This window comes from Candidatus Pelagibacter communis (assembly GCF_012932795.1).
In the GTDB taxonomy this organism is placed as follows: domain Bacteria; phylum Pseudomonadota; class Alphaproteobacteria; order Pelagibacterales; family Pelagibacteraceae; genus Pelagibacter; species Pelagibacter ubique_S.
The window spans coordinates 1-56,926 of the sequence record NZ_LANA01000001.1; the positions used below are offsets into that span (position 1 = coordinate 1).

At 29.0% G+C, this 56,926-nt stretch carries 66 protein-coding genes (1 of these 66 cut by a window edge); 35 read left to right on the forward strand and 31 right to left on the reverse strand.

The window, feature by feature from the left end:
- A partial coding sequence (locus VP91_RS00005) for a helix-turn-helix domain-containing protein (RefSeq protein WP_169035401.1) occupies positions 1 to 1,310 on the forward strand: 1,310 nt, incomplete at its 5' end.
- A 20-nt stretch (positions 1,311 to 1,330) separates the two neighbouring features.
- Here the strand turns inward: VP91_RS00005 and VP91_RS00010 are convergent.
- From VP91_RS00010 to folE, 3 genes are read right to left on the reverse strand one after another with little or no spacing between them, the layout of a single operon-like run.
- A complete protein-coding gene (locus VP91_RS00010; RefSeq protein ID WP_169035402.1) occupies positions 1,331 to 2,218 on the reverse strand; it encodes a LysR family transcriptional regulator in 888 nt (295 codons plus the stop codon).
- Positions 2,219 to 3,220 (reverse strand): oxidoreductase, encoded by a 1,002-nt coding sequence (locus tag VP91_RS00015; RefSeq protein WP_169035403.1) that lies wholly within the window; start codon positions 3,218 to 3,220, stop codon positions 2,219 to 2,221.
- A gap of 22 nt (positions 3,221 to 3,242) precedes the next feature.
- Positions 3,243 to 3,851, reverse strand: coding sequence for a GTP cyclohydrolase I FolE (folE, locus tag VP91_RS00020; RefSeq protein ID WP_169035404.1), 609 nt, complete (start codon positions 3,849 to 3,851; stop codon positions 3,243 to 3,245).
- A gap of 77 nt (positions 3,852 to 3,928) precedes the next feature.
- Here folE and hisI point away from each other — a divergent pair, with 77 nt between their 5' ends.
- The 3 genes from hisI to VP91_RS00035 are packed head-to-tail and all read left to right on the forward strand — an operon-like array spanning position 3,929 to position 5,679.
- Complete coding sequence (gene hisI, locus VP91_RS00025) at positions 3,929 to 4,396, forward strand: phosphoribosyl-AMP cyclohydrolase (protein ID WP_169035405.1); 468 nt, start codon at positions 3,929 to 3,931, stop codon at positions 4,394 to 4,396.
- Entirely contained in the window at positions 4,396 to 4,770 is a 375-nt protein-coding gene (locus tag VP91_RS00030) for a DUF2237 family protein (protein WP_169035406.1), read from the forward strand. The genes hisI and VP91_RS00030 overlap by 1 nt, the downstream gene beginning before the upstream one ends.
- A 60-nt stretch (positions 4,771 to 4,830) precedes the next feature.
- Positions 4,831 to 5,679 (forward strand): bile acid:sodium symporter family protein, encoded by an 849-nt coding sequence (locus VP91_RS00035; protein WP_169035407.1) that lies wholly within the window; start codon positions 4,831 to 4,833, stop codon positions 5,677 to 5,679.
- A 3-nt stretch (positions 5,680 to 5,682) separates the two neighbouring features.
- On the opposite strand, the gene VP91_RS00040 is transcribed toward VP91_RS00035, so the two are convergent.
- Positions 5,683 to 6,654: a hypothetical protein gene (locus VP91_RS00040; RefSeq protein WP_169035408.1), complete on the reverse strand. Its 972-nt coding sequence runs from the start codon at positions 6,652 to 6,654 to the stop codon at positions 5,683 to 5,685.
- Positions 6,655 to 6,755: 101 nt separating this feature from the next.
- Between VP91_RS00040 and VP91_RS00045 the strand changes: the two genes are divergently transcribed.
- On the forward strand, positions 6,756 to 6,974 hold the full coding sequence (locus tag VP91_RS00045; RefSeq protein WP_169035409.1) for a hypothetical protein: 219 nt from the start codon (positions 6,756 to 6,758) through the stop codon (positions 6,972 to 6,974).
- A gap of 12 nt (positions 6,975 to 6,986) precedes the next feature.
- Here VP91_RS00045 and VP91_RS00050 read toward each other — a convergent pair whose 3' ends face one another.
- Genes VP91_RS00050 through VP91_RS00075 form a run of 6 tightly spaced genes read right to left on the reverse strand, consistent with a single transcriptional unit; the run spans position 6,987 to position 13,838 of the window.
- Positions 6,987 to 8,606 (reverse strand): electron transfer flavoprotein-ubiquinone oxidoreductase, encoded by a 1,620-nt coding sequence (locus tag VP91_RS00050; protein WP_169035410.1) that lies wholly within the window; start codon positions 8,604 to 8,606, stop codon positions 6,987 to 6,989.
- Positions 8,607 to 8,629: 23 nt separating this feature from the next.
- A complete protein-coding gene (locus tag VP91_RS00055; RefSeq protein WP_169035411.1) occupies positions 8,630 to 9,583 on the reverse strand; it encodes an electron transfer flavoprotein subunit alpha/FixB family protein in 954 nt (317 codons plus the stop codon).
- A complete protein-coding gene (locus VP91_RS00060; protein ID WP_169035412.1) occupies positions 9,583 to 10,332 on the reverse strand; it encodes an electron transfer flavoprotein subunit beta/FixA family protein in 750 nt (249 codons plus the stop codon). Before VP91_RS00060 ends, VP91_RS00055 begins: the two co-directional genes overlap by 1 nt.
- Positions 10,332 to 12,764 carry a GcvT family protein gene (locus tag VP91_RS00065; RefSeq protein WP_169035413.1) on the reverse strand — a complete coding sequence of 811 codons (2,433 nt, stop codon included), beginning with the start codon at positions 12,762 to 12,764 and terminating at the stop codon, positions 10,332 to 10,334. Before VP91_RS00065 ends, VP91_RS00060 begins: the two co-directional genes overlap by 1 nt.
- Before the next feature lie 59 nt (positions 12,765 to 12,823).
- Positions 12,824 to 13,297: a DUF4864 domain-containing protein gene (locus tag VP91_RS00070; RefSeq protein ID WP_211181484.1), complete on the reverse strand. Its 474-nt coding sequence runs from the start codon at positions 13,295 to 13,297 to the stop codon at positions 12,824 to 12,826.
- Entirely contained in the window at positions 13,269 to 13,838 is a 570-nt protein-coding gene (locus VP91_RS00075; protein WP_169035414.1) for an NAD(P)H-dependent oxidoreductase, read from the reverse strand. The genes VP91_RS00070 and VP91_RS00075 overlap by 29 nt, the downstream gene beginning before the upstream one ends.
- 34 nt (positions 13,839 to 13,872) lie before the next feature.
- Between VP91_RS00075 and VP91_RS00080 the strand changes: the two genes are divergently transcribed.
- Positions 13,873 to 14,055: a hypothetical protein gene (locus VP91_RS00080; RefSeq protein WP_169035415.1), complete on the forward strand. Its 183-nt coding sequence runs from the start codon at positions 13,873 to 13,875 to the stop codon at positions 14,053 to 14,055.
- Between the two features lie 68 nt (positions 14,056 to 14,123).
- Here VP91_RS00080 and VP91_RS00085 read toward each other — a convergent pair whose 3' ends face one another.
- The 5 genes from VP91_RS00085 to VP91_RS00105 form a co-directional block, all read right to left on the reverse strand.
- Positions 14,124 to 14,549 (reverse strand): CoA-binding protein, encoded by a 426-nt coding sequence (locus VP91_RS00085; RefSeq protein WP_211181485.1) that lies wholly within the window; start codon positions 14,547 to 14,549, stop codon positions 14,124 to 14,126.
- Complete coding sequence (locus VP91_RS00090; RefSeq protein WP_169035416.1) at positions 14,534 to 15,319, reverse strand: enoyl-CoA hydratase; 786 nt, start codon at positions 15,317 to 15,319, stop codon at positions 14,534 to 14,536. Before VP91_RS00090 ends, VP91_RS00085 begins: the two co-directional genes overlap by 16 nt.
- A complete protein-coding gene (locus VP91_RS00095; RefSeq protein WP_169035417.1) occupies positions 15,303 to 15,677 on the reverse strand; it encodes a cytidyltransferase in 375 nt (124 codons plus the stop codon). Before VP91_RS00095 ends, VP91_RS00090 begins: the two co-directional genes overlap by 17 nt.
- Entirely contained in the window at positions 15,677 to 16,084 is a 408-nt protein-coding gene (locus tag VP91_RS00100) for an adenylyl-sulfate kinase (RefSeq protein ID WP_169035418.1), read from the reverse strand. Before VP91_RS00100 ends, VP91_RS00095 begins: the two co-directional genes overlap by 1 nt.
- A gap of 69 nt (positions 16,085 to 16,153) precedes the next feature.
- Entirely contained in the window at positions 16,154 to 17,350 is a 1,197-nt protein-coding gene (locus tag VP91_RS00105) for an aromatic ring-hydroxylating oxygenase subunit alpha (RefSeq protein ID WP_169035419.1), read from the reverse strand.
- 101 nt (positions 17,351 to 17,451) lie between these two features.
- On the opposite strand from VP91_RS00105, the gene VP91_RS00110 reads away from it, so the two are divergent.
- The 3 genes from VP91_RS00110 (at position 17,452) to VP91_RS00120 (ending at position 20,228) form a co-directional block, all read left to right on the forward strand.
- Positions 17,452 to 18,180 carry a methylenetetrahydrofolate reductase gene (locus VP91_RS00110; RefSeq protein ID WP_169035420.1) on the forward strand — a complete coding sequence of 243 codons (729 nt, stop codon included), beginning with the start codon at positions 17,452 to 17,454 and terminating at the stop codon, positions 18,178 to 18,180.
- Positions 18,173 to 19,531 (forward strand): glycine cleavage T C-terminal barrel domain-containing protein, encoded by a 1,359-nt coding sequence (locus tag VP91_RS00115; RefSeq protein WP_169035421.1) that lies wholly within the window; start codon positions 18,173 to 18,175, stop codon positions 19,529 to 19,531. The genes VP91_RS00110 and VP91_RS00115 overlap by 8 nt, the downstream gene beginning before the upstream one ends.
- 151 nt (positions 19,532 to 19,682) lie before the next feature.
- Positions 19,683 to 20,228 carry a hypothetical protein gene (locus tag VP91_RS00120; protein ID WP_169035422.1) on the forward strand — a complete coding sequence of 182 codons (546 nt, stop codon included), beginning with the start codon at positions 19,683 to 19,685 and terminating at the stop codon, positions 20,226 to 20,228.
- Here VP91_RS00120 and VP91_RS00125 read toward each other — a convergent pair.
- The 5 genes from VP91_RS00125 to VP91_RS00145 are packed head-to-tail and all read right to left on the reverse strand — an operon-like array spanning position 20,225 to position 24,499.
- A complete protein-coding gene (locus VP91_RS00125; protein WP_169035423.1) occupies positions 20,225 to 20,395 on the reverse strand; it encodes a hypothetical protein in 171 nt (56 codons plus the stop codon). The two genes, VP91_RS00120 and VP91_RS00125, sit on opposite strands and share 4 nt — an antisense overlap.
- Positions 20,388 to 20,999: a DUF3726 domain-containing protein gene (locus VP91_RS00130; protein WP_169035424.1), complete on the reverse strand. Its 612-nt coding sequence runs from the start codon at positions 20,997 to 20,999 to the stop codon at positions 20,388 to 20,390. Before VP91_RS00130 ends, VP91_RS00125 begins: the two co-directional genes overlap by 8 nt.
- 5 nt (positions 21,000 to 21,004) lie before the next feature.
- Positions 21,005 to 22,657 carry a hypothetical protein gene (locus VP91_RS00135; protein WP_169035425.1) on the reverse strand — a complete coding sequence of 551 codons (1,653 nt, stop codon included), beginning with the start codon at positions 22,655 to 22,657 and terminating at the stop codon, positions 21,005 to 21,007.
- The gene (locus tag VP91_RS00140) at positions 22,654 to 23,625 is read right to left on the reverse strand and encodes a membrane dipeptidase (RefSeq protein WP_169035426.1); all 972 of its coding nucleotides are present in this window, start codon (positions 23,623 to 23,625) and stop codon (positions 22,654 to 22,656) included. The genes VP91_RS00135 and VP91_RS00140 overlap by 4 nt, the downstream gene beginning before the upstream one ends.
- A 16-nt stretch (positions 23,626 to 23,641) precedes the next feature.
- Positions 23,642 to 24,499 (reverse strand): hypothetical protein, encoded by an 858-nt coding sequence (locus VP91_RS00145; protein ID WP_169035427.1) that lies wholly within the window; start codon positions 24,497 to 24,499, stop codon positions 23,642 to 23,644.
- A gap of 123 nt (positions 24,500 to 24,622) precedes the next feature.
- Here VP91_RS00145 and purE point away from each other — a divergent pair, with 123 nt between their 5' ends.
- From purE to VP91_RS00165, 4 genes are all read left to right on the forward strand, one after another.
- Positions 24,623 to 25,114, forward strand: a complete 492-nt coding sequence (gene purE, locus VP91_RS00150) for a 5-(carboxyamino)imidazole ribonucleotide mutase (protein ID WP_169035428.1) — start codon at positions 24,623 to 24,625, stop codon at positions 25,112 to 25,114.
- Positions 25,115 to 25,123: 9 nt separating this feature from the next.
- Entirely contained in the window at positions 25,124 to 26,170 is a 1,047-nt protein-coding gene (locus tag VP91_RS00155; protein WP_169035429.1) for a 5-(carboxyamino)imidazole ribonucleotide synthase, read from the forward strand.
- An 11-nt stretch (positions 26,171 to 26,181) separates the two neighbouring features.
- A complete protein-coding gene (locus VP91_RS00160) occupies positions 26,182 to 26,649 on the forward strand; it encodes a GNAT family N-acetyltransferase (RefSeq protein ID WP_169035430.1) in 468 nt (155 codons plus the stop codon).
- Positions 26,650 to 26,767: 118 nt separating this feature from the next.
- A complete protein-coding gene (locus tag VP91_RS00165; protein WP_008545539.1) occupies positions 26,768 to 26,974 on the forward strand; it encodes a cold-shock protein in 207 nt (68 codons plus the stop codon).
- 81 nt (positions 26,975 to 27,055) lie between these two features.
- On the opposite strand, the gene VP91_RS00170 is transcribed toward VP91_RS00165, so the two are convergent.
- Positions 27,056 to 27,814: an alpha/beta fold hydrolase gene (locus VP91_RS00170; RefSeq protein WP_169035431.1), complete on the reverse strand. Its 759-nt coding sequence runs from the start codon at positions 27,812 to 27,814 to the stop codon at positions 27,056 to 27,058.
- 37 nt (positions 27,815 to 27,851) lie between these two features.
- Between VP91_RS00170 and VP91_RS00175 the strand changes: the two genes are divergently transcribed.
- The 3 genes from VP91_RS00175 to VP91_RS00185 are packed head-to-tail and all read left to right on the forward strand — an operon-like array spanning position 27,852 to position 29,435.
- Complete coding sequence (locus VP91_RS00175) at positions 27,852 to 28,199, forward strand: cupin domain-containing protein (protein WP_169035432.1); 348 nt, start codon at positions 27,852 to 27,854, stop codon at positions 28,197 to 28,199.
- 47 nt (positions 28,200 to 28,246) lie between these two features.
- A complete protein-coding gene (locus VP91_RS00180) occupies positions 28,247 to 28,993 on the forward strand; it encodes an aspartate/glutamate racemase family protein (protein ID WP_169035433.1) in 747 nt (248 codons plus the stop codon).
- A 1-nt stretch (position 28,994) separates the two neighbouring features.
- On the forward strand, positions 28,995 to 29,435 hold the full coding sequence (locus VP91_RS00185; RefSeq protein ID WP_169035434.1) for a hypothetical protein: 441 nt from the start codon (positions 28,995 to 28,997) through the stop codon (positions 29,433 to 29,435).
- On the opposite strand, the gene ndk is transcribed toward VP91_RS00185, so the two are convergent.
- Positions 29,432 to 29,833, reverse strand: a complete 402-nt coding sequence (gene ndk, locus VP91_RS00190) for a nucleoside-diphosphate kinase (RefSeq protein WP_425305179.1) — start codon at positions 29,831 to 29,833, stop codon at positions 29,432 to 29,434. The two genes, VP91_RS00185 and ndk, sit on opposite strands and share 4 nt — an antisense overlap.
- 1 nt (position 29,834) lies before the next feature.
- On the reverse strand, positions 29,835 to 31,292 hold the full coding sequence (locus VP91_RS00195; protein ID WP_169035436.1) for a leucyl aminopeptidase: 1,458 nt from the start codon (positions 31,290 to 31,292) through the stop codon (positions 29,835 to 29,837).
- 61 nt (positions 31,293 to 31,353) lie between these two features.
- Between VP91_RS00195 and VP91_RS00200 the strand changes: the two genes are divergently transcribed.
- From VP91_RS00200 to rsmA, 6 genes are read left to right on the forward strand one after another with little or no spacing between them, the layout of a single operon-like run.
- Complete coding sequence (locus tag VP91_RS00200) at positions 31,354 to 32,484, forward strand: LptF/LptG family permease (protein ID WP_169035437.1); 1,131 nt, start codon at positions 31,354 to 31,356, stop codon at positions 32,482 to 32,484.
- A 4-nt stretch (positions 32,485 to 32,488) separates the two neighbouring features.
- A complete protein-coding gene (locus VP91_RS00205; protein WP_169035438.1) occupies positions 32,489 to 33,571 on the forward strand; it encodes an LptF/LptG family permease in 1,083 nt (360 codons plus the stop codon).
- Positions 33,561 to 35,966, forward strand: a complete 2,406-nt coding sequence (locus VP91_RS00210; RefSeq protein WP_169035439.1) for an LPS-assembly protein LptD — start codon at positions 33,561 to 33,563, stop codon at positions 35,964 to 35,966. The genes VP91_RS00205 and VP91_RS00210 overlap by 11 nt, the downstream gene beginning before the upstream one ends.
- Position 35,967: 1 nt before the next feature.
- Positions 35,968 to 36,900: a peptidylprolyl isomerase gene (locus tag VP91_RS00215; protein WP_169035440.1), complete on the forward strand. Its 933-nt coding sequence runs from the start codon at positions 35,968 to 35,970 to the stop codon at positions 36,898 to 36,900.
- The gene (locus VP91_RS00220; protein WP_169035441.1) at positions 36,893 to 37,858 is read left to right on the forward strand and encodes a 4-hydroxythreonine-4-phosphate dehydrogenase PdxA; all 966 of its coding nucleotides are present in this window, start codon (positions 36,893 to 36,895) and stop codon (positions 37,856 to 37,858) included. The genes VP91_RS00215 and VP91_RS00220 overlap by 8 nt, the downstream gene beginning before the upstream one ends.
- Positions 37,859 to 38,647, forward strand: coding sequence for a 16S rRNA (adenine(1518)-N(6)/adenine(1519)-N(6))-dimethyltransferase RsmA (rsmA, locus tag VP91_RS00225; protein WP_169035442.1), 789 nt, complete (start codon positions 37,859 to 37,861; stop codon positions 38,645 to 38,647).
- On the opposite strand, the gene gmk is transcribed toward rsmA, so the two are convergent.
- Genes gmk through fabD form a run of 4 tightly spaced genes read right to left on the reverse strand, consistent with a single transcriptional unit; the run spans position 38,636 to position 41,230 of the window.
- The gene (gene gmk / locus VP91_RS00230; protein WP_169035443.1) at positions 38,636 to 39,268 is read right to left on the reverse strand and encodes a guanylate kinase; all 633 of its coding nucleotides are present in this window, start codon (positions 39,266 to 39,268) and stop codon (positions 38,636 to 38,638) included. The genes rsmA and gmk overlap by 12 nt on opposite strands.
- 10 nt (positions 39,269 to 39,278) lie before the next feature.
- Entirely contained in the window at positions 39,279 to 39,518 is a 240-nt protein-coding gene (locus VP91_RS00235) for an acyl carrier protein (RefSeq protein WP_169035444.1), read from the reverse strand.
- Between the two features lie 49 nt (positions 39,519 to 39,567).
- Entirely contained in the window at positions 39,568 to 40,305 is a 738-nt protein-coding gene (gene fabG / locus VP91_RS00240) for a 3-oxoacyl-[acyl-carrier-protein] reductase (RefSeq protein ID WP_211181486.1), read from the reverse strand.
- A complete protein-coding gene (fabD, locus tag VP91_RS00245) occupies positions 40,298 to 41,230 on the reverse strand; it encodes an ACP S-malonyltransferase (RefSeq protein WP_169035445.1) in 933 nt (310 codons plus the stop codon). The genes fabG and fabD overlap by 8 nt, the downstream gene beginning before the upstream one ends.
- Before the next feature lie 86 nt (positions 41,231 to 41,316).
- Between fabD and rpsF the strand changes: the two genes are divergently transcribed.
- The 11 genes from rpsF (at position 41,317) to VP91_RS00300 (ending at position 52,789) form a co-directional block, all read left to right on the forward strand.
- Positions 41,317 to 41,682, forward strand: a complete 366-nt coding sequence (rpsF, locus tag VP91_RS00250; protein WP_169035446.1) for a 30S ribosomal protein S6 — start codon at positions 41,317 to 41,319, stop codon at positions 41,680 to 41,682.
- 2 nt (positions 41,683 to 41,684) lie between these two features.
- Positions 41,685 to 41,960, forward strand: coding sequence for a 30S ribosomal protein S18 (gene rpsR / locus VP91_RS00255; RefSeq protein ID WP_169035447.1), 276 nt, complete (start codon positions 41,685 to 41,687; stop codon positions 41,958 to 41,960).
- Positions 41,961 to 42,419 carry a 50S ribosomal protein L9 gene (gene rplI, locus VP91_RS00260; protein ID WP_169035448.1) on the forward strand — a complete coding sequence of 153 codons (459 nt, stop codon included), beginning with the start codon at positions 41,961 to 41,963 and terminating at the stop codon, positions 42,417 to 42,419.
- Positions 42,420 to 42,487: 68 nt separating this feature from the next.
- Complete coding sequence (locus tag VP91_RS00265) at positions 42,488 to 43,903, forward strand: replicative DNA helicase (protein WP_169035449.1); 1,416 nt, start codon at positions 42,488 to 42,490, stop codon at positions 43,901 to 43,903.
- Positions 43,904 to 43,946: 43 nt separating this feature from the next.
- On the forward strand, positions 43,947 to 46,331 hold the full coding sequence (locus VP91_RS00270) for an efflux RND transporter permease subunit (RefSeq protein WP_169035450.1): 2,385 nt from the start codon (positions 43,947 to 43,949) through the stop codon (positions 46,329 to 46,331).
- Positions 46,332 to 46,338: 7 nt separating this feature from the next.
- The gene (locus VP91_RS00275) at positions 46,339 to 46,884 is read left to right on the forward strand and encodes a CvpA family protein (RefSeq protein WP_169035451.1); all 546 of its coding nucleotides are present in this window, start codon (positions 46,339 to 46,341) and stop codon (positions 46,882 to 46,884) included.
- Positions 46,838 to 48,319, forward strand: coding sequence for an amidophosphoribosyltransferase (gene purF / locus VP91_RS00280; protein ID WP_169035452.1), 1,482 nt, complete (start codon positions 46,838 to 46,840; stop codon positions 48,317 to 48,319). Before VP91_RS00275 ends, purF begins: the two co-directional genes overlap by 47 nt.
- A gap of 65 nt (positions 48,320 to 48,384) precedes the next feature.
- On the forward strand, positions 48,385 to 49,680 hold the full coding sequence (locus tag VP91_RS00285) for a glutamate--cysteine ligase (protein WP_169035453.1): 1,296 nt from the start codon (positions 48,385 to 48,387) through the stop codon (positions 49,678 to 49,680).
- On the forward strand, positions 49,670 to 50,596 hold the full coding sequence (gene gshB / locus VP91_RS00290) for a glutathione synthase (RefSeq protein ID WP_169035454.1): 927 nt from the start codon (positions 49,670 to 49,672) through the stop codon (positions 50,594 to 50,596). The genes VP91_RS00285 and gshB overlap by 11 nt, the downstream gene beginning before the upstream one ends.
- The gene (locus VP91_RS00295; RefSeq protein ID WP_169035455.1) at positions 50,593 to 51,453 is read left to right on the forward strand and encodes a DMT family transporter; all 861 of its coding nucleotides are present in this window, start codon (positions 50,593 to 50,595) and stop codon (positions 51,451 to 51,453) included. Before gshB ends, VP91_RS00295 begins: the two co-directional genes overlap by 4 nt.
- Positions 51,454 to 51,511: 58 nt before the next feature.
- Positions 51,512 to 52,789 carry an MFS transporter gene (locus VP91_RS00300; RefSeq protein WP_169035456.1) on the forward strand — a complete coding sequence of 426 codons (1,278 nt, stop codon included), beginning with the start codon at positions 51,512 to 51,514 and terminating at the stop codon, positions 52,787 to 52,789.
- Between the two features lie 17 nt (positions 52,790 to 52,806).
- Here the strand turns inward: VP91_RS00300 and VP91_RS00305 are convergent, their stop codons facing one another.
- Complete coding sequence (locus tag VP91_RS00305; RefSeq protein WP_169035457.1) at positions 52,807 to 53,988, reverse strand: NAD(P)/FAD-dependent oxidoreductase; 1,182 nt, start codon at positions 53,986 to 53,988, stop codon at positions 52,807 to 52,809.
- A gap of 16 nt (positions 53,989 to 54,004) precedes the next feature.
- On the reverse strand, positions 54,005 to 54,211 hold the full coding sequence (locus tag VP91_RS00310; protein ID WP_169035458.1) for a SlyX family protein: 207 nt from the start codon (positions 54,209 to 54,211) through the stop codon (positions 54,005 to 54,007).
- 196 nt (positions 54,212 to 54,407) lie between these two features.
- Between VP91_RS00310 and VP91_RS00315 the strand changes: the two genes are divergently transcribed.
- Positions 54,408 to 55,214, forward strand: a complete 807-nt coding sequence (locus tag VP91_RS00315) for a hypothetical protein (protein ID WP_169035459.1) — start codon at positions 54,408 to 54,410, stop codon at positions 55,212 to 55,214.
- An 18-nt stretch (positions 55,215 to 55,232) separates the two neighbouring features.
- Positions 55,233 to 55,460 carry a hypothetical protein gene (locus VP91_RS00320; RefSeq protein WP_169035460.1) on the forward strand — a complete coding sequence of 76 codons (228 nt, stop codon included), beginning with the start codon at positions 55,233 to 55,235 and terminating at the stop codon, positions 55,458 to 55,460.
- On the opposite strand, the gene VP91_RS00325 is transcribed toward VP91_RS00320, so the two are convergent.
- Positions 55,457 to 56,506 carry a threonine aldolase family protein gene (locus VP91_RS00325; RefSeq protein WP_169035461.1) on the reverse strand — a complete coding sequence of 350 codons (1,050 nt, stop codon included), beginning with the start codon at positions 56,504 to 56,506 and terminating at the stop codon, positions 55,457 to 55,459. The two genes, VP91_RS00320 and VP91_RS00325, sit on opposite strands and share 4 nt — an antisense overlap.
- A gap of 2 nt (positions 56,507 to 56,508) precedes the next feature.
- Positions 56,509 to 56,926: the 3' portion of a serine/threonine protein kinase gene (locus VP91_RS00330; protein WP_169035462.1), read on the reverse strand. Its footprint extends 698 nt past the window's final position; the window shows 418 of its 1,116 coding nt (coding positions 699–1,116); its start codon lies off the right edge, out of view; its stop codon occupies positions 56,509 to 56,511.

Here is a 56,926-nt window from a genome sequence, read left to right on the forward strand (position 1 = left end):
AAAGTGGAAAAAGAAATATTGATGGTGATCTATTAATTAAAGTTAGTAAAGAATTAAGAGTGGATCTATCTGATTTAACTAGTAAAGCTGATGTTAATTTAGAAAATGATATTTCTGAACTTTTAGATGATCAATTATTTGAGGATCTGGATATATTAGGACCAGAAGTAAAAGATTTAGTAAATACAAATCCAAAAATTGCAAAAGCGTTAATTAAATTAGGAGATAATTTTAAACAAAAAGATCATGATATAGTAAATAAAGTTGAAGATATTTCAGGAAAAAAAATTGATAGCAGAAAAACAGCTTTTCCTGGAGAGGTAATATCAGATTTTCTTCAAGAAAATAAAAACTACTTTCCAAAACTTGAAGAATTTGCAGATAAAATTTTTAAAAAAGTACAAGTTAATAATAGAACTAGATATATTGCCCTATGTGATTTTTTAAAAAAAGAATACTCAATAATAGTTAGGGATATAATTCCTGAAGATGGAAAACCTTTTTCGAAAATTTATGACAAAAATAAAAAAGAACTTTTATTAAGTGATTATAATACTTTAGAAACTAAAAAACTTCATGCCGCATCACAAATAGCACAAGAAGGAGCTTCAAAAGAAATTTCCCAGTATTTATCTGATTTTAATTTTCCATCTAATGAATCTAAAAGACTTACTCAAGTTGCTTTATTAAATTATTGTGGTGCTGCAATTTTAATGCCTTACAAATTATTCCATTCAGAATGTAAAGAATTAAAATATGACCTAGAGCTTCTTCAAAATACCTTCGCAACTTCTTTTGAGCAAGTTGCTCATAGAGTGACTTGTCTTCAAGACCCGAAGTTACCCGGTATCCCATTTCATATGCTAAGAACTGATATTGCAGGTAATATTTCAAAAAGATTTTCATTATCTGGTATTGAAATTCCAAGATACGGTGGTGCCTGTCCAAGATGGAATGTTTATTCTGCTTTTACAAGACCTGGAGTAATCCAAGCTGCTGTGAGTAAAATGACTAATGGTGAGAAATATGTCTGTATTGCTAGAACTGTTGAAAAGGGAGTTGGTCGATATGGTTTGTCAAAAAGTATTTTATCAATAGGCTTAGGGTGTGAAGCAAAATATGCAAAAGAATTCGTATATACAGAAAATTTAGATATATCTGATAAAAAAACAGAAATACCTATCGGTGTATCCTGTAGAACTTGTGATAGATTAGACTGCTCTCAAAGAGCATTTCCTCCATTACACAAAAAATTTGATATAGATATTAATTCTAGAGGGGTATCAGTTTATGTTAATGATAGTAATTAACTTAAAAAATCTTTAATAAATTATTTCCAATCACCTATTTTACTAAAAAGAAAATTTCTGAAAGCTGTAATTCTTGCGGTATTTTTTAAAGATTGGGGATAAACGAAATGAGCTTCTGTTATTGGTCCTTCTGAATTCGGAAGTACTTTTATGATATTATTTGAGTTTGATATTAAGTATTCAGGAAGTGCTGCAAGCCCAACACCCGCTTCTACCGCTAAAAGTAAACCCATAACACTATTTACCTTCATTACTGGTTTTCTTTTTTTTCCATCTTTAATTCCAAGTTTTAGAGCCCAATCTGGATCATAAACTGGTGATGGCGCTCCTTTACCAAATGAAATAAATTTATGTTTATTAAGATCTATAATAGTTTTGGGCATCCCATATTTTTCTAAATATTTATTAGATCCATAAACATAGTATTTAATATCTACTAATTTTTTTTGAATATAATTAAGTTGTTTAGGTCTCCTCATAAAAATACCTATATCCGCCTGTCTTGTACTTAGATCTAACTCTTTATCATCAAAAATTAATTCAATTTCAATTTCAGGGTTTAAAGTCATAAACTCTTGAATTCTAGGAGTTAACCAGTGAGTACCAAAACTTCTAACTGTCGTTATTGTTAATTTTCCAGTAGGTTTATTTTTTTGATCACCAAGTGATGTTTCGACTTCTTTTAGTTTGCTAATTACATCACGAGCTGTCTTAAAAACATACTCACCATTTTCGGTTAAAGTAAGACCTCTTGCGTGTCTCTCAAAGAGTTGCACTTTAAGATCTTGTTCTAATGATTGAATTTGCCTACTAATTGCAGATTGACTTAGGTTTAAATTTATCGTTGCATTAGTAAAACTGCCTGCTTCTGCAACTGCGTGGAATATTTTTAATTTATCCCAATCCATTTATTTGTTAAGATCAACTATATATCTTCCAGATGTTTCACCTTTTAGCATTTTTGGATATATATCTATTAAATCTTCTAAGCTTACTGTTTTAATTGATTTTTCTAATTGTTCAAAATCAATAAGATCTTTAACTTCATTCCAAACAAATTCTCTTCTTTTTATTGATGCTGTAACAGAGTTTATGCCCCAAAGCTTAACACCTCTAATGATAAAAGGCATAACTGTAGTGTTTAATTTATAATCAGAAGCATTTCCACAAGCCGCAACAATTCCATTGTCTCTAGTTTGTGCAAGTGCATTAGCAAGTATCTTTCCACCAACAGTATCAACAACACCGTCCCATAGACCTTTATCTAATGGTCTAGCATCTTTATCTAAATCTGTTTTATTTATTATATTTTTTGCACCCAATGATCTCAAGTACTCTTCATTTTCAGCTTTTCCAGTAACAGCTGTAACATCATAACCAAATTTATTTAAAATCATCACTGCAATACTTCCAACACCTCCAGAAGCACCAGTAACCAAAACATCTTTAACTTTTTCACCTAATAAAAGTTCTTCTCTTGCTTTAATTGCAAAAGAACATAGTAATGCTGTAAGTCCAGCAGTTCCTAAAATCATTGCTTGTTTAGATGTAATATCTTTTGGTCTTTTAACTAAAAAATCTCCATTAACTCTAGCAAACTGAGAATAACCACCAAAATAAATTTCTCCAACTCTCCAACCTGTAAGGATCACCTCGTCTCCTTTTACAAATTTAGAATTATCACTTTCTAAAACAGTTCCTGCAAAATCAATACCTGGAATATGAGGAAATTCTTTTACTAATTTCGCACCATTGTTTAAGATTAGAGCATCTTTATAATTCAAATCTGAATAATCTACTTTAACAAGGACATCTCCGTGTTTTAAAAATGATTTGTCTACTGATTTTACTTCACGAATAAAATTTTCACCATCTTGACTTAATAACAATGCTTTAAAGTTGTCTGACATGTATTTTACCCTTTTAAAAAAACTACTTACTTATATATGTTAGGTATCTATTTTGAACATTAAGATCATCTTTAAATTGACCTAAAAAATAATTAGTAACTGTTGTTGCTTTCTCTTTTTTAATTCCTCTCATTGTCATACATTGGTGAGCAGCATCAATCGTAACCGCAACTCCTTTTGCATCCAGTGAAGTCATTAAAGCATTTGCAACTTGCATTGTAAGTCTTTCTTGTGTTTGAAGTCTTTTTGAAAAAACTTCGACAACTCTTGCAAGTTTACTTAAACCAACAACTCTTTCATTTGGAATGTAAGCAACATGGGCTGTTCCAACTATTGGTGCCATGTGATGTTCACAATGACTTGTGACTGAAATATTTTTTTCAACAACCATATCGTTATAACCTTCAACATCACCAAAGGTTTTACTTAAAATTTGTTCTGCATCCTGTGTATAACCAACGAAATATTCTTTAAAAGCTTTAATTACTCTTTTTGGTGTTTCTAATAATCCTTCTCTTTTAGAATCTTCGCCCATCCAAGTTAATATAGTTTTAACTGCTTCTTCAGCCTCTTGGTCTGAAACTTTATTTTCTTTTAAAACTTTTGCATCTGTGTCTTTAACTAATTTCATGTGGTCAGTTTATACAGTAAATCCTTGATTTTAAAATATTTATTATATTTGCATATATGCTACATAATTACCTACTTATGTTTAAAAAGAGAGAAAATATACTTGAAATTGAAGAGGGAAACTTGCTTTCTCCCCGATTTGATAATGATGGTTTAATTCCAGTCATTACAATGTGTTCAAAAACCAAAGATGTTTTGATGCATGGTTATATGAATGTAGAGGCTCTTAAAAAAACTATTGAGACAAAAGAAGCTCATTACTTTAGCAGATCAAGACAACAAATTTGGCATAAAGGTAAAACTAGTGGCTTCACTCAAAAAGTAAGAGAAATTAGAATTGATGATGATCAAGACTCTGTATGGTTAACCGTTGATATTGGAGATGGCTCTAGTTGTCATGTAGGTTATAGATCTTGTTTTTATAGATCAATTCCATTAGGTCCAATCGAAAATGGTAGAGAAGTTGAGATGAAATTTGAGGAAAAAGAAAAATCTTTTGACCCTGAAATTATTTATAAAGGTCAACCCAATCCTACAAAAATTTAATGAGCAAAAATCAAAAAAATGTTCTAGGTGAAGACCTCGAAGAATGTTCTAATGATCCTTTAACTGGATGGTACCGTGATGGCTGCTGTAGTACTGATGAAAATGATCATGGTGTTCATACTGTTTGTGCAAAAGTTACTACTGAATTTTTAGAATGGTGTAAAAAAGCTGGTAATGATTTAATAACACCTCACCCAGAGTTTGGCTTCCCTGGTTTAAAAGATGGAGATGGTTGGTGTGTTTGTGCTAGTTGGTATACAAGAGCTGTTGATGCTGGAAAAGGTTGTCCTGTTTATTTAAAAAGAACACATGAAAAAACTTTGAAACTTGTTTCTATGGAAGTTTTAAAGAAAAACGCAATTGATTTATCTTAATCAATTGAAAAATAAAATGATTTACTTGATAAACTCATTTTGAACTAATAAATATCAATAATGGAAATTGTCACAAAAATAGCACCTTTAGGTTTAGCTTTAATAATGCTTGGACTTGGAATGAGCCTAACGGTTAAAGATTTTACAAGAGTAGTTAAATTTCCAAAAGATTTTTTAGTTGGTTTTATTTGCCAGATGCTTGTTCTTCCAATTATTGCATTCTCTCTTATTAAATTATTAAATACCCCACTTGAGCTAGCTTTAGGAGTGATGATAATTGCAGCTGCACCTGGAGGAGTAACATCAAATGTGCTCACTAAATTTGCAGATGGAGATGTTGCTTTATCGATAACTCTTACAGCAATTATCAGCTTAGTAAGTGTTATATCTGTTCCTTTTATTATTTTTCTTTCAATTGATTTATTAAATATTAATTATATTACAAAAGAATTCTCTATGATTGGCATTTCCTTAAAAATGTTTTTTATTGTCACTGTACCAGTTTTAATAGGAATGATTATTAGATATTTTGCTGAAAATTTAATTCTAAATAACGTTCGATTAATTCAGAGAATTTCAATAGCTTTATTTGTCCTAGTATTTATTGCTATCTATATTGAAGAATGGGATAATATTTCAAGCTTTATAAAACAAGCTGGTTTAATTGCACTAATACTTAATATTGTAATGATGATTGTAGGTTTTTATGTTGCAAAATTTTTTACTTCAGGTGTTGCGCAACAAAGATGTATATCATTAGAGTGTGGTTTACAAAATGGAACTTTGGCAGTATTTGTTTCAACTCAATTATTCGATGAGATGGTTTATATCGTACCTACAGCAGCTTACGCATTAGTGATGATGACAACTTCTTTGTTTTTTGTCTATATTGTAAAAAAGAGCAGCTAAAACTTAATTATTTTTTATTAAACATAAGTTATAAATACGTGCAGTAAATTTAGATAAATTATTTAAGGTCGTATGTTGTACTTTTAATAATTTATTTAAATGATTACCTGTTGAAGAATAACATTTTTTCTTATCTATTTTTAAAAATTTTAATTTTACTAATCTATTTAATTTTCTAATAACTGTAGCTCTTGGGATTCCTGAAATATCTGAAATAGACATTGCATTAATGCCTAAATTATCTTTTTGAGTAGAAAAGAAATACTTTTCTAAATAAAATTCTTTACTCATTTCAGTATTATCGTTTTTTTTTGAGTTTAGAGCATGGTTTGTTATACAAATACCATTAACATGGAAGGACTCTAAATCACCATAAACTTTTTTAAATTCTAATAACATAGGCATTTGCATTTCATAATAAAGTTTCCAAACAAATGAAAAATACTCCTTAGATGTTGCTGTTAATTTTTCACTACTGATTGGTTCTGCCATTAGCTTCGAATTAACACACATCTTTGAAAGAGTTGATAAAAATCTTGTTATTCTTTTCATCGTTTCTTGAGGTTTAATGTTTGGCCAAGTGTTTCTATCAATTATGATCTTTTTATCCATTCTTTTTATTACACCCTCTTTTTCTAATTCATTGATTTTTCTTCTAGTAGTTTCTTTTGGTATATTAAGAGATTTAGATATTTCCATTACATTAATTAATTCTATTTCAACATTAGTATGATTAAAATATTCTTCAAAATTTAGCATCACAAAGTTTTTTGAGTAAGTTTCAAATGTCTTCATCAATAAATACATAATGATCATAAATTTTTCATAATCATTAAAAGTTCTGTAAACACCATTGACCCATTCTAATTGTAATGGTGACCAAACAGGCATTATCGAAACAAAGTTTTTTTCTATTACTTCTCGTACATCCTCGCTGCGGATTTGCTTAGATATTTCAGGTAATAATTTAGACATAGATTGTTTTAACCCAAAATGAACATAATTAAACTTAAAGTCAACCCAAAATGAACATCGTATTAATTGCACTATTGATAGTTTGATGGTTTTCTATGTTCATGAGCGCTGAAAAAGTAGTTTCTAATAAAATAAATGATCTTCCTCCTTTAACGACCCCTAATAATAGTGAGGAAGTTTCATCATCAGGAAGAGTTGATATTAATATTCTTTTAAATAGAGCAAGAAAAGAAAAGGAAAAAGAAACAAGAACTAACTTGGTTTTTGTAGGATTAACTTTATCTTTAATTTTTGTTGTAGGTCTAATATTATCTTTCTAAAAGATATTTTTATTACATATTTCCATATTTAGGTCCACCACTTCCTTCTGGGGTTACCCATGTAATATTTTGGGATGGTTCCTTGATATCACAAGTTTTGCAATGGATACAATTTTGTGAGTTAATTACAAACTTATTTTTATCATTTTCTTTTTGAATTTCATATACACCTGCAGGACAATACCTTTGTGCAGGTTCATCAAATTTTTCTAATGTGTAGTCAATTGGTAAACTAGGATCTTTTAATTGTAAATGTACTGGCTGATTATCGGCGTGATTAGTTCCTGTTAAATAAACTGAGCTTGTTTTGTCAAACGTAATTATGTTATCTGGTTTCGGATAATCTATTTTTGGCATTTCGTTTGCTGGTTTTAAGGTTTCATAGTCAGCATGTTTGTGTTTTAGTGTAAAAGGTAGTTTTCCTTTAAATAAAATTTGATCAATTCCAGTAAATATTATTCCAAGAATTAAGCCCCAACTAAAGCTTGGTTTCACATTTCGTGCACTATACAACTCTTCATGTACCCAGCTTTTTTTAAACTTATTTTCATAAATAGATAAATCTTTATTCTCTTTTATATATTCAAATATTGTTTCTGCAGCAATCATTCCACTCTTCATTGCGGTATGAGATCCTTTAATCTTTGGCATATTTAATGTTCCTGCATCACAGCCAATTAATAAAGCCCCAGGCATAAACATTTTTGGTAAACTTTGAATTCCACCTTCAATTAACGCACGTGCTCCATAAGAAATACGTTTGCCACCCTCAATTATCTTTTTAATTGCTGGATGTGTTTTAAATCTTTGAAATTCATCAAATGGTGAAAGGTGTGGATTTTTATAATCAAGACCTATTACATATCCTAAAAAAATTTGTTTATTTTCAGCATGATATATAAAACTTCCACCATAGGTATTATTATCTAATGGCCAGCCCGCTGTATGCATTACCATTCCTTCTTCATGGTTTTGTTCACTTATCTCCCAAATTTCTTTAAATCCAATTCCATATTGTTGAGGGTCTTTGCCTTTTGACAAATTAAATTTCTCAATTAATTGTTTTCCAAGATGTCCTCTACAACCTTCAGCAAACACTGTAACTTTTCCTAAAAGTTCAATACCGGATTCAAAGTTATCTTTTTTATCTCCATTCTTATCAATACCCATATCTTGGGTGGCTACACCTTTAACTGAACCATCTTCATTGTATAAAATTTCATTTGCTGGAAATCCTGGAAATATTTCAACACCTAAAGCCTCTGCTTGTTCTGCTAACCATCTACATAAATTTGCTAAGCTAATTATATAATTATTATGATTTTGCTGAACCGATGGTAGTAACCATGTGGGCCAACTTAAAGATTTTGATTTTCCTAAAAATAAGAATTTCTCTTTAGAAACTTTAGTTTTAATTGGTGAGCTAAGCTCTTTCCAATTAGGTATTAATTCATCTAAAGCTTTAGTTTCAAAGACATTACCACTTAATATGTGAGCACCTATCTCAGAAGCTTTTTCAAGTAAACAAACATTTATTTCTGGGTCTAATTGTTTAAGTTTAATTGCTGCAGAAAGTCCTGAAGGACCACCACCAACGATTACCACATCATAATCCATTGCTTCTCTAGGCATATCTTGAATTTTTACAGCACTGGTTATTTTTGTATACTATTTAATTTGTTCAATTCTTCTAAGAATTGAGGTAACGCCTCAAATAAGTCAGCTTCCAGACCATAATCTGCGACACTAAATATTGGTGCTTCACCATCTTTATTTATAGCTACAATTATTTTGCTTTCTTTCATCCCAGCTAAGTGTTGAATTGCTCCTGAAATTCCAACTGCAATGTACAAATCAGGTACTACCACCTTACCAGTTTGACCAACTTGGTGTTCATTACTTATATACCCAGCATCAACTGCTGCACGCGATGCACCAATTGCAGCATTTAATTTATCTGCAATATCGGTGATCAATTTAAAATTTTCTCCATTTTGCATTCCTCTGCCACCAGAAACCACAACTCTAGCTGTACCAAGTTCGGGTCTATCTGATTTAACCTCTTCTCTTTTAATAAATTTAGATAATGCAAACTCTTCTGTGGCATCTATTTTTTCTATTGGAGCAGATCCACCAGAAGTTTCACAAGGTTCAAAAGATGTTGGTCTAATTGTTATACATTTTTTTACATCAGTGCTTTTTACTGTTGCAAATGCATTGCCCGCATAAATAGGTCTTAAAAATGTATCAGCTGATATCACTTTAGTAATGTCACTTACTTGGGATATATCTAAATTTGCTGCTATTCTTGGCATCAAATTTTTACCAAATGTATTTGCAGAACTAACAATATGAGAATAATTTTCTGAAACTTTTACAACTAATGGTGAAAAGTTTTCTGCTAAGTAGTTTTCATAATGGGCAGCTTCAGCATGTAATACTTTTTTAACAGCTGGCATTTCAGATAATGATTTAGCAACATCTCCACAATTATTTCCAATTAGTATAACATGTACATCTCCATCCATTTGTGATGCTGCAGTAATTGCATTTAATGTAAAGGGTCTTACTTCTTTATTATTATGCTCTGCTATTAATAGAACTGACATTATATTACCTTTGCCTCATTTTTAAGTTTACTAACTAATTCAGCAACGCTTGCAACTTTAATTCCTGCTTTTCTTTTTGGGGGTTCTTCTACTTTAATTTGTTGAACTCTAGGTGTGGTATCAACTCCTAAGTCAGCGGCTGTTAAAATTTCCAAAGGTTTTTTTTTAGATTTCATAATATTTGGTAGTGAAGCATAACGTGGCTCATTTAATCTTAAATCACATGTCACAATAGCTGGTAGATTAATTTCAATTGTTTCTAATCCTTCGTCAATTTCTCTTGTCACTTCTAAAGTTTTGTCTTTTATTTCAATTTTTGATGCAAATGTTGCTTGAGGCCAATTCAATAAAGCACTTAACATTTGACCTGTTTGATTACAGTCATCGTCAATTGCTTGTTTGCCCATAAAAACTAAGTCTGGTTTTTCTTTTTCAACAATTTTTTGTAGTGCTTTTGCTACGGCTAATGGCTCAACAATTCCTTCGGTTTTGATTAAAATTCCTCTATCAGCACCAACTGCCAAAGCTTTTCTGACAGTTTCTTGTGATTTTTCCTCACCCACTGTAATTGCAATAATCTCTGTCGCCTTACCTGCTTCTTTAATTTTTACTGCTTCCTCAATCGCATTATCATCTGGTGGATTGCTCGACATTTTTACATTATCAGTAACAACACCAGTTCCATCCTCTTTAACTCTGACTTGAACGTTGTAATCAATTACTCTTTTAACAGCGACTAATATTTTCATTATGCTCTCAATAAATTATTTTCTGGGTCGTAAGGACTCTCATCTAATATAGTAGCATCGTACATTTTTCCTAAAATATCAATTTTCAATTTTTGACCAGTTGTCGCAACATCAGGATTCACCATTCCTAATGCAATCGATTTACCCAGTCTAAATCCAAAATCTCCTCCTGTTGCACGTCCAACAACTATGTCGTTTTCATAAATTGGATTGTTTCCTAAAACATCCGCATCTTCAACATTGTGAATTTCCATAGTAACCAGTTTATTTTTAAAACCTTTTTCTCTCCACTTATTAAGTGCTTCTAAGCCAATAAAGTTTCCTTTATTAGGATGTATAAATCTATCTAGTCCAGATTCGTAAGGTGAATATTCAATTGATAGCTCTGTTCCTACAAGTTTATAAGATTTTTCAAGTCTTAAACTATTCATTGCTCTAATTCCATAAGGCTTAAGACTTAAATCTTTTCCAACTTCCATTAATTTATCAAATATATGGTTTTGGTATTCAATTGGATGATGAAGCTCCCAACCTAATTCACCAACAAAGTTTACTCTCATAGCATTCACTGGTGCATTTCCAACATTCACATTTTTTGCACTCAACCATTTAAAGTTTTCACCAGAAAAATCATCACTGGAAACTCTTGTCATTAATTCTCTAGCCTTTGGACCAGACACAACAAGCACACCCATACTATTAGTGAGATTTTCAAATTGAACTGTCCCATCATTTGGCATCCATTTTTGGATCCAATCATGGTCTAATCTTTGGTTCGCTCCTGCAGAGACTAAATAGAAACTATCTGGTGCTTCTCTCATTATAGTAAATTCAGAATGTACTCCTCCTTTAGTATTAAGAGCATGACATAAACCAATTCTTCCTATTTTTTTTGGAAGTTTGTTTGCTACTAAATAATCTAAAAATTCTTCTGCACCAGATCCTTTAATTCTACATTTTGCAAATGCAGTCATATCTAAAAGACCCACATTTTCTTTTACATTTTTACATTCTTTTTTTATTGCTTCAAACCACTTGGATCTTCTAAAAGACCAATCATCTTTTTGTTCCATTCCATCTACTGCAAAAAAGTTAGGTCTCTCCCAACCAAATTTTTGACCAAAAACAGCCCCTAATGCTTTCATTCTATCATAACAAGGTGATGTTCTTAATTCTCTAGCAGCACCTCTTTCTTCATCTGGATAATGAACTTTAAATACATGGTTGTAAGCTTCTTCATTTTTTTCTTTTAAATAAGATTTTGTTGCATAGTCACCAAACCTTCTAGGCTCAACACCAAGCATATCAATTGTTGGTTCTCCATCTACAATCCATTCTGCAAGTTGCCATCCAGCACCGCCTGCCGCAGTAATACCAAAGCTATGTCCTTCATTAATCCAAAAATTTTTAAGTCCCCACGCTGGTCCTACAATAGGATTACCATCTGGTGTGTAACAAATTGCTCCGTTATAAACTTTTTTTACACCAACTTCTCCAAAGGCTGGAACACGATGAATTGCACCCTCTATGTGTGGAGCAAGTCTATCAAGATCTTCTTGAAATAATTCGTACTCTGAGTCTTTTGATGGGCCGTCTACATAACAGGCTGGAGCACCATCTTCATATGGTCCTAATATTAATCCACCAGCTTCTTCTCTCATGTACCATCTACTATCACTATCTCTTAAAACTCCCATCTCTGGTAAGCCTTCTTTTTTTCTTTTTAAAATATCTGGGTGTGCTTCTGTAACAATATATTGATGTTCAACTGGAATAACCGGAATATCTAAACCAACCATTTTTCCAGTTTGTCTTGCAAAATTTCCTGAACAAGAAATAACATGTTCACATTCAATAGCTCCTTTATCAGTTTCAACAATCCACCCATCTTTAGTTTGTTTAATTCCAACTACAGCTGTATTTCTATAAATCTCTGCACCCATATTTCTTGCTCCAGTTGCCATTGCTTGTGTTAAGTCTGCAGGTTGAATATATCCATCTTCTGGGTGTTGTATTGCCCCAAGCAAATCTGAAGTATTACATAAAGGCCAAATTTCTTTTACTTGGTCTGGGGTTAAAAATTTTACATCAACACCAATTGTTTGCGCAACACCTGCATATTGATGATACTCATCCATTCTATCTTTAGTACTTGCTAGTCGAATATTTGACACAACACTGAAGCCAACATTTTGTCCTGTCTCTTCTTCTAATTTTTTATATAAATCAACTGCATATTTATGAAGCTGTCCGACTGAGTAGCTCATGTTAAATAATGGAAGCAATCCTGCTGCATGCCAAGTTGATCCTGATGTTAATTCTTTTCTCTCAACAAGAACAACATCTGATAAACCTTTTTTTGCTAAGTGATAAAGTGCACTAACTCCTACTACACCACCACCAACTACTACAACTTTTGCTTTAGATTTCATTAGTGCGATTCCTACTATTTTTTTATTATTAACGAAACAAAATTCGTTTAGTTGTTAACTTAAATCGAAGATCCAAGAGGCATTGGCGAGGACACCATTGTGGTCAGCCAGCAATCCTTAAGAGGGCCATCTTTTATATATTTTTCAACTGCCCACTTAAATTTATAATAAACCTTATTCTTATCAAGAACCGTTACTTCAAAAAGAGCCGTTAAATCATCAGATTTTATCTCCACAACCTTATGATCCAAGTGATTAAGTAGCATCACATAAGACTTACCCTTAATCATAGTCTTAAAACGCTCTAATGGACCTGTATTTTTTTGATTATTTGGATGCGCAAATTCCCAGGTCTGTTCAATTCCATTATCTTTTTTAGGGTTGTCATTCTGTTTTAGGCTTCTTAATTGAATTTGAACAACTAGAAAAGGTTCAATCCCATTGTTAGGCTTCACTAACTCAGCATGAGATATTGATGAGGTAAATAAAATAATTAATGTTATCTTAAATATTAAGTGCTGTATTTTTGACATCTTCCAAAAATTGTTTTCTTTTATTATCACTAACAAACGGTACAGCAAAATATCTTCGGTAGACAATATTATAAATGCCACACATATGAAATACTCCCCTTTTTAACCTTCTAATTGGTAAGTTTAAAAAAAATGTTGTGATTGCCAATCTTGGAGATCCATAAGTACAAAATATAATTGCTTTTTTTTTATGTAAATTACCAATTGGATATCCATAATTTCCCCATAACTGCTTAAACGTAAACGCCCAAGGCGGAGCTAAAACTTTATCTATCCATCCCTCAACTATAGCTGGCATTCTAAAATTCCAAATTGGAGCAATTAAAACAATTGTATCACAGTCTTCTATTCTTTTACGATGACTCAAAACATCTTCACCTGCTTCTTCACCTGCAAAAACCGGGTCAAATTTTTCTTTATATAGATCTACAGTATCAACCTTATTACCATTTTCTTCTGCTGTTTTGATAAATGTATCTCTTATGGCTGCATTAAAAGATTTATCATCATAATGACCATATATAAGAAATATTTTTTTCATTTGCATATTTTTAAACTAGTTTTATAAGAAAGCCATGAAAAATTTTTATGTAATTGAAGGTGAACATACAAACCCTAACGAAATTGAAACAATATTAAAGGATACTAAAAAAAAACACGGTCCTTTTAAAGAGCAAGAAGCTAATCAGATAGCCAAAGCATTGATTCAAAAAAATATAGATGACTTTTACCATCGAGCATGGGTAATCAAAAACTAGTTTTGTAAAACGATAAAAGCCAATTTACCCTTAAAATACTAATTATTATTTTAATAAAAAATATTTTTCTAAATTATTCCAAATAATTTTTCAAACTCAATTTTACTACATTTGTTAGCAATGTAATAAATTTTATTTTTTAGAGCTATTTCTTTAGCTTTATTATTTTCAATGTTAAGTTGGAGCCACAAAACTTGTGCTCCAATTTCTTTAGTTTGATTAGCAATATCTATAGCCTCCTCACTTGGCCTAAAAACGTTTACAATATCTACTTTTTCTTTAATATCTAATAGAGTTCCGTGCACTCTTTCTCCATGTATTTTATCATTTATATATGCTGGGTTTACGGGAATAACTTTATAACCAGATTTTTGTAAAAATTTCATTACTATATTTGAATCTTTTTCTTTTTTCTTGCTTGCCCCAACTAAAGCTATAACTCTTGAACTAATAAATAGTTCTTTAATCTTATCATCAATTACTTGTTCTTCCATACAGGTTTTCTTTTTTCTAGAAACGCAGATATTCCTTCTTTTGCATCTTTAGCCATCATATTTATTGTCATCATTTTACTAGTATAAGCATAGGCTTTTCTCAAAGGCATTTCTAATTGTTTATAAAAAGTTTGTTTACCTATTTTAATTGTCAGATTTGATTTTGAAGCAATAATTTTTGCAACTTTTAAAACTTCATTATCTAATTTTGATTTAGAAAAATGATCATTAATCAAGCCAATTTCTTTAGCATAATTAGCTTTAATAGGTTCACCCGTTAAAAGCATCTTCATCATTTTTTTTCTGCTCACTTTTCTACTTACTGCAACCATAGGTGTACTACAAAATAACCCAATATTTACACCTGGTGTTGCAAAAATTGCTTCGTTCGTACTGTAAGCTAAATCACAACTAGCCACTAGTTGACATCCTGCTGCAAATGCTGCTCCATGAACTTTTGCTATTACTGGTTTTTTTCCTTCAACAATTTGAAGCATTAACTTTGAACAAAGATTAAAAAGTTTTTGATATTTAGCTTTTTTTTTTAATTCATCAACTTCTTTTAAATTATGACCTGCACTAAAGCCCTTACCTGAACCTTCAATGATTATTACTTTGGTATTTTTATCACTATCTAATTTTTTAAATGCTTTAATTAAATGATCTAAATTTTTAAATGAAAGAGCATTATATGTTTTGGGCTCATCAATTATTATTGATTTAATATTGTTATTAATTTTTTTTATTTTAATATTATTTAAGTTTGCCATCTTCTCTCATTTTAGCTCTAATTTTTGTTGCTGAGATTTCATGAATTTCTTTTGAAAGTTCAATTTCTTCAATTTTATAACCAACACCTCTGCCATAACAAATATTAGTAATATTTGGTACTATCATAACTTTAAAACGACCTTCAAATTCTGGATTTAGCTTTTCTTCAATATTTTTTTTTACAGTTTCAAAATCAAAAGGATTATCATCAACACCCTGGACATCTCTTATTTGAATGCAAACTTGGCCTGTTTTTTTTATAATTTCTTTAAACAAAGTATAATGACCCTCATGAAAAGGCTGCCATCTTCCTAACATTTGAGCTGTAGGTTTTTTATTATCCCATATGTAAGCCATTAATTAATCTCCTTAAATATTATTGGTGCCCATTTTTTAGCATCTTGTGTTGTAACATGAAAGTCAAACTTATCAGGCTTTACAAACATCTTGTTAGTATCATCAAATCTACCTTCCTTAATAGTATCTACCCAAACTATATAATCTGCTGGAAATAAGCTTCTTGCTTCTGGTGTCGGGCAAATAAAATCTGCTACAACAAAACTACCTTGGTTTTTTAATTTTTTTGCAAATTCTGCCATTCTCTTCGCTTGTCTTTTTCTGCCTTCTTCAGAAAAATCCCAATCATTTGCTTCTTTCCTAACTTCATCAGCATTAAGTCTTTTTGCATCTATCATAGGTGCCAGTTCATTAGCTAAAGTTGTTTTGCCAGACCCTGGAAGGCCCATTATTAATATTATTTTCATAGTGTTTTTAACTTTCTGCACATATGGGTTAATTAATAAATAGCTTTATTATTACTAGAGTTATTGTAATTAAGCTATTAAATTTGACGCAACCCATTTATGAAATTGGTGAGTTGGGCCATCCATTACAGGAGAGAAATTTCCACCATTATAAACTGGAGAATTTCTACCTTCTTGCATTCCTTCAATAACTTTAATGTCTTCTGACATAACATCTTTCCAAAATCTTACATTCTCTTTTCTCATACTTTCAAATTCTTTTCCGTTAGCACTATTTTCCCCAATATAATACATTGCTAGATGCTCTTTAGTTTCATTAACTGAAATAGGCTCAAGCCAAAATGTATAGAAATGATCAATGTGCAAACCAATCATAACATTTGGAAATAAAGCAATATATTCTGATTTTTTATTTAAATCTTTTGGCCAATTTTTAAAATTATCAAATGATTTATTACCTTTTATTAATTTTTCATATTTTTTGCTTCCCTGGCCTGCAAATCTATTTGGTAAACCTTGAATATGATAATGATCACTTATATTTGATACTTTGTTTAATTCTGGGTGTATTGTTGGCAAATGATAACTTTCACAATAATTTTCGATTGCAAACTTCCAATTACTTTTCACATCTAAACTAAAATGTCCATGATCTCTAGAATATACTAATAAATGTTGGTCTTTCTTAGTAATAAATTTTGACCATCTATCCTCTAATGGCTTAACATATTCCTTAAACTCTACTTCGTTGTTATTAATATTAACAAATATTATATCCATCCAAACATTTGACCTAACTTCTTTTAAATTACTTTTAGATTTATCAAATTTTTCTAATGTATGAATATTTAGGCCTCCAATATGAGGTGTGGCTACTAATTTACCTTCAAAATCATATGACCATGAATGATAAGGACATCTTAAAACATTTTTTAGGTAACAAGGCTCACTCAGAAGTTTAAAACCTCTATGGCTACAAACGTTATGAAATACTCTTACCTTGTTCTCCTTGTCTCTTAAAATAATCAAGGGGATCCCTAGTAGGTTGTATGGCTTTGCATCTCCAGGGTTTGGAACTGAGCTTCCTACACCTATAACAGTCCATTTATCCTTAAAAACGTTCTCTCTCTCGATCATTAGGTACTGTGAACTTGTATAGCACTCATTGGGAAGGCCATTAGCCTGCTCAATTGGTTGATTAACTGCCTTAATTTTTTCTATATCCAAGATCTCTTTTAGATTAAGATTTTTGGAATTTTCAGCCATCCAAAAAGTTATCATGGGTATATTTTTTGACAACAAATTTCGTTATCCACAAGATGGAATTTCTTTGACAGCTTTTTTAAAAAAGATAATGATCGGGAAAAATGAATTTTTCACTTGAGGTAGGACCTCATACAGATCTTGATACACTACCTCCTGTTAAGGATGTTTATATTACTATGCTGCCAGGGGGAGACTATAAAGAGACAGCTCAAAAATCAGGGGATTTAGTAAAAAAAGGATTTAATCCTGTTCCACATTTTCCAGCAAGATCAATTGCAGATGAAACTCAGCTTAAAGATTATATTTCAAGGTGTAAAGATGTGGGTGCAAAACAAGCATTAGTAATTGGAGGAAGTAGAGATCCAATTGGAAAATTTGATAGTTCAATTCAAATTTTAGAAACAGGATTTTTTGACGGAATTAAAATAGGAATAGCAGGACACCCTGAAGGTAGTCCAGATATGTCCGATACAGAATTAGAAAAGGCTATGATAGATAAAAAACCTTATGCAGACTATATAGTAACTCAGTGGTTATTAGATAGTCAACCTATTGTAGATTTCATTTCTAAGCAGTCAGTACCAGTGCATGTAGGAATCACTGGGCCAATGAAAATATCTAGCTTAATAAAATTTGCTAATATTGTAGGGGCAAAAAATTCCATTAACTTTCTTAAGTCTAATTTTAGTAAGGCATTAGATTTATTGAAACCTAAAGACCCTAATGAATTAATTGGGAAAGTGAAAGAGTTTACTGGTAACTTCCACATTTATACATTCGGCGGCTTGAAGGAAACTAACAAGTGGTTGAAGGAGAACGGTTATGTCTAAAGAATTTGACTATACTAAACTAAAGCATGCTACTTCTGTAGATCAATCAGATCGAGAAGTACCATATAACTTAAGACAAAGTGGACCAACAAAAGTTGAAATGTTAATTTCAACAAGAGTAAGAAAATCTCCATACTGGCATCTATCAATGGAAGCTGGTTGTTGGAGAGCAACTGTTTACAATCGTATTTATCATCCAAGAGGTTACGTAAAACCAGAAGATGGTGGAGCGATGGTTGAATACGAAGCGATTAAAAATCATGTTACTATGTGGAATGTTGCTGTTGAAAGACAAATTAGAGTTAAAGGTCCTGATGCAGAAAAATTTACTGACTACGTAATAACTAGAGATGCAACTAAAATCTCACCTATGAGAGCAAGATATGTAATTTTATGTAATGCTTATGGTGGTGTTTTAAACGATCCTATTCTTCTTAGAATTTCAAAAGATGAATTTTGGTTCTCATTATCAGACTCTGATATTGGAATGTATCTTCAGGGTGTTAACGCTGATGGGAGATTTAATTGTACTGTTGAAGAAATTGATGTTTGTCCGGTACAAATTCAAGGACCTAAATCAAAAGCTTTAATGAAAGATCTTTGTGGAGATCAGCTTGATTTTGACAATATGCCTTTCTATGGTTTAGCTGAGGTTAAAATTGGTGGAAGAAGTTGTGTTATCTCACAATCTGGTTTCTCAGGTGAGGCTGGTTATGAAATCTACTTAAGAGAAGCAACTAAATATGCTGATGATATGTGGAACGCAGTTCTTGAGGCAGGAAAAAAACATAGCTTAATGGTTATCGCTCCTGCTCACCATAGAAGAATTCAAGCAGGAATTCTTTCTTGGGGACAAGATATGGACGCACAACATAATCCTTTTCAGTGTAACCTTGGCTATCAAGTATCATTATCTGGTAAAGGCGAGTGGAATAAAAAAGCTGACTATGTTGGTAAAGCTGCACTAGAGAAGATGGGTGCAGAACTTAAGGATGGTAAAAAACCTTACAAACTTCAGTTAGTAGGTCTTGAATTGGGTGGAAAACCAATTGAGGAATATGCTCCAGATTTTTGGCTAGTGTCAGCTGAAAGTGGTGGAGATCCTGTAGGATTTATCACATCACCTTGGTATCACCCTGAAAAAGGTCAAAATATTGCAATGGGATATGTGCCATTTGATGGAACATTAAATGCCAATGGTTTCCCAAAAGCTAAAGTTGGAACTAAATATAAAGTTCACTTACCAGCTAAATATTCTGATACACCAGGAACGCCTGTTGATGCAGTGGTAGTGGATATTCCATTTACAGAATCTTATAACGCAAATACAAGAGAAGTCGTTAAAGGTTAAATTAATTACTTGGGGGAGATTAACTTCTCCCCCCATTAATAATGACAAAATCATTTCTAATAGCTGTTTGCATAATAATTATAATTGCTTTAATATTCTTTCCACTATTAGTTTCTTATAAAGCGCAGAAAAATAGTAAAAAAAACAAATAATGTTTGGTCAATTTTTAAATATAATTGTTCGGTCTATTAAATTAGATAAAACTCTTTACAAAGATAATAAAAACTTTGGTGAGGCTGCAATATATTTTTCAGGTCTTATAATGATATTAGATGGCATAGCAGGTGCCATTGCAGCAAATACTGTTATTAAAACTGCCGTTGCAATGTCTGGTTTAACAGCAATTCTTACATGGTTTGTTTGGGGACTTTTTATTTATGTGATCGGTGTAAAATTATTTCCAGATAAAGAAACAAAAGTTCCATTTAAAAAAGTATTGACGGCTGTAGGATATGCTCATGCGCCAGGTCTTTTAAGGTTTTTTGCTGTAACTCCAGATTTAATGATCCCAATAATATTTCTAACTCAATTTTGGATATTTGCAGGATTAATCATTTCAACAAAACAGGTTTTAAGTTTAAACTCTAATTTTAAATCATTTGGAATAGTCTTTTTAGCTTTTTTGATAATTGCTTTTCTTTCAATATCATTTGTGATGAGCAAAATGAATGCTTTGCCTATAAGTAATATTAGTTAAATCGGAAATATAGTTTTTGAAAGTTTGCAAGAATTACAGGTTTTAAATCCTGTTAAAATTAAATTTTGAGAAACACTCGGGTCCTCTTTTTTGCACTCTTCACAAAAATCATCTAATTGAAGAACTTCTTCATCATTATTAGTTTGATCATCATAGTCTTTAGTCATTATCAGTAAGACCAGCGCCTGCTCCACCTTGTTTTAGGCTTTCATTTTCCTCAACAAAAGTTTCTTCAGAAAGCTTATAAAGTTCATTCCATTCTTTTTCTTCAAAAGAATCTCTGTTTTCTAAAACTTTTAGGTAAATATTTTCAGCAGTTTCGATAATTTCGTTTTTAATGTAATTAGAATAAATATTGTTATTAAAGTTTAATAAAAACTCCCTGTCATCCATTTTTAGAAATATTCTTTTACCAATCACTTCAGCTGCCCTACTTACAAATGGTAAGAAAAGTAATGGATATGAGACTTTTTTAAAAGTTATCTCTTTTAAAGTTTCTAAAGTTTTAATCTGATCTAAAAAGTTTACCCCTGCAATTATCGGACAATATTCATTTTTATTAGCCTCATTATCTTGCTTTATAATACTAATATTCTCTAACCTTAACTCTTTTTTTTTCTTAAAAAAACTATTTAAGTTTTTAATTCCAGGTAAGCTAAAAATCTCAAGTAGTCTTATATTTTTTCCAATCTCCTCTGCAATCCCCCATGAATATCCAGCAGCCTTACTCGATCTTTTAGAAACTGTATCTATTTCACTTAATGATCTCATGTTGACTAATTATAAACCCAATGCTCATCATAGTTTTTTAATTGCTCTGGTAAGGGTGCTCCTTGAAACATGCATATTCTTAACCATTTATCAGAACGTGGATCAAATTTTAATGCTCCAAAAAATGATAACTTTAATCTCAGCATATCAATGGGCATTATTTTTTGGCCAATGGTATTATCTTGTATTTCAGAATATGGAAATTTCTCTACTATAAATGCTCTTCTAACAACGTGTCTTAATTCATTATTAGTTGATAAAAATCTAGCTATTGTCCAGCTATTTTTAGTCACTAATAACAATTCATAAAGTTTTTTAACATCCCTTGCAATTGCTAGAGGTTGTTCTAACTCAGCGCCTACTTCATCAAATCTATTTGCTAGTCTTGGTTCTTCTTTATTTTTTGAGATAAACCAAAAATTTAAATTATTTTCGTCTTTGGCAAAATCTATCATTAAGATATCTGGATATTTTTTTTCTAAAATCAGCTTCAATTCTTCTACTGTTCGCTCAGTTGGAATATTAAAATATCTTTCTTCTTCAGAACTCATTTCTTTAATTAACGGAGACGTTATATCATCATATGGCTCCATCATCATTGAGACAACATATTCAATGCACTCCTCACAGTATTCTTTTTCTAAAAAGAGATATAATTCATTAAAAGCATAATCTTGCTCAAAATTAAAATTATTATCTAAGTAGTCAATAAATTGATTAAGATCTTTTAATAAAAATTTAATCTTATTTATTTGATATTCGCTTTCTGTATTCCAAGAAGTGATATTCTTTATTGATTTTTTTAAACATTCTAAAAATAAGTTTTTATCTTTCTCTGATATTGTTTTTATCTCTCTTATCTTTTTTAAAGAAATTTCCCTTGCTGAAATCCAATTATTTAAAAGAGTTGGATGGTTAACAATAAATGGTGCCATTCCTAGACCCGTAGAATTTCCTATTCCTAAGCTTTTACAAATATTTATATCAAGGTTTACAGCTTTTTTGGGGTTCTTGCTTTTTGCAACGTGATTAACCTGATCAAAAGTAAATTGCCTAACCAAATAAACTAGCATCATTTCCAATCTAAAAGGGCCATATATTTCTTCTCGGTCTTTAATTCTAAACCTATCAGCTAAGCCAAATTTACCTGATCCATAAACTGCTGTGGTTCTATACAAATAACCAACACTAGATAGTAAATCATTATCAGGCTGCTTACCTTCACTTAAACATTCAACTACATGATTGAAAACTCTAACTGATTTATTAGCTCTTGAAAGGGTTAACTCTTTATATGAAAGTCTTCCAAACTCTTGTTTAGGTACTTCGTTTTTTAATCTTTCAATATCTTGTTTTTTTGGAACACCATCAAAAAGTGTAAAGGCTGCATCCCATTTAGTAGCAATAACTCTATCTGATCTTTCACTTTCATCCAATTCGTTTGCAAAACAAATTAATGAATACACTCTATTTTTTTTATTAAATGAATAAACTGCTATACCATAACCATGTTCGTTTAATTCAAATAAATCTCTTTTATAATCCCAGTCTTTAAACTCTTTTAAAAAACTTCTTAAAAATGAAAGTTTAGATTGATGAAAAGACCCTAGTCTAGATAGCTTCATTACTACATTAGGATTTCTTAAGGAGATATTCATTGGTTCATTTCTTTGTAAAAATTGTACCAGTTGTTTCCAAGAATTCCATTAACTTCACTTTCTGAAAAACCAACTTTCTTAAATCCTGACTCTAAGTTTTCAAATCCTCTTGAATCTAAAAACCAATCAGGTTGTTTTGGAAAACCCGGTCTGTTTTTTGATCCTTCTCCATAATTTTTACTTTTAGTCCAAGTACCATTTCTCATCCACTCAACAATAGTATCTGGTTGGTTTAAACAAAGATCTGAACCAATTCCTATTTTTTCAACTCCCATAATCTCAGCTGTCTTAGCGGTCATTTCACAAAAACTTTCTAAAGAACAGTCTGTTCCATCTTTTAAATGATGAGGGTATAAAGACAGACCCAACATTCCTTTATGTTCCGATAAAATTTTTAATAGTTCGTTTGACTTGTTTCTCTTAGCTGGATGCCAAAATGATGGGTTTGCATGAGTTACTGCAATCGGTTTTTCACTTATCTCAATTGCATCAATTGTACTTTTTTCTGCTGAATGAGACATATCTATTACAAGGCCTAGTCTATTCATTTCTTTAATCACCTCTCTACCAAATTTAGTAACTCCACTATCTATTTTTTCATAACATCCTGTCGCTAGTAAGGATTGATTGTTATACGTAAGCTGCATAAACCTACATCCTAAATCGTAAACTTTTTCAACTAATCCAATATCGTCTTCTATAGGTGAGCAATTTTGAAAACCAAAAAAAACTGCAGTTTTATTTTCAGATTTAGCTTTTTCAATATCTTTAAAACTTTTACCGTGAAAAATTAAGTCAGAGTTTTCTGAAAAGTGATTTTCCCAATTTTTTATTACCATCTTCAATTCATCAAAATCTTCGTGATAAACAATTGTTACATGTATCGCATCAAGTCCTGCTTCTCTGTTGATCTCAAATATTTTTCTTGACCAATTGCAATACTGTAAATTATCTATTTTAAAATTCATAAATATTTATAACAAATTATTTTTTTAGAATCTTTATAAAAATATACTTAAAAAATAGCATAGGTCTTAATAACAAGAATATCAGTAAAGAATAAAATCTTTTCAAAAAAGCAGCCCCATACCCATTTTCGTTGGTCAAATTTCTTAAAAATTTTGGTATTGGTTGGAATGTTATAAAATTTTTTTGTTGTGGAGATTTAAAAAATTCTTGGTAATTAAGTTCATTATTTTTAAAAAATAAATATTCTCCATAATTATTAAAGCCGACTCTGAATGGTTCGCATATTGAATAAACATTATGCATATCTAAAGGTTTGTATAAGTTGTTATTAAAATCTTTTTTTATAAAAATTAAATTTCCAATTGTTGCTTTTATTAATTCATAGTTTTTACTTTTAGCAAAATTGTCTATCGCAAGATAACTACTTCCTATATTTCTATCCGTGTTATCTTCAAAGTTTGTATCAAATGGTATTGTTCCATTGTACTCTATTATGATTACTTTCGGCTCTAGGACATTTAAACTTTTCCATATCAGTAAATCTGCACCATCGACATCAATAGACATGACGTCTATTTTTTTTATACTATTTTCTAAAATGAGCTTATTTATATTATTTAACTTATAGTCAATTTTTTCGTTCAAGGTAATTATATTTTCATCTTTTTTATAATTATTTTCGAGCTCTTTATATTTTTTTTGATCTAGCTCTACAAAACACCCCGACCAATTATTTTCATATAACAGTCTACAATTACTTAAATGAATTCCATCCCATGCACCAAATTCAAAAAAGAAACAATTCTTTTCTTTTTTTTCATTAAAAATGTTTAGTAAAAATTTATCTTCTTGATGTTGTGAATAACTATTCATTATTTATATATAACATTTCATTAATGATATTTAATTTAATTCTATGAAATAAATCATCTATTTTATTGAATTATAAGCTTTAATTTGAAATAACCCTATAGGTGATAAAAAAATTAACGCCTAATGCCTAAAAATAAATCTAATAAAGTTTCTATTATTATGGGAAGTCAATCTGACTTTAAAACTATGATATTATGCCAACAAATACTTAAAAAATTAAATATAAAATTTGAGACAAAGATTATTTCTGCACATAGAACACCTAATAGAATGTATCAATATGCTAAAAATATCGAAAAAAATAATATCAAGGTTGTTATAGCTGGAGCAGGTGGAGCAGCACACTTACCGGGAATGATTTCAGCATTAACTTCACTTCCAGTTTTGGGGGTTCCTATTGAAAGTAAAAAACTTAGAGGACTTGATAGTCTATTATCAATCGCACAAATGCCAAAAGGAATACCTGTTGGAACATTAGCTATTGGAGAAGATGGTGCAATTAATGCTGCTTTATTAGCGGCATCTATTATTGGCTTACATGATATTTCAGTTAAAAAAAGATTAAATCAATTTAGATTAAGTCAAAGTAAATCTGTTAAGAAAAAACCAAAATAGTTTTTAAGTATGTCTAAACCAATCCTTGGAATTATCGGTGGAGGCCAGTTAGGTAGTATGCTTGCTATGGCAGCACATAAATTAGAAATTAAAACTGTTATTTTTTGTGACGATATAGAAGCACCAGCTCAGAAGTTTGCTAATGATTTTGTTTATGGTGAATATAATGATCATAATAAAATTTTAGAATTTATAAACAAAGTTGATGTAATCACTTATGAATTTGAAAATATTCCATATAAAACTCTAAATGAAATTAATAAAACAAAACCTGTTTTACCGAAACCCTCAATAAACAGAATAATTCAACACAGATTGGCTGAAAAAGACTTTATCAATAATTTAAATATAAGAACAACAAGATATATTTCTATTAAAAAAAGATCTGAAATGAACTCTGTACAAGATCTACTACCTGCCTTACTAAAAACTGTCACTTTAGGGTATGATGGCAAAGGACAATACCCCATTAATAGTTTAGAAAAATTAGACTCAATTAATATTGACTATTCAAAAGGCTATATTTTAGAAAAATTAGTTAAACTAAAAAAAGAAATTTCAATAATCATAACAAGATTCGAAAATCAAAAATATGAAATTTACGAACCTATTGAAAATATTCATGAAAATCAGATTTTAAGGAATTCAAAAATTCCAGCTGAAATTAGTGATAAAATTTTCAAACAATCTAAACTATGGGCAACTCAAATTGCTGAAGAATTAAAATACGTTGGAACTTTATGTGTTGAATTTTTTATTGATAGAAATGATAATCTTTATGTAAATGAAATAGCGCCAAGAGTTCATAATTCAGGACACTTAACGATTAATGCCTTTAACATAAGTCAATTTGAAAATCATATAAGAGCTGTTTGTAGACTAGAACAAATTCCAATAAAAAAATTGTCTAATGCTAAGATGACAAATATCATTGGCAAAGAAATTATAAGTTATAGAAATAAACAGTATACTGAAAATGAATTTTTCTTTGATTATTCAAAGAAAGAAATTAAACAAAAAAGAAAAATGGGCCATTTAACAACGCTCCTTAGTTAAATATTTTAAAAATGTTAAAATCAATAGAAGATAATTTCGACGATCCAGAGGTACATTCGCTTCTCATCAAGCATTTTATTGAGTTAAGATCTGTATCACCTGAAGATAGTTGTCACGTACTAGATATAGATGGGTTAAAAAATCCTTCTATTAAATTTTGGAGCCTATGGGATGGAAATCATCTTATGGGAATTGGTGCATTAAAGTTTCTTGATAAAGAACATGGTGAGTTTAAGTCAATAAGAGTTAATGATAAATTTAGAGGCAAGGGAAACGGCTTAAAGGTAATAAATCACTTAATTAATGAGGCAAAAAAAATCAATATTAAAAGATTAAGTCTAGAAACTGGTGCAGGTGACTTCTTTTTAGCTGCTAGAAAACTGTTCAATAAATCTGGGTTTGAAACCTGTAAGCCTTTTTCTCATTATAGGAATAATATCAATTCTGTTTATATGACTATGCTAATTAACAACAAATAAGTCTTTAATTATTCAATATTGTAAATTTAGTTGACAAAACCCTATAAAATCTAAACAAAGCGATAATTACTTAATTATAAGTAATAAATGTAACATAACAAAAAGTAAGAAGATAAATATGAGTCTACAAGGAAAAGTAAAATGGTTCAATCCAACTAAAGGTTTTGGTTTTATTGAAAGAGAAGATAAAGAAAAAGATGTATTCGTTCACGTTTCAGCTGTAAGAGATGCTGGCATGAACGGTTTGGATGAAGGTCAAGCTTTGACTTTTGATGTTGAAGATGGTCCAAAAGGTCCTTCAGCAGTAAACTTAAAAACTGCATAATATTCACACTTTCTATTGGCTGAGATTTTTTAATTAATTTAATTTTTTAATTATTTAGCTAAATATTTTAGCCAATACCAATCAGATTTTTTTTAGGAATTTTTCCACAATTAGATTAAACTCAATAGGCTTCTCTAAGTGAACATTGTGTGAGCATCCTTTAATTATTTTTAAATCACTATTTGAAATATTATTATTTAGAGTTTCTACTTGATTAAAATTATAAGCTCTGTCTTGATCTCCCCAAATTATTAATGTTTCATTTTTAATGTTTTTTAAATTTTTAACACCATTCCAATTTTTCATAGCAACTAATCCATTATCTGTAGCTTCTATAGAAGTTTGCTTTCCAGCTTGTTCACACAAGTAAAAATACCTTGCCCTTTCTCCTTCCATAAACCAAGTTTTTGCTATCCTGTAGGCAGTATCTTTCAATCCATAGACTTTTAGTTTTTTTCTAGATTGATCAATAGTTTCAAATCGACCAGGTATATTTCCTCTTGGACCAGTACCATAACAAATTAATTTTAAAATTTTGTCACCTGCTATTTTTGCTATTTCCTGTACAATCATTCCACCCATTGAATGACCTAATAAATTAAAATATTTTATTTCTTTTTTTTCTAACAAATCTAGTATTGCTTTAGCCATACATTCGATCGAATTACATGAATTCACATTATTACTATTTCCAAAACCAGGTAAAGCTGGAGCTATAACCCTAAAATTGTCTTTAAAAAATTCTATTTGTGGACTCCACATAGCTGATGAGCCTAAAAAACCATGAACTAAAACTAAAGGAATTCCATTACCTATATCTTCAGCAAATATATCTTGCATATTTATTATTTATTTATAATCATTAAATATAACAACTATGACAAAAAGAAAAATAACTAATCCATATGATGTTGAGTTTATTCCATTTGATAACTATGGAGCAGTCGTGCCAGGTATGAGTTGGTATAAAATTAGCTATAACAAAGAAAAAGGTGGACAAGGCACGTATGTTTTAAAAATGGAACCAGGCGCAAGAAGTTTACCTCATAAACATACTGGTTTTGAGGAATTTTTTATGTTAGATGGAGAATTAATTGATCCAGATGGAAAAATTTTTAAAAAAGGTGACTTTATATCTTTTGAACCAGAGTCAGAGCACTCATCACATACGATAAATGGTTGCTTGGTTTTAGTATTCATGAGAGGTATAAATCAACCTCTATAATAAAACACAAAACAAATTTTTAACAATATTTAAAAGTATCAATAATCATGATTGGAATTTTAGGCGGAATGGGTACGCAAGCAGGACTTGATTTTTGTAATAAACTTGCCATGCTTTATAGAGGCAAGATTGATCAAGAATATCCTCTTTTCATACTCTACAATAAATCAAACATACCAGGAAGACCTGAGTCAATTGGAGTTCAAACTAGAAAGTTTTCAGATCTACCAAGAAGTGTAAAAAATAATAATAAATATAATAAAGTTCTAAAAAGCTTACTTGAGGGTTGTAGGTCACTCGAAAAAAGTGGCTGCAAATTTATTGTCATACCCTGTAATACTGCTCATTACTGGTATGATGATTTAAAAAAAAAGATTAAAATTCCAATCATAAATATGCCTAAAGAAGTATTTTTATATACAAAAAAAATTTGTAAAAAAAATTCAAAAATTGGACTCTTAGCTACAGAAGGTACTTTAAAAACAAAAATTTATGAAAATCAGTTTAAGAAAGAATATAAATTCATCACTCCTCCACATGACTTACAAATTAAATCTGTTAACAAAACTATCAAACATGTGAAGATGGGAAATATAAAATTGGCTGAAAAATCTATTCAACCAAGTATAAAATATTTAATAAGAAATAATTGTAAAAAAATTATATTAGGTTGTACGGAACTGCCTATTGCAATTTTTGCATTTAAATCCTTAAAAAATGTAAAAATATCAAAATTATATTTAGACCCAAATTTAATATTGGCTAATTCATCTATGGTAAAATATAGAAAATAAGATGCTAGCCAAAACTAAAAAACCATACGTTATATATATGGCAGAAGTTATATATAGAGAGATAGTTAAAATAAAAAAAAATAATCCAAATATTTCAAATATTGATGCTATTGAAGGTTTTATAGGAACACCCATCTATGAAAACATAAGTAGTGGTAAATTTCATGATACTTGGTTTCAAGATTTAAAGAATAACAAATTTACTGATAAAAAAACAGGGGAAAAAATTCCTGACGAAACTATTAAACTTTTACAAATACAAAAAGATATAACAGTAAAACAATTTATAAAATATCCAAAATTATATTATACAAAGAGCTCTTTTCCTCTTGAAATTTCACAACGAGCATTCGATCACTTATGGAGAATTTGTGAGAGCTATGAACTTTGGTGCAAAGAAGCTGGACGATCTGAAAAAATAATTTTAAAAATTATTGATTAATCTTTAAAAAAAAAATTAATCTCTATTTTAGCATTTTCAACACTGTCGGACCCGTGTACAGAATTTTTATCAATAGAAATTCCATATTTTTTTCTTATGGTGCCTTCTGCTGCTTCTTCTGGTTTAGTTGCTCCCATTAAATCTCTATTACCTAGTACTGCACCTTCTTTTTCTAATACCATAACAACTATTGGTCCTGATGATAAATATGCACATAAATCGCTATAAAATGGCTTTGTTTCATGAACTTTATAAAATTGTTCTGCTTCAGATTTAGTTATTTGGATTTTCTTATTTTTTAAAATATTGAAACCTTTATCTTTAAACATTTCCTTAATTTCATTTTCTAAATTTCTTTCTACAGCATCTGGCTTAATAATTGATAGTGTCTGTTCTATATTACTCATAATTATCCTCTATTAGTTTGTTTAATAATCTAACTCCATAACCAGTTGCTCCACCTGAATTTAAAGCTCCACCATATTTTGAAAAAGCCATACCAGCAATATCTAGATGAGCCCAAGGTGTCTCTTTTAGAATAAATCTTTGTAAAAATTGTGCTGCAGTTGTTGACCCAGCTCCACCAACATAATTTATATTTTGCATGTCAGCATTTTTTGAGTCTATAAGTTTATCAAAGTTTTTATGTAGAGGCATTCTCCATAATTTTTCATCAACTTTTTCACCAGCATTTAATAGTTGTTTTGATAACTTTTCATCATTTGAAAACAGTCCAGCATATTCAGAGCCTAATGAAACTATTATAGCACCAGTTAAAGTTGCCAAATCAACAATAAATTTCGGCTTAAATTTCTTCTCTGTAAATGTTAAAGCATCAGCTAAAACCAATCTTCCCTCTGCATCTGTATTTAATATTTCTATTGTTTTGCCACTATAAGATTTTACGATATCGCCAGGTCTTTGAGCGTTACCACCTGGCATATTTTCTACAAGTCCCACAACTCCAACTGCATTAATTTTTGCTTTCCTTAATGCTAAATTTTTCATTAAACCAACTACTGTAGCTGAGCCAGCCATATCATAAGTCATATCTTCCATAAATTTTGCCGGTTTCAATGAAATACCACCAGTATCAAAACAAACTCCTTTACCAACAAATGCTACTGGTTTAGAATTATTTTTAACACCATTCCACTCCATTGTTACTAGGTATGATCCCCTTATACTTCCTTGGCCTACACCCAACAAAGCATTCATTCCCAATTTTTGTAGTTTTTTATCGTCATAAATATTTATTTTCAAACCATATTTTCTTAAAGAATTTAATCTTTTTGCATACTCATCTGGATGTAAAATATTTCCTGGTTCTGAAACAAGATCTCTTGCAAAAAAAGTTCCCTCTTCTAAAGCTTTAAATCTTAATTTATTTTGAGCAGAAATTTTATTTTTACTTCCAATAACTTTTACAGAAATGACTCTTTTATTTTTTACCGATTTATAGATATTAAATTCATAAGATTTTAATTTTAATCCATGTAAAAAATATCCTACAAAATTTTCAATTTTACTATTTATAGTATCTGAGTTTACAAAATAATCATTTTTCTTATCATAATTTATATGTCCATGAAATTTAGCACCTAAACTTTCTATGTCAGAAGTATTTAAATCTTTCTTAATAGATATTAAAAATATGGTTTTTTTTGAATTAATTTCAAAAAAAAGTAAGTTTTTTTTTAAATCACTAGTAATTAATAGGTCAGATATGTAAGAAAATTCAGTATTTGAAATATATTTTTTTAAACTTGTAATATTAAATTTTTCATCGGTAAATAAGACAAGATTGGCTGATGTTTTATTGCTTAAATTGTTTAAATAACTAATTTTAATAGACATAAATTTTAAATACACTCCATACGTGTTTGGTGTTATATAAGGATAAATATTAACAATTTCAATGAAAAAATTAATTTTTAAAAATTTAGCTAAAAACTTCTTAGGATTTTTTCTAATTACATCGATAAGTATGACTATAATAGTTTGGGTTATCCAGGCAGTCAATTTACTAGAATTTGTCTCAGAGGATGGCCATAGCTTTAAAGTATATTTTATGTTTTCAATTTTAAACTTACCTAAAATTTTTAGTAAAATATTGCCATTTATGTTTTTTATCTCACTATTTTATATCTTATCGAAATATGAAGAAAAAAATGAATTACTTATTTTTTGGTTAAGTGGTATTCACAAAATGGAGTTTTTGAAAAACTTAATGATTTATTCATTATTTTTTTTATTTTTTCAAATTTTTTTAACAACTTATTTTGTTCCAAAAACTCAAGATATGGCAAGATCTTATATAAGAGGATCAACAATGGATTATTTTCCAAATTTAGTAAAAGAAAAAAAATTTATAGATGCGATTTCTAATATTACTATTTATATTGAAAATAAAGATCAAAATGGAATGTTAAATAATATTTTTTTAAAAGAAAAAAACAGTAAGACTGATGCGAAGTATCACAAAAATATTTATGCAAAAAAAGGTTATATTAAGAAAAAGGGGACAGAGCATTGGCTAATTATGAATGATGGAAAAATTATTAACTATAAAGATAATCAATCAACTATTATTAGCTTTGAAGAAACTCAAATAAATCTTTCAACTTACTCATCTAAAACTACGACATTTCCAAAAATTAAAGAGATGAAGACAATAACTCTTTTGAGCTGTATTAAAGCGCTTCACTTGAATAAACCTTATATGTCTGAAGATAGATTCTTAACATGTAAGGATAATGTCAACATATCTGTTTCAACTGAAGTTTTGCGGAGACTGTATTTACCTTTTTATCTACCTGTATTAGCTTTAGTAATTGGATTTTTATCTTTAACTTCAAAAGATAAGATTAATTATAAAAGATTTAAATTAAATGTTTTTTTTATCTGTGCAATTATAATAGTTATTTCTGAAATGAGTTTAAGCTTACCGATAACTTCCTCTAAAAATATCTTGGCATTTTTTCTAATACCAATAACATTATTTATAATATCCATTTTTCTATTCAAAAAAAAAGTCAAACATAATTAGTCAAATGTATTTTAAATTATATCAAAAAAATCTAGTTTATATATTTCTTAAAGTTTTATCTGAGATAACAATTATATTTTTTTCGTTGATCTTTATAATGGGCTTAATAGAAGAAATTGCTTTCTTTAGAGAGCTTAATGAAAACTTTTTTTATCCAATATTATTAACGTTATTTAAATCTCCAACAATATTATACGACATTTTCCCTTTTATTTTTATTATATCCACACAATTTTTTTTTATTAAAATAATTGAAAATAATGAATTATCACTATTCAAAACTATAGGAATAAGTAACTTAAAAATTGTATGGTTATTGATTGTCACATCCTTTGTATTATCTTTAATAATCAATATCATATTTTATAATTTTTCTGCTCAATTAAAGTATCAATACCTGGTTTTAAAAAATAATTTTTCTACAGATAATAAATATCTTGCTGTAATTAATCAAAATGGTTTATGGATAAGAGATCTAGACAAAGATAAAGTTAAAATTATTAATTCTTCCCGATTAAAGGGTAATTTTATAGAAGATGTAGAGATAACAGAATTTGATAAAGATTTTAATTTAATAAAAACAATACATTCTAAAAGAATTGATATTTCAAAAAATGATTGGATAATTACAAATGCTGAAATATTAAAGGATAACAATACAACTTTTATTGATTATGATTTTATTTACAATACAAATTTCAACTCTGAAAAAATTCGTAACTATTTTTCTGATTTAAAGTCACTGTCTATATTTGAATTATATGATGCAAAAAAAAATTATCAAAAACTTGGGTATTCTACAAACGACATAGAAGTTCATCTTTTTAAATTTTATACTTATCCATTCTATCTTACAATAATGACATTATTTTCTTGCGTTATAATGCTAAACTTAAAATATAATAGACCTAAAATATTTCATATAATTTTGGGTGTGATGGTTTCTGTGATTATCTATTACATAAATTTATTTTCTAATGTTTTAGGTCAATCTCTTGATTTTTCTGGTGAATTATCAGCATTACTACCTATGGTGATTATTAGCTTATCTTGTTGTATAGGGTTAATTAAAATAAATGAAAAATAAAAAAAGACTACTCTATTTAATCTGTTTAATTTTTTTTATTAGTTTTGAAAAAACACTTGGGGATCAGTTCAATTTTGAAGCAAAAGAAATTCAAACACAAAATAATGGTAATTTAATTAATGCAAAAAATGGTATTAAGATTACTACAGATAATGGTATTAAAATACTAGCTGATAATTTTATATATAATAAAGATAATGAAACTTTGTTTATTAAAGGTAACGTAGAAATAAATGATTATAAAAATGATCTAAAAATTTTTGGTCAACAATTTACTTACAATAGAAATGAAAAAGAAATATTTACAGATCAGGATGTAAAATTTATATATAAAAATAGGTATAATCTTGATGCTAAGGAATTAAATTATTCTATTGATGATAAAAAAATTACTTCAGATAAAAATATATTGTTAGTAGATGATCTAAATAATTCTATTAAATCTGATAACTTATATTTTTTAATTTCTGATGATATTATCAAGCTTAAAAATCTAATTTATACAGATGCTATTGGAAATAAACATACCATTAATCAAGCAATAATAAATACATACAATAATGAGTTAATTGGAAAAGATTTAGAAATTAATTTTGATAAAAAAACTTTTGGAAATAATAAAAATGATCCAAGATTAAAGGGTAATGCAATTTTTTCTACAAAAAATAAAACCAAAATAACAAAAGGAGTTTTTACAACTTGTAAAAAAAATGATACATGCCCGCCCTGGGCAATCTCAGCCAAAGAAATAGTTCATGATAAAACTAAAAAAACTATAAATTATAAAAATGCTGTCTTAAAATTGTATGACAAGCCCGTATTTTATTTTCCAAAATTTTTTCACCCAGACCCAACTGTAAAAAGACAATCTGGGTTTTTGATTCCTTCTTTTGCAGATAACAGTAATACAGGTTTACATCTATCAATTCCTTACTTTAAAGTTATTTCTGGTAGTAAAGATTTTACTTTTAAACCAAGGTTTTATTCTGATGAAACGATGCTCATTAATACTGAATTTAGATCTGTTAGTAAAAACTCTAAAAAAATAGCAGATGTTAGCTTTAAAAACAATAAATCAGGCACAAAAAATGGTAATTCTGAAAAACATATCTTTTATAATTTTAAAACTGTCAATTTAAATAATTCTTTATTTGAAGATAGTGAAGTTGAATTTAATTTACAAAAAGTAAGCAACGATCGTTATTTAAAAATTTATGATATAGACTCGCCCCTGATAACCAGTACATCGACTATGCACTCGTATGTTGATTTTAATGGAATGAATGAAGATTCTAATTTTAAAGTAAGTGCAGAAATTTTTGAAGATACCACAAAAGATTACAGTGATAGATATGAATATATTTTACCAAGTGTTGAAATTGATAAAATTATTAATTTAAAAAAAGAACTTAATGGTGTTTTATCATTAAATACTACTGGGCTTATAAAACAGTATCAAACAAATATTACAGAAAAAAGTGTTATAAACAACCTTAATTATGAGTCCTACTCAATATTTGCAAATAATGGTGTTGTAAGTGATTACTCTCTAATTTTAAAAAATGTTAATAGAGACTCTAAAAATTCAAATACTTATAAAAATAGAAAAGAATTAGAATTTTTAAGTGCAGGAATGTTTACATTAAGTTATCCATTAAAAAAAATAGAAGAAAATTTTAAAAAATTTTTTACACCCAAAATGTCATTTAGATACAGCCCAAACAATACAAATAACATGTCACTAGATGACAATAGAATTGATGTGAATAATGTTTTTTCATTAGGAAGACTATCATCAAATGATAATGTGGAAAGTGGAGCTTCAATTACAATAGGCTCAGATTATTTAATAAAAGATAGTGCTGACAGCGATATTCTTAAACTAGGGCTTGCAACAGTGTTCAGAGATAAGGAAAATAAAGATCTACCGATTAAAAGTACATTGGATCAAAAATCATCTAATATTTTTGGTAACATAGAATTTAAACCCAGTAAGTTTTTTAATATAGAATATGATTTTTCTTTGGATAACGACTTTGAAAGATCTACATACGATCATATCAAAACAGAACTTTATATAAACAATTTTGTAAATTCATTTGAGTTCTTAGAAGAAACAGGTCCTCTAGGTAACCAGGGTTATTGGAACAATAAGTCAACTTTTAATTTTAGCAGTCAAAATTCGATATCATTTAACAAAAGAAGAAATACAAAGACAAATTTAACTGAATTTTATAATTTAATTTATCAATATGAAAATGATTGTTTAACAGCTGCAATTGAATACAATAAAAATTTTTATAATGATCAAGAATTAAAACCTGCAGAGGAATTATTCTTTTCGTTAACAATCGTTCCTTTCACAAAAGTTAATAGTACAAATATGAATAAGTAAAATGAAAAACAAAAATTTAAATATTTTATTTATTTTATTTTTCTTAATATGTTTTAAATCTGTGAACAGTGAAAATAAATCTAGTATAGTAATTAAAATTAACAATAAGATTATTACAAATATAGATGTCCAAAATGAAAAAAAATATTTAATAGCTATAAATCAAAATTTAAAATCTTTAGATAAAGATGAAATGTATAATATTGCAAAAAATTCATTAATAAGAGAAAGAATAAAGAAAAATGAATTGGAAAAACATTACAACTTAAATATTAATTCAAAATATATGGACAGTTTAATAAAAGACTTTTACATGAGATTGAAATTTCAAAGCAAAGAAGACTTTGATGTCTATTTATCCAACAACAACATAGGTTTGAATGAAATTAAAAGCAAATTAAATATCGAAACAATATGGAATGAGCTAATATTTAATAAATACAAAGATAAAGTAGAGATCGATGAAGAAAAAATTAAAAATAAAATTAACACACTTGTTTCAAAAGAAGAAAAAGAGTCGTATTTAATTTCTGAAATTATTTTTTCAGCAAATACAAAAGAAGAAATTTTAATCAATCATAAAAAAATATTGAAAAGTATCGATGCAATTGGTTTTAGCGACACTGCAAATATTTATAGTGAAGCAGAAACCTCTAAATTTGGTGGAGAAATTGGATGGATCGATACCTCTCAATTTTCAGAGAAAATTTTTAAAAAATTAAAAAGTCTTAAAACTGGTGAAATTACAGATTTAATTAATGTTCCAGGTGGTTTCCTAATATTAAAAATAGTAGACAAAAAACTAACAAAAATTAAAATTGACAAAAAAAATGAATTTAATCAATTAATCACATATGAAAAAAACAGGCAACTTAATGAATTTTCAGCAATATATTTTCAAAAAATTAAAAAAAATTCAATTATAAATGAATAATAGTCCAATCCTAGTTGTTTCAGGTGAACCATTTAGCGTATTTATTGAAATTTTTTTAAAGTGTTTGAAAAAAAATAAATTTAAAAAAAAAATTATTCTAATTGTTTCTAAAAAACTTTTTATGAAGCAAATGAAATCATTGGGTTTTAATTTTGATATAAACTCAATAGATATTAACAATATTAATGAGCAAAATTTATACAAAAAAAAAATTAATATAATTGATGTCAATTTTGTATTCAAAAATAGTTTTGAAAGGATTACAAATAAATCAAATAAATATATCAATGAATGCTTTGTTGTTGCTTTAAAGCTTCTTGAAACCAAAAAATTTTCAGGTTTGATAAATGGTCCTATATCCAAAAAAAATTTTTTAAAAGGTAAGTTTTTAGGCATTACAGAATATCTGGCAGAAAAAACTAAAAAAAAAAATGAAGTTGCAATGTTAATTTACAATAAAAAATTATCTGTGAGTCCTATCACTACCCATCTGCCATTAAAAGATGTTCATAAAAATTTATCTAAAAAAAAAATTATTAAGCATATTTTTTTAATCAACCAATTTTACAAAAAACACTTTAAAAAGAATGCTAAAATTGCAATAACTGGATTGAATCCACATTGTGAAAGTAATTTCAAAAATAGTGAGGAAAAAAGATATATTAAACCAGCAATTAACACTCTAATTAAAAAGAATTATAAAATTAAAGGTCCTTTTCCTGCAGATACAATCTTTATGAAAGAACAATCTAAAAATTATGATGTAATTGTGGGCATGTATCATGACCAAGTACTAGCACCAATGAAGACTTTATTTGACTTTGATGCGATTAATATAACTTTAGGCCTCCCTTTTATTAGAATTTCACCAGATCATGGACCTAACCATATTATGCTTGGTAAAAATTTATCTAATCCAAAGAGCTTAATACAAGCTTTAAAGTTTTTAGATAAATAAATGTTTATTAAACCAAAAAAAAGTTTGGGTCAAAATTTTTTAATAGATCGTACTGTTTTAGAGCAGATAATTGATACAGTTGAAATTACAAATAAAGAAGTTTTAGAAATAGGTCCTGGTAGTGGAAATTTAACCGCTTATATATTAAAAAAAAAACCAAAGAAAATTTATGTAATCGAAAAAGATAATGATCTAGTATTATTATTAAAAGATAAATTTACTAGCGAAATCGATATTATTAACGAAGATGTTTTAAAGGTACCAGAAGATGAAATTTCTGATGAAAAACTAATTGTATTCGGAAACTTACCTTATAATATTTCAACTGAAATTCTTTCAAAATGGATAATAAATCTTAATAAAAATTTTTGGTTTGAGAGTTTAGTTTTAATGTTTCAAAAAGAAGTTGCTGAAAGAATTATTGCAGAGTCAAATACCTCAAAATATGGGAGATTATCTATTCTATCTGTTTGGAAAATGAACATAAAAAAAATAATAGATATTAAACCGCATAGCTTTTCACCACGTCCAAAAATTGACAGTACCCTCCTACTATTTACCCCAAGAGTAAATTTTTTTGAATTAAAAGATCCTAAGAATCTTGAAATGATCACAAGAGTTTTTTTTAACCAACGAAGAAAAATGCTTAAAAAGCCTTTTAACCAAATATTTAGAGATGCTAAAAAAATTGCTGAAAAATTTAATATAGACTTAAATCTCAGACCACAAAATCTAACACCTGAGATTTACTTTAAGCTTGTTAAAGAATACGAAAGTTTAAATTGTTAATTTATTAACATGCTTTCTAATATACTCTTTATCATAGTCTTTTGAACCATTTTTCATTTCTGCATCAATTAATTTGTTAATCTTAGAATAACATTCGTCAAGATTATCATTAATTATGACATAGTCATAATTAATCCAATGCAAGACATCTCTACTGAATTCTTTCATACGTTCTGCTACAATCAATTTATCTTTCATATCCCTATTGGAAAGTCTGTCAAATAAAACTTCTTTGCTTGGCGGAAGTATAAAAAAAGTAATCAATTTATAATTTAATTTTTTATTTTTAATTTGATCAGCTCCTTGCCAATCAATATCAAATATTACGTTCTCACCTTTTTCTAATTTCTCTATGACAGGTGTTCTTGTTGTTCCATAAAAGTGATTAAAAACTTTTGCATATTCTAGAAATTCTTCATTTTTAATAAGAGTCTCAAATTTTGGATGGCTAACAAAATAATAATCTGTGTCAGCAACTTCGCTTGGTCTTGCTTTACGAGTAGTGTGTGATATTGAAATTTGAAATTTTTTATTTTTTGAAAGAAGTTTTACTAATGTTGTTTTACCTGCCCCAGATGGGGATGATAAAATTACCATTATCCCATCTTTTTTTTTGGACATTTAAATAGATTTAATTTGCCTTGCCTTCAATAAACTTAATTGCATCACCAACGGTAAGGATTTTTTCAGCTTGACTGTCTGAAATCTCAGATCCAAACTCCTCTTCAAAGGCCATTACCAATTCAACTGTATCTAAACTGTCAGCTCCAAGGTCATCAATGAAACTCGAGTCCTCTTGAACTTTTGCTTCATCAATCCCTAAATGGTCTGCAACAATTTTTTTAACTTTGCTTGAAATATCATCTGACATATTGTTCCTTTTTAGTTATATTTCGTTATTAGTTTAAAAAGTGACTTTGTCAACCCAAATACATGCCTCCATTTACATGTAATGTCTCGCCATTTATATAGTCTGATTGATCAGAGCTTAAAAAAACCACTGCATTTGCTATATCTTCTGGTTTGCCCAATCTATTAGATGGAATTTTAGCAATTATTAATTCTTTGTGCTTTTCGTCAATTTGATCTGTCATTGCAGTGCTTATAAATCCAGGTGATATGCAATTAACATTTATGTTTTTTTTAGCATACTCTATTGCTAAACTTTTTGACATAGCAACAATTCCTGCTTTTGAAGCTGTATAGTTTGCCTGACCAGCATTTCCTGTATGTCCAACTACAGAAGTAATATTGATAATTTTTCCACATTTATTTTTAAGCATTTTTTTTATAGAAAATTTGCACATTAAAAAAGTTGAGGTCAAATTTATATCTATAACCTTTGTCCACTCCTCTAAATTCATTCTAATTGTTAAATTATCTTTTGTGATACCAGCATTGTTAATTATACAATCAAGTGATCCACCTAAACTTTCTGTTGCATTGTTTATAAATTCTTCAATCTTTTCGTGTTGGGAGATATCAAATTTAAGTATCTCAATATTGTTAAATTTTGACTTTAATTCTTCAAGTTTTTCAATTCTTGTACCAGTTGCTAAAATATTAGCACCATTTTTGTGTAGCTTTTCAACTATCGACTGGCCAATTCCACCTGATGCACCTGTGATTATAATTCTTTTATTTTTTAAGCTAGTCATTAATATTAATTAACTTTATATCTTCTTCTGTGTTTATTGCACTAACTTTTACACTTTTGTCTATTCTCTTTATTAAACCTGACAAAACTTTACCTGGTCCTATTTCAATAAATTGATTTACACCTTTATTCATCATTAACAAAACACTTTCTCTCCAACGAACTCTACTTTCGATTTGCTGAACTAATAAATCTTTTAATTCATTCGAATTTATTATTTCTTTTCCAGTTACATTAGAAATTAAAATATTTTTAGGCTCTTTAAAATCTAATTTTGCTATCTCTTCGCGCATTATAAGTGTTGCTTTGTTCATTAATTTACAATGAAATGGTGCACTTACAGGAAGTTTAATATTTTTAATATTTGCAGACTTAAGGTCAACCATCATTTTTTCTAAATCCTGCATATTTCCACTTAGTACTATTTGACCTAAAGAATTGTCATTAGCAATATAGCACTCATAATTATTTTTATTTTCATTTATAATTTTTTCTACAGTTTCAATTTCAGAGCCTAACACCGCAACCATTCCACCCACTCCTTTGGGCACCGAACTTTGCATGGCCTTTCCTCTTATCTTTAATATCTTTAAAGTATCTGAAAATGATAGCGCTTCAGCTGAGGCTAGTGCTGAATATTCACCAAGCGAATGTCCCGCAAAAAAACTTGCTTTATTTAGATTAATGTTAAATTCTTTTTTAATCAGTTTAAATATTAAGTAACTTATTAAAAATATAGCCGGCTGAGTATTTTCTGTTAAATCTAGATCCTCTTTAGGCCCTTTAAGAATAAGATTTGACAATGAAAAACCTAATGTGTCGTCTGCTTCATTGAATAATTCACGGACTAGAGAGTATTTTTCATGAAAGTCCTTACCCATACCAACTAATTGTGAGCCCTGACCTGGAAAAATAACAGAAAACATTTAATTATTTAAATTTTATAATGGTTTTAAGTGTTGTAATTCAATTGTTATAATAGTATATCCTCAATTTTTATTAAAGAACAATTATGAATTTATACGAACATACGATTGTAGCAAGACAAGACACAAGTCCAGCTCAAATTAAACAATTAACAGAAAAATATTCTAAAATTGTTGAGAAAAATGAAGGTGAAATAGTTCAAACTGAAAAATGGGGGCTATTAAATTTAGCCTATGATATAAAAAAAAATAGAAAAGGAAGCTACATACACTTCAAAATAAAGGGTTCAGGAAAAATTATTGCAGAATTAGAAAAAAATGAAATTATCGATAAAAACCTTTTGAGATATATGACTGTTAAAGTTAAAAAGTTTGATTTAGAGGCAAAATATTTTTTAAAAAAAGAAGAATTTGAAAAGAAAGAATATAAGAAAGATTATAATAAAGGTTAATTATGCCATCAAAAAAAAGAGTTGGAAATAAAAGAGGTAACCAAAGCAATTTTGCAAAACTAAGTATATTTCAACCAAACAAATATAAATTTAAAAAATCGTGCCCATTGTCATTAAAGGGCGCCCCAGAGGTCGATTATAAAAATATAAAATTACTCAAAAAATATATGTCTGAAAATGGTAAAATTTTACCTTCAAGAATTACAAATGTTTGTCAAAAGAAACAAAGAGAATTGTCTCTTTCTATTAAAAGAGCTAGAAACTTAGCGTTGATATAAATGAAAGTTATACTTTTAGAAAATTTAAGAAGAATTGGCTCAATAGGAGAAGTCATAGATGTAAAAAGAGGTTTTGCAAGAAATTATTTAATTTCAAATAAAAAAGCTCTTTATGCTTCTAAAGAAAATATTGCTGAAGTTGAAAAAATTAAAACTGAATTAGGAAAAAAAGATGCTGACAAAAAAAAGGAAGCAAAAAAAATTTCAGAACAAATAAATAATAAAGAGTTTGCAATTAAAAAGTTAAGTACCGAAAATAAAGAGCTTTACGGTTCTGTTAAACCAACAGAAATTTCAAAATTGATACAAGAAAATGAAAAATTAGATATTAAACCATCAATGATTCAACCTTTAACTGAAATTAAATCACTTGGAAAATTTAAAGTAAAAATTATTTTACACTCCGAAATAGAATCAGAAATTACAATCAATGTAATTACGTCAGAAACTATTCAATAATTATACAATTTTTTCCCCAACATAAATTTGCTATTTTCTTAAATTTTATTTTAAGTTAAAATTTATTAATGGATAATAATCTAAGCATTGTTAAAGACACCTTTAAAGAACTTCCTAATAATATCGAAGCTGAACAAGCTGTAATTGGATCGATATTAGTTCAAAATGAAATATTTGATGAAATAAATACTATTATTTCTAGCGTGAACTTTTACGATCCCATGCATCAAAGTATTTTTTCAGCAATCGAAAGTCTGATTTATAAAGGCATGCTTGCAAACCCAATCACTTTAAAAAATTATTTTGAAAATGAAAAAGATGAATTAAATGTACCTGAATATTTAGTTAAAGTTACAAAATTTTCTACGCCGACGAGACAAGCAATAGAATATTCAAGAATTATTTATGATATGTTTGTAAGAAGAGAATTAATTAAAATATCTGAAAATACAATTGATGCTGCAAAACTAAATACTCTTGATGCTAATGGACAAAATATAATCGAAAATTCAGAGAGATTGTTATTTGATCTTGCTGAAAAAGGGTCTTTCAATTCTTCTTTGGTTAAATTTGATGAAGCTATGAAACTAACGATAGAAATGGCAAAAACTGCTTACCAAAATGAAGAGGGGATTGTAGGTGTACCGACGGGTCTGACCGACTTAGATGATAGACTTGGAGGTCTTCATAACTCTGATCTCATTATTATCGCAGGTCGTCCTTCAATGGGAAAAACCGCTCTGGCAACTAACATAGCCTTTCATGCTGCTGAAAAACTTCTTCAAAATGGAAAAAAATCTTCAATAGCTTTTTTTTCATTAGAAATGTCATCAGAACAATTGTCAACTAGAATTTTGGCAGAACAAGCTAGAATTAAATCAAATGATATAAGAAGAGGAAAAATTTCTGATGAACAATTTGATAAATTTATAGAAACATCAAAAAATATATCTGAACTTCCTTTGTTTATAGATGAAACTCCAGCCATCAGTATTGCTGCAATGAGTAACCGGGCAAGAAGAATTAAAAGATTGTGGGGTTTGGAAATGATTATTGTAGATTATATTCAATTAATGACAGGCTCTATTAATAATAGAGATGGAAGAGTTCAGGAAATTTCACAAATAACCCAAGGTCTCAAAGCAATCGCCAAAGAGTTAAGAGTTCCAGTCGTGGCATTGTCTCAGTTGTCTCGAGCTGTAGAACAAAGAGATGATCATAAACCCCAATTATCAGATTTAAGAGAGTCAGGTTCGATAGAGCAAGATGCTGATGTTGTAATGTTTGTTTATAGAGCAGCCTATTATTTGCAAAGAAAAGAACCACAGGCCGCAACTGTTGAACATGCTGAATGGCAAGCAAAAATGAGTGAGATCGCACATTTGGCCCAAATTATGATTGCTAAACAAAGACACGGCCCAATAGGGAATATTGACTTAGAGTTTGAAGAAATGTTTACTAAATTTAAAGATTTACAGAAATAATAAAGATACTCAAATTAATTATTATCTAATATAAATAGTATTAATGTTATCTCATTTTTATGAAAACGCTGTCTTAAAAAATCCTAAGTCAATTTTTATACTACTTTTAATTACATTATTAAGTTTTGGTTATTTCTCTAAAGACTTTAGATTGGATGCTTCTTCTGATACCCTGTTAATTGAAGGAGACCCAGATCTTGAATATTTAAAAGAAATTACCCAGAGGTATGGCTCAAAAGAATTTTTAGTTTTAACCTACACTCCTAATGAGGGAATGATTTCGGAATCTTCAATTAACAACCTTTTAAGTTTGAAGTATAAAATTCAAAGTTTAGACTGGGTTCATAGTGTTATTACATTATTAGATATTCCCTTACTCAACAACTCTGAAGCTCCTTTACAAGAAAGATTAGAAAGCTTTAAAACATTAAAAGATAAAAATGTCGACACAGAAAGAGGATTTAAAGAAATACTCGATAGCCCAGTCTTTAGAAATTTTGTTATTAGTGAAGACGGTAAAACAAGCGGTATAATTGTTTATATCAAAAAAGATGAATTAAAAGATGTTAAGAATAAGACAGAAAAGGAAATAGAATTATTTAAAGAAACTCTAAAGAAAAAAAATCATGAAAACATTAATCAAATAAGAGAAGTAATTAAAAGTTACAAAGATATTGGAAGAGTTTATTTGGGGGGTATTCCAATGATTGCTGATGACATGATGTCATTTATTAAAAGCGATATAATTGTTTTTGGTTTAGGTGTTCTTCTCTTTATAATTGTAACACTATGGTTTATATTTAAAAAAGTAATTTGGATTATAGTACCAATCAGCAGTTGCTTCTTTTCAGTTGTAATTATGGTGGGTCTTCTTGGTCTTTTAGGTTGGAAAGTTACTGTTATTTCATCAAACTTTATTGCGCTAATGCTAATTTTAACTATGGCAATGAATATTCATATGAGTACTCGTTTTTTACAATTAAGAAGTGACTTTCCAAGCTTGGATAACTTTGAAATTATTTCGATGACAACTAAAAAAATGTTTTGGCCAATTATTTATACAGTTCTTACAACTGTATGTGCTTTCTTATCTTTAATTTTTAGTGGTATTAAACCCATTATAGATTTTGGTTGGATGATGACACTTGGTTTAATTACATCTTTTGTAATCACATTCAGTCTACTTCCTACGCTTTTAGGGTTCATGTCTAGTAATAATATAAAGATTAAAGAAGAAAATGACTCAAAAATTACTTATTTTTTTGGAAAAATTGCTACAAATAATAAAAATTCTATTTTTATAATTACCACACTAGTTATTATCTTAAGTGTTATTGGTATAAGTCGCCTTGAAGTGGAGAATAGTTTTATAAATTACTTTAATAAAAATACCGAAATATATAAAGGCATGAAGCTTATAGATGAAAATTTAGGTGGCACTACTCCTTTAGAAGTTATTTTAAAATTTTCGGATAATGTAGAAGTAAAGACAGATGAAGATGATGAATTTGAAGACTGGGAAGATAGTGAAAGTCAAGATGATGAAAAATATTGGTTTACAAAAGATAAGATTGATAAAATTCAAGCAGTTCACAACTATTTAGACAGTTTACCAGCTGTTGGAAAAGTTTTATCTTTTAGTTCTATTATAGAAGTTGCAACTCAATTAAATAACAATAAACCCTTAGGAACACTAGAAATGGGTGTTCTTTATTCAAAAATTCCTGAAAGTATAAAAAAAGATATTATAAATCCTTATATTTCTATCAAGGATAACGAAGCTAGAATAAGCTTAAGAATTATAGATTCTCAAGATGGTTTACGGAGAAATGATTTAATAAATCAAATAAATTACGACTTAGAAAATAAATTAAAATTAAATAAAGAAGAGTTTAAACTTGCTGGTGTTTTAATTCTATTTAACAATTTACTTCAAAGTCTTTTTAAATCTCAAATATTGACATTGGGACTAGTAATGATTGGGATTTTTGTGATGTTTATAATTTTATTTAGAAACATTAAGCTATCTTTAATTGGAGTAGTACCAAACTTCATTGCTGCTTTTTTTATTTTAGGAATTATTGGCCTACTAGGAATACCTTTGGATATGATGACTATTACAATAGCAGCAATTACTATTGGTATTGCAGTAGATAACAGTATTCACTATATCTACAGATTCAAAGAAGAGTTTTCAAAAAACAAAAACTATAACGAAACCTTAAAAACTTGTCATTCTACTGTTGGTGTTGCAATACTTAATACATCTATCACAATTGTATTTGGTTTTTCTATTCTTGTTTTTTCAAAATTTATACCCACTATCTATTTTGGTATATTTACAGGTATAGCAATGTTACTTGCTATGATTTCTGTTTTAACTCTTCTTCCTTCTCTTATTTTAATAAGTAAACCCTTCGGGAAATAAAATTAACATGCTTGATGCTTTAAAGGACTTTTATGAAGCAATCTCAGTTATAGATTTAATATTTTTAATCATCACTATTTTATCTGTGATTAAATGTTATAATAAAGGATTTATTTTAAGTCTACTCTCAGCTTCAAAATGGCTTTTAGCTTACGTTATAACGCTAATTTTATTTCCTAAAATCAAACCTTATTTTAAAAATATAATTGATAGCGAATATTTACTTGATGTAACATTGGGAGTGACTATTTTTGTTTTAGTGGTCTTTATAATATTAGTTGTAAACAAAGGAATAAGTAGAACAATTAATTTTGTTGGACTTGGAAGGCTTGATTCTATCTTTGGGTTATTTTTTGGTTTTATTAGGAGTTATGTAATTTGTGTTTGTTTATTTTCTGCAGTAGATATTGTCTATAATTATAGTAAATGGCCAATTAATACCAACAAATCATACAGCTTTCCATACATAGAAAAAGGTAGTATTTATCTAATAAAAGTTTTTCCTAATGAAAAAACATATCAGGATTCTAAAGAAAAAATTGAAGATCTATAATCCAAAAATTAAGGAAGAATGTGGTGTATTTGGCATAAGCAATAATGCTGATGCTGCTGCCTTAACTGCTCTAGGTCTTCATGCACTTCAACATAGAGGTCAGGAAGGATGTGGGATTGTATCATTTGATGGAAAAAAATATCATTCAGAAAAAAGATTTGGTTTGGTTGGAGATAACTTTAATAAAGAGAGGGTTTTAAAAAATCTTCTTGGAAACCATGCAATAGGTCACAACAGATACAGCACAACAGGTGAAAATACCCTTAGAAATATTCAGCCCTTTTTTGCAGATACTAACGCTGGTGGTATTGGTGTTGCACACAATGGAAATTTAACCAACTCTGTTACTCTTAGAAATAAGCTAGTTGAAGATGGTGCTATTTTTTACACAACTTCAGATACTGAAACAATTGTTCAGTTAATTGCTAAATCAAAAAGAAATAAAACTGTTGATAAAGTTATTGATGCAATATTTCAAATTCAAGGTGGCTACGCATTAGTTATGCTTACACAGAGCACTTTAATAGGTGTTAGAGACCCATATGGAATAAGACCTTTGGTTATAGGTAAGATAAAAGATAGTTATGTTTTTGCTTCAGAAACTTGTGCTTTAGATATTATAGGTGCGAAATATATAAGAGATGTTGAAAATGGTGAAGTTGTTTTGATTGAAAATAATGAGTTAAGGAGTTTCAAACCCTTCCCTGTCAGAAAAGTTAGGCCCTGTGTTTTTGAGTATATTTATTTTGCAAGACCAGATAGCTTGATAAATGGAAAGTCTGCTTATGAACATAGAAAAAATTTAGGAATTGAACTTGCTAAAGAAAACAAAATTAGTGCAGACATAGTAGTACCTGTACCAGACTCAGGAAATGCTGCAGCACTTGGATTTGCTCAACACTTAGGAATTAATTTTGAATTAGGTTTAATTAGAAACCATTATGTTGGACGAACTTTTATAGAACCCAGTCAAAAAATTAGAAGTTTAGGTGTAAAGTTAAAACTAAATGCTAATCAGTCTACAATCAAAAATAAAAGAATAATTTTGATAGATGACTCTTTAGTGAGAGGAACAACTTCTTATAAAATTGTTAAAATGCTTTATGATGCTGGTGCAAAGGAAGTTCATGTAAAAATTGCTTGTCCTGAAATAAGATACCCAGACTTTTATGGGGTGGATACGCCAACAAAAAAAGAGCTATTAGCTGCTAACAAAACTAATGATGAAATTTGTGAATACATTGGCGCTAGATCTTTAGATTTTTTATCACTTGAAGGTCTGTATAGAGCAATAGGCTTTGAAAAACGTAACAACACTTACCCTCAATTAACTGACCATTATTTTACAGGAGATTACCCTGTAAAACCAATTGATGAATTGGGTGATGATAAGATAACTCAACTATCATTATTAAGTACAGCTTCAGGAAATTAAAATAAACAAAGTAAAGTTTGTTTAAATGACTTTAAAATAATCATTATATCACTATATATAAATCAATGATTACTCATAAGGAACAAATAATTAATTACTTCAAATCTGGCATCAGAGAGACTAAAGATTTCAAAATTGGTATCGAACATGAAAAATTTTTATTTGATCAAAATAAAGATAAACGAGTCGATTATTCAATAATTCTTAAAATGTTCAAAGGTTTATATGAATTTGGCTGGAAACCTATTTTAGAAAATAAGAATGTAATTGGTCTTAAAAAAAGTGGTAAAAGTATTACTCTGGAACCTGGAAATCAAATTGAACTTTCTGGAGATCAATTAAACAACATTCATGAAGCGTGCTCTGAAGCTCAAAATTACTTATTTGAAATTAAACAAGTTATAAAAAGATTGGATTTAAAAATAGTAAGTGCTGGATTTGATCCAATTTCTAAAATTTCAGAAGTTCCTAATAATCCAAAACAAAGATATGAAGTAATGACAAAAGATATGCCTAATGGTGGTGAATTAAGTTTAGACATGATGTACCGAACTTGTGGGACACAACTTAATGTAGATTACAGTTCTGAAAAAGACTTTGTTAAAAAGTTTAAGGTAGCAAATTCTATTGTCCCTATTTCAATTGCTTTATTTGCAAACTCATCAATTGTAGAAAAAAAAAATAGTGGCTATCTCTCTTATAGGTCTAAAGTTTGGCAAAATACATCTAGAGGCGGGTTGCCTGAAGCTTTTTTTGAAAATATGAATTTTGAAAAATATGCAGATTTTGCAATAAATTTCCCAATATTATTTATTCAAAAAGATAAAGAATATATTTCTGGAAAAAAATATTTATTTTCAGATTTTATGAATGGTAAAATTAAAGAATTAGAAAATAAACTACCTACTGAAAATGATTTGACCACTCACTTAAGTACAATCTTTACAGAAAATAGACTAAAAAAATACATAGAACTTAGATCAATGGATGCATGTGGGTGGGAATGTTTGTGTTCTGGACCTGCTTTCAATACTGGAATTTTATATGGAAACTTAGATGAAGCATATGATCTAATTTCTAAATGGGATAAAAATAAGATTATAAATGCATATCTTGAAGCTCCAAAAAAAGGTTTCAATACAGAATTGATGGGTAAAGATTTATTCTATTGGACATCGATACTATTAGAAATTTCAAAAAAAGGCTTAGAAAGTAGAGATATAATTGGTAAAGGTGGATATAACGAAACACATTACTTGGGTCATTTAGAAAAAATAATTGATAATAAAACAACAAACGCAGATCATATGATTAGTGAATTTTCTAAAAATGAAAATTTAAATGATTTATATGATAAATAAAATAATTGCTATCCAAGGAAATCATCCTTCAAAGTTAAACCCTACTACAGATACGAGTGTTTTTCTGGCCCATGAGATTCAGAATAAAAAGTACAAAATATTTTATTATGATCCTAAAGATCTATCGATAATTAATTCTAAAGTTATCGCCAAAGGATTTTTTATCAAGTTTAATTATAGTCAAAAAAAGTTCTTTAAGATATTAAAAAAACAGAAATTAGATCTTTCGAATTGTAAATATATCCTAATTCGTCAAGATCCTCCTTTTAATCTTGAGTATATTTCAACAACTTACATTTTAGATACTATCAAAGATAAGGTTAAAATTATTAACAATCCCACATCAATAAGAAATATCTCTGAAAAACTTTATTCTGCTAAATATCAAAAGTTTATGCCTAGAACTATTTTCACTCAAAATATTGATGAAATTAAAAAATTTTTTAAAACTCATAAAAAAGTAATTATAAAGCCTATTCACAGCTATAGTGGTAACGATATTCACTTATTAGATAGTTTAAATTTAAGATTTATTAAAAAATTTATTAAGAAACATGATCACATTATGTGTCAAAAATATTTATACAAAATTAGTAAAGGAGATAAACGAGTTTTTTTAATCAATGGAAAAGTATGTGGTGCAATATCAAGAGTTCCTAAAAAAGGATCTTTTTTAAGCAATATGAGCAAAGGTGCTAAACCAATTAATATTGAATTAACTAATATAGAAAAAAGGATATCAATTTTAATTGCAAAAAACTTAAAAAAAGAAAATATTTTTTTTGCAGGTATTGATTTTATTGATCAAAAACTTAATGGGGATATTAATGTCACCTCACCTACTGGATTAAAAACATTATTTGATTTATCTGGGATCAATCTTGCTAAAGTTTTCTGGAAAGAATTAAGGGCTTGAAAAATTTAACTGAACAACAAAAAGGGTCTTTATTAGCATTCGTTGCAGTAATGTTTATCACTCCAGATTCTTTATTTATTAGACTTTCTAATGTCGACACCTGGGGGCTAGTTTTTTATAGAGGAGTAATTCCTTTTATTACAGTTTTTCTAGGAATGTTAATAATTTATAAATTAAACTTCTTTAAGATGCTTTTTTCAAGTGGGTATCATGGGCTGCTTTATATAGGAACCTTTTCAGTAACGAACATCACCTTCGTTGTTTCTATACAAAATACAAATGTTGCAAATACATTGGTCATGATTGCTATGGCACCTATGTTATCTGCTTTTCTTGGTGCTTTATTTTTAAAGGAATTACCTGATAGAAAGACTTGGATCACAATATTTATAACTTTTACAGCTGCAATATATATATTCTATGACTCAATACAAATTGGCAATTTTTATGGTGATGTTTTGGGCTTAGTAACTGCCCTAGGTTTAGCTGTTGGTGCTGTTACTATTAGATCTGCTAAGGATAGAAATCTAATTCCTGCAGCTGTTGTTGGGAAATTAATTGTAGCTCTATTTGCGCTGCTATTTATTGAAAGTTTTGCTTTAACAAATGGTGATTTAATCATTGTCCCTTTAATGTGTATTATGTGTGTTGCTATACCTTTTGTATTAGTAACTATAGCTCCAAGATTTATTCCTGCTGCAGAAGTAAACTTATTTTTCTTATTAGAGACAATTATTGGACCTATATGGGTATGGTTAATCATTAAGGAGCAGCCTAGTCTTGAAACTATCCAGGGTGGGGTTGTAATTATTACTGCTATAGCAATTCACTCTTTCATCAAATTAAAAAATTCTTAAATCTGTCATAATAAAGACTTGATTTGCAAGTAAATCGCAAATAGATACGGTCAATTTTATGAATAAAGTTTTAAAAAATTCCTGGGCATTATTTTTAGGTATGGGTTTTTTAATGATGGCCTATGGATATCAGAGTTCACTCCTAGGGGTAAGAGCAGTGCGAGAAGAATTTAGTCTAGCATCCACTGGTTTTATGATGTCAGGGTATTTTGTTGGGTACTTTATTGGCACAACATCAATTACTGGTCTTATATCTCGTGTTGGTCATATCCGAGTTTTTGCAGCTTTTGCATCTTTAGCTTCTTTAGTCATCTTGGTTCACTCCGTTTTTATTAATCCATATATCTGGTTTATACTAAGAGTTTTAACCGGAATAAGTATGGTTTGTATTTATACTGTTGCTGAGAGTTGGTTAAATGATAGGTCCAACAATAAAAATAGGGGAAGTGTTTTGTCTATCTATATGGTTGTTTTATATGGCTCAATGGGTATAGGAATGTTTTTATTAAATTTTAGCAATCCTATAAATTATGAACCTTTCATATTAATTTCAATCATTACATCTATTGCTCTTATACCAATTTTATTAACTAAAAAAAAACCACCTACATTTAAAAAGATTAAAGGTATGCCTTTAAAAGAACTTTATGAGACTTCACCTTTTGGTGTGGTAAGCGCATTTTTTTATGGAACTATTCAATCAGCACTCTTCACATTGTTAGCAGTTTATTCAGCATCGATGAATTTTACTATATTCCAGATATCACTTGTAACTTTTCTACTAGCAATTTCTGGTGCTATTTCACAATATCCTATTGGAAAACTTTCTGATAAATACGACAGAAGAAAAGTAATAGTAATTTCAACTTTTGGTGCATGTATTTTTGCTTTGTTTGCTATTTTGGCATCAGGTCAAATGTATTTACCTGGTGAACTTGCTACAAGCAAAATATGGTTTTTTATTTTTTTAATTTGTTTTTCTATTTGTAGCTTACCAATGTTTTCTTTAATTTGTGCTCATACAAATGATTATATTCCAAAAGAAAAATTTGTAGCAGCAGGAGCTGGAATACAGTTTACATTTGGTGTGGGTGCAATGGGTGGCCCATTTCTTTGTTCTATTTTTATGAACATAGTTGGTTCAAATGGTTTTTTTGTATTCTTACTTTTCTTTCATGGTCTAATCGGGGTATTTGGTATTTATAGAATGAACATAAGGGAAACAGTTGAAAATCCAGATTCTCAATTCGTTGCTATGCCTTCAACTATTACACCAGCTGGAATTGAATTAAACCCTACAACAGAGCCTATTGAAGAGACAAAAAAACCAGAATAGACTCTATCAAATAATCTTTAAGCATGCTGACCTGCCACATAACCAGAGGACCAGGCCCATTGAAAATTATAACCACCTAAATGACCAGTTACATCAACTACTTCACCAACAAAGAATAATCCAGGATGTTTCTTCGACATCATTGTTTTAGAGGAAATTTCATTAGTGTCGATACCTCCTAAGGTAACTTCTGCTGTTCTATAACCTTCAGATCCTGTTGGTTTTATTTCCCAAGTATTAATTGAGTCACTTAATCGATCTAATATTTTGTTTGATATTTCACATATGTTTCCACTAACATTATTTTCATTACAAATTATATGAGCCAACCGTTTAGGGAGAAGCTCTGAAATAATAATATTTATATCTTGCTTGGGATTAATATTTTTTTTATCATTTATGAACTTAGCAACATCCAGTTTTGGGGACAAATTAATTCTAATATTCTCTCCTAATTTCCAGTAAGAAGAAATTTGTAATATAGATGGTCCACTTAATCCCCTATGAGTAAATAACATTCCTTCTTCAAAGAATACTTTTTTGAATGAAACAACAGTTTCAATAGATAATCCTGTAAGCTTTTTACATATAGAAAGTATTTTTTCATTAAAAGTTAAGGGAACTAATGCTGGTAATGTTTCAACAACTTTTAAATTAAATTTTTTTGCAACATCATAGCCAAATTGTGTTGCTCCAATCTTAGGGATGGATAAACCTCCTGTAGCAATAATCAATGATTCGCTTAAATATTTATCAGAATCAACTGTAATAAAGTATTTATCATCTTTTTTATCAATATCTTTAATTTTCATATCTTTTTTTAAAATTACATTTGCTTCTTTACATTCTAGCAACAACATTTCGATAACCTGTTGTGCACTCTCATCACAGAAAAGTTGACCTAATTTTTTTTCATGAAATTTTATATTATGTTTTTTTATTAATCTTATAAAATCATTTTGAGTATATTGTTTTAAGGCAGAAATTATAAAATTTGGATTTTTTGAAATAAACTTGTCTGGATGTGTGTGAATATTTGTAAAATTACATCTACCACCTCCAGATATTCTAATTTTTTCACCTATTTTTTTTGCATGATCTACTAAAAGTACTTTTCGTCCACGTTTGCCAGCTTCTATAGCACTCATCATTCCAGCTGCACCCGCTCCAACTATAATAACATCATATTTTTCTGTCATGAATATTGATAATTGGTTAATAGTGGGGTGGTTTTTTATCTTCCATAACCACACCTGCTTCATTACCAATTTCTAAGTCATTAATTCTTTTTTCAAAATTTAAGAATTGTTTTTTTAAAACTGATATTTCTTTTTGTTGACAGTACAGCTCATTGCTCATCTGTGACATTTCATTTTGAAGAAAAGCTACTTGTTCCTCCAATCTTTTTATTAAATTTTTCATTTTTTTTGATAAATTATAGTTAGTTTTGAGTAAAGAAAACCTCTATTAACTATGGAATATCACATAGTAAACTGGTGATTGTTATGAATAATAATCACTCATAAGTTGTAACTCATTTTAGACACATATAAAAAAATAAATAAAATTTTATAGTTGTCTATTTCGTGAGATTTTGATGGAATTAAATTTATATAAAATGATTAAAAATAAAAAAAAAAAAACAAAAACAAATAAGCCAAAGAAAATAGGTTTATTATTAAATAAAGTTTACGATAATTTTAAAAAAAAACAAAAAAATAATGAAAAAAAAGAGATTAAACTTAGAGAAGATCAAATCAAAAAAGGATTAGAAAAAATCAAGTTAAAAGAAAAAGAATTGAAGGTTAAAGAAGAAGAAAATAAGAAAAAAGATGATTTTTATAGAAGAAAAGATGAAGAGTTGAGAAAAAAAGATCAGCAACTTCAATTAAAAGACGATGATTTGAGAGTTAAAGATGTAGAATTCAAAATTAAAGATAAAGAACAATTTTTAAAACAAGACGAATTAAGATTTAAAAATGAACAATTAAAAAAGGGTGAAACTGGTTTAAAAATAAAAGGAGATGAGCTCAATAAATTACAGAAAGAGCTTAAAAAAATAGAAATTCAATTAAATTTAACCAAAGAAGAACAGTCAAGAAAAGATATTAATCTTAAGATAAGAGAAGAAGATCAAAAAAAGAAAGATCAAAAAGAATTGAAAAAGAAACTTAAGGAACAAAAGCTAAAAGATCAGGATGAAGAATTAAAAAAAGATTTAGAGGCAAAAAGAATAAAAGAATGGGAAGATAGATTTGATGAAGAGCAGAAACTTAGATTAGAAGAAGAAAAATTAAAAGATAATAGAATAAAACAAAGAGCACGATTAAGGCAAGTTATAGAAGAACAAGGTGATAAAAGTTTACAAGATGAATTAATTTCTAAACTTGAAGCTTTTGAAGTTGACAAATCTAAAGAAAATTAAAAAACAATTTTAGTTAAGGTGAACAAAGAAAACGCAAGTAAACTGTGGAAAACGATACAGGAAGCTGGCGATTATTTACTAAGTGGATTACCCGACCACCCAAATCATCCTAAGGGCCGTAACCCATACGCTCATGTTGCAATATGTGTCAAAGAGAAGTTTGGTAACTCTTATAAAGATATCCCTGATGAAAAATTTAATGAAGTTTTAAAATATATTCAATTTCTTAAAGAAAATCCAAGCTAGCTTTTAGAAAGAGTTTCTAAAAGTTGATCAACATCACTCTCTTTGGTGTTCCAAGCAGCTACAAGTCTTACCGCTTTTCCATCTAGCTCTTCTTGATTCATTTTATAACCTTCTGAATTCAGATGCTTAATAATAGGTTTTGGAAATTTAGCAAATACTTCATTAGCTTCAGTTGGATAAGCTAATTCAATATTTGAATTTGATTTTAAGCCTTCACTTAATTTTTTTCCCATCTTATTTGCATGTTTTGCATTTCTTAACCAAATATCATTTGATATATAAGCCTCTAGTTGAGCTGAAACAAATCTCATCTTTGAAAGCAAATGGCCTGATCTTTTCATTAAGAAAGGAAGGTTTCCTACTAATTCTGGTTTAAAAAATATAATCGCTTCTGCAGCAATACATCCATTTTTTGTAGCACCAAAAGATAAAACATCTATTCCTGACTTCCATGTCATTTCAGCAGGAGTTGCACCAAGTGAGACTAATGCGTTAGCAAATCTTGCCCCGTCCATATGCATTTTTAGATTATGTTTATGTGCAGTTTCAGATATAGCTGTAATTTCATCTAACTGATAAACTTCACCTGTTTCACATAATTGAGTAATACTCACTACAGAAGGTTGTGTGTGGTGTACGATACCAGCTCCCCCAATATTTTCGGATAACTCTTCTGGTGTAAATTTTCCATTAATTCCATTTAAAGGTACAAGTTTTGCACCCCCTGTATAAAATTCAGGAGCTCCACATTCATCTGTATTGATGTGTGAATGTTTGTGACAATAAATACTTCCAAAAACTGGTGTCATTGCTGATAAAGCTAAAGCATTTGCGGCTGTACCTGACGCAGTTGGATAAACAATTACATCTTTTTCAAAAATTTCAGAAAACTTATTTTGTAAGTTCGTTGACCACTCATCATTACCATATGGAGTGCTGTCTCCTTCATTAGCTTTTATGATTGCATCTAAAACTTCAGGACATGCACCCGCTACATTATCAGAGGCAAATTTAACACGCTCTCGTTTTGTTTTAATTTTTGCCATAACTATTGTTTTGGAAAGTAATCTTTTAACTCCCCTTCTCTATAAACATCTGCTGTGCAGCAGTGTAATCCTCCACCAAATGCATAAGCATCTCTCATGTCTACTGGGATAACTTCCATTCCTAATCTATCCAATTGATCAGCTTGATATACTTCACTTTTTTCAACACAAACTGTTTTTGGATCTAACACTAAAACATTCATCGAAAGCCAAGTTGAAGAATAACATAATGGTGGTGGCTCATTGTGTGCTGGTTGTGCACTATCAATAATTTCCCATCCATTATTTTCAAAAAGTTTTCTTTGTTCTTTTGGAAGTTTTCTTTGGGGGTTGTTAATGATCAAACCCTCTTTAATTGGTGTAAACGTTGCATCTATATGAATTGGATAAGGATCACCTGGAAAATTGACCGCATGAACT

Coding starts and splice junctions, on each gene's coding strand:
- VP91_RS00010 (WP_169035402.1), bottom strand. CDS start 2,218: ATGGATTGGGATAAATTAAAAATATTCCACGCAGTTGCAGAAGCAGGC.
- VP91_RS00015 (WP_169035403.1), bottom strand. CDS start 3,220: ATGTCAGACAACTTTAAAGCATTGTTATTAAGTCAAGATGGTGAAAAT.
- folE (WP_169035404.1), bottom strand. CDS start 3,851: ATGAAATTAGTTAAAGACACAGATGCAAAAGTTTTAAAAGAAAATAAA.
- hisI (WP_169035405.1), top strand. CDS start 3,929: ATGTTTAAAAAGAGAGAAAATATACTTGAAATTGAAGAGGGAAACTTG.
- VP91_RS00030 (WP_169035406.1), top strand. CDS start 4,396: ATGAGCAAAAATCAAAAAAATGTTCTAGGTGAAGACCTCGAAGAATGT.
- VP91_RS00035 (WP_169035407.1), top strand. CDS start 4,831: ATGGAAATTGTCACAAAAATAGCACCTTTAGGTTTAGCTTTAATAATG.
- VP91_RS00040 (WP_169035408.1), bottom strand. CDS start 6,654: ATGTCTAAATTATTACCTGAAATATCTAAGCAAATCCGCAGCGAGGAT.
- VP91_RS00045 (WP_169035409.1), top strand. CDS start 6,756: ATGAGCGCTGAAAAAGTAGTTTCTAATAAAATAAATGATCTTCCTCCT.
- VP91_RS00050 (WP_169035410.1), bottom strand. CDS start 8,606: ATGCCTAGAGAAGCAATGGATTATGATGTGGTAATCGTTGGTGGTGGT.
- VP91_RS00055 (WP_169035411.1), bottom strand. CDS start 9,583: ATGTCAGTTCTATTAATAGCAGAGCATAATAATAAAGAAGTAAGACCC.
- VP91_RS00060 (WP_169035412.1), bottom strand. CDS start 10,332: ATGAAAATATTAGTCGCTGTTAAAAGAGTAATTGATTACAACGTTCAA.
- VP91_RS00065 (WP_169035413.1), bottom strand. CDS start 12,764: ATGAAATCTAAAGCAAAAGTTGTAGTAGTTGGTGGTGGTGTAGTAGGA.
- VP91_RS00070 (WP_211181484.1), bottom strand. CDS start 13,297: ATGTCAAAAATACAGCACTTAATATTTAAGATAACATTAATTATTTTA.
- VP91_RS00075 (WP_169035414.1), bottom strand. CDS start 13,838: ATGAAAAAAATATTTCTTATATATGGTCATTATGATGATAAATCTTTT.
- VP91_RS00080 (WP_169035415.1), top strand. CDS start 13,873: ATGAAAAATTTTTATGTAATTGAAGGTGAACATACAAACCCTAACGAA.
- VP91_RS00085 (WP_211181485.1), bottom strand. CDS start 14,549: ATGGAAGAACAAGTAATTGATGATAAGATTAAAGAACTATTTATTAGT.
- VP91_RS00090 (WP_169035416.1), bottom strand. CDS start 15,319: ATGGCAAACTTAAATAATATTAAAATAAAAAAAATTAATAACAATATT.
- VP91_RS00095 (WP_169035417.1), bottom strand. CDS start 15,677: ATGGCTTACATATGGGATAATAAAAAACCTACAGCTCAAATGTTAGGA.
- VP91_RS00100 (WP_169035418.1), bottom strand. CDS start 16,084: ATGAAAATAATATTAATAATGGGCCTTCCAGGGTCTGGCAAAACAACT.
- VP91_RS00105 (WP_169035419.1), bottom strand. CDS start 17,350: ATGGCTGAAAATTCCAAAAATCTTAATCTAAAAGAGATCTTGGATATA.
- VP91_RS00110 (WP_169035420.1), top strand. CDS start 17,452: ATGAATTTTTCACTTGAGGTAGGACCTCATACAGATCTTGATACACTA.
- VP91_RS00115 (WP_169035421.1), top strand. CDS start 18,173: ATGTCTAAAGAATTTGACTATACTAAACTAAAGCATGCTACTTCTGTA.
- VP91_RS00120 (WP_169035422.1), top strand. CDS start 19,683: ATGTTTGGTCAATTTTTAAATATAATTGTTCGGTCTATTAAATTAGAT.
- VP91_RS00125 (WP_169035423.1), bottom strand. CDS start 20,395: ATGACTAAAGACTATGATGATCAAACTAATAATGATGAAGAAGTTCTT.
- VP91_RS00130 (WP_169035424.1), bottom strand. CDS start 20,999: ATGAGATCATTAAGTGAAATAGATACAGTTTCTAAAAGATCGAGTAAG.
- VP91_RS00135 (WP_169035425.1), bottom strand. CDS start 22,657: ATGAATATCTCCTTAAGAAATCCTAATGTAGTAATGAAGCTATCTAGA.
- VP91_RS00140 (WP_169035426.1), bottom strand. CDS start 23,625: ATGAATTTTAAAATAGATAATTTACAGTATTGCAATTGGTCAAGAAAA.
- VP91_RS00145 (WP_169035427.1), bottom strand. CDS start 24,499: ATGAATAGTTATTCACAACATCAAGAAGATAAATTTTTACTAAACATT.
- purE (WP_169035428.1), top strand. CDS start 24,623: ATGCCTAAAAATAAATCTAATAAAGTTTCTATTATTATGGGAAGTCAA.
- VP91_RS00155 (WP_169035429.1), top strand. CDS start 25,124: ATGTCTAAACCAATCCTTGGAATTATCGGTGGAGGCCAGTTAGGTAGT.
- VP91_RS00160 (WP_169035430.1), top strand. CDS start 26,182: ATGTTAAAATCAATAGAAGATAATTTCGACGATCCAGAGGTACATTCG.
- VP91_RS00165 (WP_008545539.1), top strand. CDS start 26,768: ATGAGTCTACAAGGAAAAGTAAAATGGTTCAATCCAACTAAAGGTTTT.
- VP91_RS00170 (WP_169035431.1), bottom strand. CDS start 27,814: ATGCAAGATATATTTGCTGAAGATATAGGTAATGGAATTCCTTTAGTT.
- VP91_RS00175 (WP_169035432.1), top strand. CDS start 27,852: ATGACAAAAAGAAAAATAACTAATCCATATGATGTTGAGTTTATTCCA.
- VP91_RS00180 (WP_169035433.1), top strand. CDS start 28,247: ATGATTGGAATTTTAGGCGGAATGGGTACGCAAGCAGGACTTGATTTT.
- VP91_RS00185 (WP_169035434.1), top strand. CDS start 28,995: ATGCTAGCCAAAACTAAAAAACCATACGTTATATATATGGCAGAAGTT.
- VP91_RS00195 (WP_169035436.1), bottom strand. CDS start 31,292: ATGTCTATTAAAATTAGTTATTTAAACAATTTAAGCAATAAAACATCA.
- VP91_RS00200 (WP_169035437.1), top strand. CDS start 31,354: ATGAAAAAATTAATTTTTAAAAATTTAGCTAAAAACTTCTTAGGATTT.
- VP91_RS00205 (WP_169035438.1), top strand. CDS start 32,489: ATGTATTTTAAATTATATCAAAAAAATCTAGTTTATATATTTCTTAAA.
- VP91_RS00210 (WP_169035439.1), top strand. CDS start 33,561: ATGAAAAATAAAAAAAGACTACTCTATTTAATCTGTTTAATTTTTTTT.
- VP91_RS00215 (WP_169035440.1), top strand. CDS start 35,968: ATGAAAAACAAAAATTTAAATATTTTATTTATTTTATTTTTCTTAATA.
- VP91_RS00220 (WP_169035441.1), top strand. CDS start 36,893: ATGAATAATAGTCCAATCCTAGTTGTTTCAGGTGAACCATTTAGCGTA.
- rsmA (WP_169035442.1), top strand. CDS start 37,859: ATGTTTATTAAACCAAAAAAAAGTTTGGGTCAAAATTTTTTAATAGAT.
- gmk (WP_169035443.1), bottom strand. CDS start 39,268: ATGTCCAAAAAAAAAGATGGGATAATGGTAATTTTATCATCCCCATCT.
- VP91_RS00235 (WP_169035444.1), bottom strand. CDS start 39,518: ATGTCAGATGATATTTCAAGCAAAGTTAAAAAAATTGTTGCAGACCAT.
- fabG (WP_211181486.1), bottom strand. CDS start 40,305: ATGACTAGCTTAAAAAATAAAAGAATTATAATCACAGGTGCATCAGGT.
- fabD (WP_169035445.1), bottom strand. CDS start 41,230: ATGTTTTCTGTTATTTTTCCAGGTCAGGGCTCACAATTAGTTGGTATG.
- rpsF (WP_169035446.1), top strand. CDS start 41,317: ATGAATTTATACGAACATACGATTGTAGCAAGACAAGACACAAGTCCA.
- rpsR (WP_169035447.1), top strand. CDS start 41,685: ATGCCATCAAAAAAAAGAGTTGGAAATAAAAGAGGTAACCAAAGCAAT.
- rplI (WP_169035448.1), top strand. CDS start 41,961: ATGAAAGTTATACTTTTAGAAAATTTAAGAAGAATTGGCTCAATAGGA.
- VP91_RS00265 (WP_169035449.1), top strand. CDS start 42,488: ATGGATAATAATCTAAGCATTGTTAAAGACACCTTTAAAGAACTTCCT.
- VP91_RS00270 (WP_169035450.1), top strand. CDS start 43,947: ATGTTATCTCATTTTTATGAAAACGCTGTCTTAAAAAATCCTAAGTCA.
- VP91_RS00275 (WP_169035451.1), top strand. CDS start 46,339: ATGCTTGATGCTTTAAAGGACTTTTATGAAGCAATCTCAGTTATAGAT.
- purF (WP_169035452.1), top strand. CDS start 46,838: ATGAAAAAACATATCAGGATTCTAAAGAAAAAATTGAAGATCTATAAT.
- VP91_RS00285 (WP_169035453.1), top strand. CDS start 48,385: ATGATTACTCATAAGGAACAAATAATTAATTACTTCAAATCTGGCATC.
- gshB (WP_169035454.1), top strand. CDS start 49,670: ATGATAAATAAAATAATTGCTATCCAAGGAAATCATCCTTCAAAGTTA.
- VP91_RS00300 (WP_169035456.1), top strand. CDS start 51,512: ATGAATAAAGTTTTAAAAAATTCCTGGGCATTATTTTTAGGTATGGGT.
- VP91_RS00305 (WP_169035457.1), bottom strand. CDS start 53,988: ATGACAGAAAAATATGATGTTATTATAGTTGGAGCGGGTGCAGCTGGA.
- VP91_RS00310 (WP_169035458.1), bottom strand. CDS start 54,211: ATGAAAAATTTAATAAAAAGATTGGAGGAACAAGTAGCTTTTCTTCAA.
- VP91_RS00315 (WP_169035459.1), top strand. CDS start 54,408: ATGATTAAAAATAAAAAAAAAAAAACAAAAACAAATAAGCCAAAGAAA.
- VP91_RS00325 (WP_169035461.1), bottom strand. CDS start 56,506: ATGGCAAAAATTAAAACAAAACGAGAGCGTGTTAAATTTGCCTCTGAT.